Annotated in this window: 42 protein-coding genes and 2 pseudogenes (1 of these 44 cut by a window edge); 13 read left to right on the forward strand and 31 right to left on the reverse strand. The window is 46.3% G+C overall.

The window, feature by feature from the left end:
* From ACQRBJ_RS00885 to ACQRBJ_RS00930, 10 genes are all read right to left on the reverse strand, one after another.
* A protein-coding gene (locus ACQRBJ_RS00885; protein WP_445302643.1) for a TolB family protein crosses the window boundary here: on the reverse strand, positions 1-935 show its 5' portion. 496 nt of this gene lie to the left of the window's left edge; the window shows 935 of its 1,431 coding nt (coding positions 1-935); the start codon lies at positions 933-935; its stop codon lies off the left edge, out of view.
* A 68-nt stretch (positions 936-1,003) separates the two neighbouring features.
* A complete protein-coding gene (locus ACQRBJ_RS00890; RefSeq protein ID WP_445302644.1) occupies positions 1,004-2,416 on the reverse strand; it encodes a DUF6057 family protein in 1,413 nt (470 codons plus the stop codon).
* 85 nt (positions 2,417-2,501) lie between these two features.
* The gene (locus ACQRBJ_RS00895; protein ID WP_445302645.1) at positions 2,502-4,358 is read right to left on the reverse strand and encodes a glycoside hydrolase family 43 protein; all 1,857 of its coding nucleotides are present in this window, start codon (positions 4,356-4,358) and stop codon (positions 2,502-2,504) included.
* A gap of 175 nt (positions 4,359-4,533) precedes the next feature.
* A complete protein-coding gene (locus tag ACQRBJ_RS00900) occupies positions 4,534-6,813 on the reverse strand; it encodes an endo-1,4-beta-xylanase (RefSeq protein ID WP_445302646.1) in 2,280 nt (759 codons plus the stop codon).
* A gap of 35 nt (positions 6,814-6,848) precedes the next feature.
* On the reverse strand, positions 6,849-7,871 hold the full coding sequence (locus ACQRBJ_RS00905) for a DUF1735 domain-containing protein (protein ID WP_445302647.1): 1,023 nt from the start codon (positions 7,869-7,871) through the stop codon (positions 6,849-6,851).
* 41 nt (positions 7,872-7,912) lie between these two features.
* A complete protein-coding gene (locus tag ACQRBJ_RS00910) occupies positions 7,913-9,718 on the reverse strand; it encodes a RagB/SusD family nutrient uptake outer membrane protein (RefSeq protein ID WP_445302648.1) in 1,806 nt (601 codons plus the stop codon).
* 34 nt (positions 9,719-9,752) lie between these two features.
* Positions 9,753-12,581: a SusC/RagA family TonB-linked outer membrane protein gene (locus ACQRBJ_RS00915; RefSeq protein ID WP_445302649.1), complete on the reverse strand. Its 2,829-nt coding sequence runs from the start codon at positions 12,579-12,581 to the stop codon at positions 9,753-9,755.
* Positions 12,582-12,629: 48 nt separating this feature from the next.
* A complete protein-coding gene (locus ACQRBJ_RS00920; RefSeq protein ID WP_445302650.1) occupies positions 12,630-14,531 on the reverse strand; it encodes a RagB/SusD family nutrient uptake outer membrane protein in 1,902 nt (633 codons plus the stop codon).
* A gap of 28 nt (positions 14,532-14,559) precedes the next feature.
* The gene (locus ACQRBJ_RS00925) at positions 14,560-17,733 is read right to left on the reverse strand and encodes a SusC/RagA family TonB-linked outer membrane protein (protein WP_445302651.1); all 3,174 of its coding nucleotides are present in this window, start codon (positions 17,731-17,733) and stop codon (positions 14,560-14,562) included.
* Between the two features lie 129 nt (positions 17,734-17,862).
* Positions 17,863-19,257: a cellulase family glycosylhydrolase gene (locus ACQRBJ_RS00930; RefSeq protein WP_445302652.1), complete on the reverse strand. Its 1,395-nt coding sequence runs from the start codon at positions 19,255-19,257 to the stop codon at positions 17,863-17,865.
* 467 nt (positions 19,258-19,724) lie between these two features.
* Between ACQRBJ_RS00930 and ACQRBJ_RS00935 the strand changes: the two genes are divergently transcribed.
* On the forward strand, positions 19,725-23,807 hold the full coding sequence (locus tag ACQRBJ_RS00935; protein WP_445302653.1) for a hybrid sensor histidine kinase/response regulator transcription factor: 4,083 nt from the start codon (positions 19,725-19,727) through the stop codon (positions 23,805-23,807).
* A 192-nt stretch (positions 23,808-23,999) separates the two neighbouring features.
* Positions 24,000-25,670 carry a glycoside hydrolase family 43 protein gene (locus tag ACQRBJ_RS00940; protein ID WP_441932866.1) on the forward strand — a complete coding sequence of 557 codons (1,671 nt, stop codon included), beginning with the start codon at positions 24,000-24,002 and terminating at the stop codon, positions 25,668-25,670.
* 84 nt (positions 25,671-25,754) lie between these two features.
* On the opposite strand, the gene ACQRBJ_RS00945 is transcribed toward ACQRBJ_RS00940, so the two are convergent.
* On the reverse strand, positions 25,755-26,633 hold the full coding sequence (locus tag ACQRBJ_RS00945) for a bifunctional metallophosphatase/5'-nucleotidase (protein WP_445302654.1): 879 nt from the start codon (positions 26,631-26,633) through the stop codon (positions 25,755-25,757).
* 33 nt (positions 26,634-26,666) lie between these two features.
* Entirely contained in the window at positions 26,667-27,449 is a 783-nt protein-coding gene (locus ACQRBJ_RS00950) for a 5'-nucleotidase C-terminal domain-containing protein (RefSeq protein ID WP_441936717.1), read from the reverse strand.
* A gap of 514 nt (positions 27,450-27,963) precedes the next feature.
* Between ACQRBJ_RS00950 and tnpC the strand changes: the two genes are divergently transcribed.
* From tnpC to mobV, 4 genes and pseudogenes are all read left to right on the forward strand, one after another.
* Positions 27,964-29,439: an IS66 family transposase gene (gene tnpC / locus ACQRBJ_RS00955; protein ID WP_445302655.1), complete on the forward strand. Its 1,476-nt coding sequence runs from the start codon at positions 27,964-27,966 to the stop codon at positions 29,437-29,439.
* Positions 29,440-29,656: 217 nt separating this feature from the next.
* Positions 29,657-30,886 carry a tyrosine-type recombinase/integrase gene (locus ACQRBJ_RS00960; protein WP_445302656.1) on the forward strand — a complete coding sequence of 410 codons (1,230 nt, stop codon included), beginning with the start codon at positions 29,657-29,659 and terminating at the stop codon, positions 30,884-30,886.
* A gap of 82 nt (positions 30,887-30,968) precedes the next feature.
* A complete protein-coding gene (locus tag ACQRBJ_RS00965) occupies positions 30,969-31,262 on the forward strand; it encodes a hypothetical protein (RefSeq protein ID WP_445302657.1) in 294 nt (97 codons plus the stop codon).
* 291 nt (positions 31,263-31,553) lie between these two features.
* Positions 31,554-32,878: pseudogene (mobV, locus tag ACQRBJ_RS00970) on the forward strand (MobV family relaxase).
* An 83-nt stretch (positions 32,879-32,961) separates the two neighbouring features.
* Here the strand turns inward: mobV and ACQRBJ_RS00975 are convergent.
* From ACQRBJ_RS00975 to ACQRBJ_RS00985, 3 genes are read right to left on the reverse strand one after another with little or no spacing between them, the layout of a single operon-like run.
* The gene (locus ACQRBJ_RS00975; protein ID WP_006846945.1) at positions 32,962-33,594 is read right to left on the reverse strand and encodes a hypothetical protein; all 633 of its coding nucleotides are present in this window, start codon (positions 33,592-33,594) and stop codon (positions 32,962-32,964) included.
* Positions 33,595-33,608: 14 nt separating this feature from the next.
* Positions 33,609-34,394 carry a hypothetical protein gene (locus tag ACQRBJ_RS00980; RefSeq protein WP_235305772.1) on the reverse strand — a complete coding sequence of 262 codons (786 nt, stop codon included), beginning with the start codon at positions 34,392-34,394 and terminating at the stop codon, positions 33,609-33,611.
* A gap of 1 nt (position 34,395) precedes the next feature.
* Positions 34,396-35,121, reverse strand: coding sequence for a hypothetical protein (locus tag ACQRBJ_RS00985; protein WP_006846947.1), 726 nt, complete (start codon positions 35,119-35,121; stop codon positions 34,396-34,398).
* A gap of 437 nt (positions 35,122-35,558) precedes the next feature.
* Here ACQRBJ_RS00985 and ACQRBJ_RS00990 point away from each other — a divergent pair, with 437 nt between their 5' ends.
* Together ACQRBJ_RS00990 and rplS are read left to right on the forward strand one after the other, a co-directional pair.
* Entirely contained in the window at positions 35,559-36,482 is a 924-nt protein-coding gene (locus ACQRBJ_RS00990; RefSeq protein WP_235305771.1) for an Abi family protein, read from the forward strand.
* Positions 36,483-36,940: 458 nt separating this feature from the next.
* Positions 36,941-37,306: a 50S ribosomal protein L19 gene (rplS, locus tag ACQRBJ_RS00995; protein ID WP_117663883.1), complete on the forward strand. Its 366-nt coding sequence runs from the start codon at positions 36,941-36,943 to the stop codon at positions 37,304-37,306.
* 130 nt (positions 37,307-37,436) lie between these two features.
* Here rplS and ACQRBJ_RS01000 read toward each other — a convergent pair whose 3' ends face one another.
* Positions 37,437-37,718: a hypothetical protein gene (locus ACQRBJ_RS01000; protein ID WP_295348118.1), complete on the reverse strand. Its 282-nt coding sequence runs from the start codon at positions 37,716-37,718 to the stop codon at positions 37,437-37,439.
* A 148-nt stretch (positions 37,719-37,866) separates the two neighbouring features.
* Here ACQRBJ_RS01000 and ACQRBJ_RS01005 point away from each other — a divergent pair, with 148 nt between their 5' ends.
* Together ACQRBJ_RS01005 and ACQRBJ_RS01010 are read left to right on the forward strand one after the other, a co-directional pair.
* Complete coding sequence (locus tag ACQRBJ_RS01005) at positions 37,867-39,051, forward strand: phosphoribosylaminoimidazolecarboxamide formyltransferase (protein WP_295348121.1); 1,185 nt, start codon at positions 37,867-37,869, stop codon at positions 39,049-39,051.
* A gap of 55 nt (positions 39,052-39,106) precedes the next feature.
* Positions 39,107-39,307, forward strand: coding sequence for a hypothetical protein (locus ACQRBJ_RS01010; RefSeq protein WP_006848784.1), 201 nt, complete (start codon positions 39,107-39,109; stop codon positions 39,305-39,307).
* 118 nt (positions 39,308-39,425) lie between these two features.
* Here ACQRBJ_RS01010 and ACQRBJ_RS01015 read toward each other — a convergent pair whose 3' ends face one another.
* The 7 genes from ACQRBJ_RS01015 to hpt form a co-directional block, all read right to left on the reverse strand.
* A complete protein-coding gene (locus ACQRBJ_RS01015; protein WP_445302658.1) occupies positions 39,426-40,640 on the reverse strand; it encodes a peptidoglycan DD-metalloendopeptidase family protein in 1,215 nt (404 codons plus the stop codon).
* A gap of 151 nt (positions 40,641-40,791) precedes the next feature.
* Positions 40,792-41,634 (reverse strand): peptidoglycan editing factor PgeF, encoded by an 843-nt coding sequence (pgeF, locus tag ACQRBJ_RS01020; RefSeq protein ID WP_445302659.1) that lies wholly within the window; start codon positions 41,632-41,634, stop codon positions 40,792-40,794.
* A 111-nt stretch (positions 41,635-41,745) separates the two neighbouring features.
* Positions 41,746-42,906 carry a GTPase ObgE gene (obgE, locus tag ACQRBJ_RS01025; RefSeq protein WP_217761247.1) on the reverse strand — a complete coding sequence of 387 codons (1,161 nt, stop codon included), beginning with the start codon at positions 42,904-42,906 and terminating at the stop codon, positions 41,746-41,748.
* A gap of 116 nt (positions 42,907-43,022) precedes the next feature.
* The gene (locus ACQRBJ_RS01030; RefSeq protein ID WP_022122168.1) at positions 43,023-43,595 is read right to left on the reverse strand and encodes an adenylate kinase; all 573 of its coding nucleotides are present in this window, start codon (positions 43,593-43,595) and stop codon (positions 43,023-43,025) included.
* A 193-nt stretch (positions 43,596-43,788) separates the two neighbouring features.
* Positions 43,789-43,944, reverse strand: coding sequence for a hypothetical protein (locus tag ACQRBJ_RS01035; protein ID WP_153109065.1), 156 nt, complete (start codon positions 43,942-43,944; stop codon positions 43,789-43,791).
* Between the two features lie 36 nt (positions 43,945-43,980).
* On the reverse strand, positions 43,981-44,070 hold the full coding sequence (locus ACQRBJ_RS01040) for a hypothetical protein (protein WP_445302684.1): 90 nt from the start codon (positions 44,068-44,070) through the stop codon (positions 43,981-43,983).
* An 82-nt stretch (positions 44,071-44,152) separates the two neighbouring features.
* Complete coding sequence (gene hpt / locus ACQRBJ_RS01045) at positions 44,153-44,692, reverse strand: hypoxanthine phosphoribosyltransferase (RefSeq protein WP_217761246.1); 540 nt, start codon at positions 44,690-44,692, stop codon at positions 44,153-44,155.
* A 126-nt stretch (positions 44,693-44,818) separates the two neighbouring features.
* Between hpt and ACQRBJ_RS01050 the strand changes: the two genes are divergently transcribed.
* The gene (locus tag ACQRBJ_RS01050; protein WP_217761242.1) at positions 44,819-46,333 is read left to right on the forward strand and encodes an NAD(P)H-hydrate dehydratase; all 1,515 of its coding nucleotides are present in this window, start codon (positions 44,819-44,821) and stop codon (positions 46,331-46,333) included.
* Positions 46,334-46,475: 142 nt separating this feature from the next.
* Here the strand turns inward: ACQRBJ_RS01050 and ACQRBJ_RS01055 are convergent.
* Positions 46,476-46,580, reverse strand: a pseudogene (locus tag ACQRBJ_RS01055) (transposase); the annotation flags it as partial.
* Complete coding sequence (locus ACQRBJ_RS01060; protein ID WP_295348131.1) at positions 46,537-46,785, reverse strand: DUF4372 domain-containing protein; 249 nt, start codon at positions 46,783-46,785, stop codon at positions 46,537-46,539. The gene ACQRBJ_RS01060 and the pseudogene ACQRBJ_RS01055, both read right to left, overlap by 44 nt.
* Before the next feature lie 306 nt (positions 46,786-47,091).
* On the opposite strand from ACQRBJ_RS01060, the gene ACQRBJ_RS01065 reads away from it, so the two are divergent.
* On the forward strand, positions 47,092-47,889 hold the full coding sequence (locus tag ACQRBJ_RS01065; protein WP_445302660.1) for a DUF5106 domain-containing protein: 798 nt from the start codon (positions 47,092-47,094) through the stop codon (positions 47,887-47,889).
* Between the two features lie 110 nt (positions 47,890-47,999).
* Here the strand turns inward: ACQRBJ_RS01065 and ACQRBJ_RS01070 are convergent, their stop codons facing one another.
* The 5 genes from ACQRBJ_RS01070 to ACQRBJ_RS01090 form a co-directional block, all read right to left on the reverse strand.
* A complete protein-coding gene (locus ACQRBJ_RS01070; RefSeq protein ID WP_445302661.1) occupies positions 48,000-48,359 on the reverse strand; it encodes a hypothetical protein in 360 nt (119 codons plus the stop codon).
* Positions 48,360-48,384: 25 nt separating this feature from the next.
* Positions 48,385-49,398: a class II fructose-bisphosphate aldolase gene (locus tag ACQRBJ_RS01075; protein ID WP_117586715.1), complete on the reverse strand. Its 1,014-nt coding sequence runs from the start codon at positions 49,396-49,398 to the stop codon at positions 48,385-48,387.
* A 203-nt stretch (positions 49,399-49,601) separates the two neighbouring features.
* On the reverse strand, positions 49,602-50,822 hold the full coding sequence (locus ACQRBJ_RS01080) for an MFS transporter (protein ID WP_295348140.1): 1,221 nt from the start codon (positions 50,820-50,822) through the stop codon (positions 49,602-49,604).
* A 69-nt stretch (positions 50,823-50,891) separates the two neighbouring features.
* Positions 50,892-52,454, reverse strand: a complete 1,563-nt coding sequence (locus tag ACQRBJ_RS01085; protein ID WP_295348143.1) for a glycoside hydrolase family 43 protein — start codon at positions 52,452-52,454, stop codon at positions 50,892-50,894.
* A 269-nt stretch (positions 52,455-52,723) separates the two neighbouring features.
* A complete protein-coding gene (locus ACQRBJ_RS01090; protein WP_445302662.1) occupies positions 52,724-55,765 on the reverse strand; it encodes a PEP/pyruvate-binding domain-containing protein in 3,042 nt (1,013 codons plus the stop codon).
* A gap of 99 nt (positions 55,766-55,864) precedes the next feature.
* Here ACQRBJ_RS01090 and ACQRBJ_RS01095 point away from each other — a divergent pair, with 99 nt between their 5' ends.
* Entirely contained in the window at positions 55,865-56,434 is a 570-nt protein-coding gene (locus ACQRBJ_RS01095; RefSeq protein ID WP_445302663.1) for a septal ring lytic transglycosylase RlpA family protein, read from the forward strand.
* 192 nt (positions 56,435-56,626) lie between these two features.
* Here the strand turns inward: ACQRBJ_RS01095 and ACQRBJ_RS01100 are convergent, their stop codons facing one another.
* Positions 56,627-57,550 carry a hypothetical protein gene (locus tag ACQRBJ_RS01100; protein ID WP_294969709.1) on the reverse strand — a complete coding sequence of 308 codons (924 nt, stop codon included), beginning with the start codon at positions 57,548-57,550 and terminating at the stop codon, positions 56,627-56,629.
* Between the last annotated feature and the right edge of the window lie 121 nt (positions 57,551-57,671).

The raw sequence follows: 57,671 nt of genomic DNA on the forward strand, positions 1-57,671 counted from the left end.
TTATAACGACGAGGCATCTCCACACTATCTGCGGTACAGAAATAGAGACGCTTGCCATCTGGTGAGAAACAAGGATAAGTTTCAAAACTTCGTTGCGAACTCAATAAAGGAGAAGTAAAGATATGGTTGGATGCCAAGTCATAAACCACGACATCCGACTTCTGGTCATAGACCTCAATGCGATTTCTGTCTGATGAGTGAAAACCCTGATGGGTAGCATTGGTTGAGAAAGCGATCAACTTGCCTGAAGGATGCCAAGCTGGATAAACCAACGACTTGATACTATCCACATCGATGCTCAACTTCTTAGCCAAACCATCTCCTTGCATCACGTATGTGCCTCCCAACTTTCCAGCACGCAGATGCAGCATCATCTGTTTGGCATTCCGATTGCAGAAATTGTGACAGTTCATGCAATTATTCCCCGTCACCGTATTCTCCAAGATAGGCGACTGCGAATAATCGGAAAGACAACGTTGATAGATGCCCATCTTGTACCATTGCTCATAGCCTGGTTCGATTAGGCGATAAGCCATATAGGGGTCAATGCGATCAGGCGAGACGTGGATCGAGAAAGGCTTGAGACCACAATTATTCTCACCTCTTCTCACAACTACCTGTACTTCGATGCGAGAAGCGGAAGTTATGAGATTTTTCCAATCACCCTCACCGATACAGACTTCTGTATCATCCGCCTGAACCGTTACGCTCTTTCCATCGTCTGTGGAAAAAATGGCAGCGACAACCTCGCCTGGCTCTTTTTCCACTCGGAAATGGAGCGGAGCCATCTGACTTGGAATCGTTACATTCTGATAATCCGGAAATATCTTAGGCGACTCGGAGAGTTGCTTATCAACAACCACTCGTGAAGAACAACTTGCCAACAAACATAATCCGAGGCAAGCCATCACTACTCTACCGATTCTGCATTTCATTTTATTATATATATAGCACATCATTTTGCAAACACTTATTATTGGATTAACATAATCTAATCACTCTTTCATTCTGGATTTTTACAAAACACTTCCATTGCCTTGGCAAAAGAGGCAGGAATGTGCGGCATAGCCTTCGTTCCCATGTATTGCTTCATCAGAGCCAAGAACTTGGAACGTTGGTTCGCCACGATATACATCGCTCCCAAATACTCCAAAGTGGCACGATGCTCAGGACAAGCCTTGACGATGGAAGCCAAGTCGTTGTCGAAGCCACCGTTGCCCATCAACTTATCATCGGAGAAGATACACTTGCGTTTCATTCCCAACACCTTGTCTGCCCTCACAGCCTTGTCGTTATAGAGAAATCTGCGTCGTTCTTTAGCCCAATCACGGTAAGCCAAGGTTCGCTCCAAAAGCTTGATATATTTCTCTGCCACCGCATAGGCGCCATTCTCGATGTTCGTATCCACCAATCGTTGCCAAAGATATGGGCTTTTATTATCCATGTACTCCTGAGACTCAAAGGCATAAAGCTGCGACATGTTCACATAGCCCATCGCATAATAGACATCCATCATAAGCATGCTCATCTGCAAGGTCTTAAAATCGGAAGCCATGATACTGTTCATGCCTTGCTGGTCAAACATCAGCAGTTTTTCTCCCAGTTCTCCCTTCTCGGCGAGTGCCATATTGCGGCAGAGTTGGAAGGTGACATTGCCCTTGGCACCACGGCTATTGCTACGGTTGATAATCTCATCCCATTGCTGGTGACGAACATAATAATAGATTTTCTTCATATATTCGTCCTGAGCTTGATAGCTAGAAACAAACAGGACAACAACCGCCCCTAGCACAACCACACACTGAGCCATCAAGCCATATTTGCCGAGTTGCTTTTGCAGATAAACATAACAAAGTTGCAACACCCCCACGACCACAGCCATAAGCCAAGGCAGATAAGCCATGAAGTTTAGCGCAGAGCCTTCTCGAACCAAGCAATTTTTTCTTACCACCAAAGCTATCATAGCGACTGCGACAACCTTCAACCAAAGTCTGCAACGAAGTACAACCGCCACCAAGAACATAATCATCACCAAACACACACTGCCCGCAAGCAAACAGCTCATATTGGAAACAAGTGTCATCAGCATCGCAACCGCCGTGATGCAACCTAGGTATCTGGCTCCCTCTTTCACCCATAAGCTTTGGGCATAAGCTACCAAAGTCATCAAGATGCCATACACAACGGGCCCCGCCCCATAACAGAAGAACTGCATAAGGAAGTCTGCCAATACAATAGCCACCCCACCCGGCTTAGCCAAGGTTTGGCATACGGCATCGGCATCCCAATAAAACGTATTCCACTGTTCCAAGTAATAAAAATGGTAAGTAGCGGCAGAATGGCAAATGCATACAAAGACGATGCAGATGCCAAGCCATATCATCAGTTTAGAGTTTATCGTTAATCGTTTCATCATATATGTTATTTTTTACGAACCATTCCCGCTATTAGGAGAAGGCCGATCGGGCCTTACGGCTCAACTGACCTTCTAATTTAGTTTTTTATTGCTTAACAAAAGAATAAGTTTTCTCCGTTCCATCCTCATAACGCGTCTTCACAATGTTCAAGCCATGCTGAGATCTCGGTAACTTTACACCTGACACATTATAAAACTGGCGAGAAACAATACGTTTAGTCTTCGACTCTACTTGCTCAATGGCAGTCAAATCGTTGAATTTATTTTCATCAACAGTCTCTTCTGTCGAGAACCAATCCACATCCACATAGCCTCCATTCTGCTGGGTTGCATAATTAAAGATGGCAAAGCGGTTGCCTGTGAATATCTTGAGGGTATAGCGCATTTCGGTTTCGATGTCCTTGCCCAAATCATACCACTTCTGATTGTCCCAACTGATAAAGAACTTCAATTTATTGGTTTTGAAATTGGCCACTGCCCGAAGATAAATCTTATCGTTGTGCGTAGCGGTAGATGTGCTAAACGTCCTATAATGTTCCTTATCATCTACTACACCCTGCCAATCAGCCTTTGGTTCCCACCAAGGAGCACGATAGTAAACCACTCTTTTCTTCCCGTCGATCATCTTTACTGCAACATAAGCATGGGGGTCTTGGAATACACAAAGCCCAGCCACATCACCTTCCTTCATATGGGATACATCTAAGCAAATCGTGCCATACGTATCGGTGGAAGTAGAGGCACCCTCCTTATCGTACCCAAACATGCGTTGGGTTAAGGTATTGCGCGCCTGTAAGAATTCGTTGAGCTTGGTGTCGGTGCCTTCCTTCACAATGCCCGACGTGTATAAGCGCAAGAATCCAGGTCGTTCGGTCAAAGACCATGCCGAATTGTCAGGATTGTGGTTCCATTCCCACTGCATCCCAAGCTTGTCGGTGTTGAAACCATCATTGGTTGGCAAGTATGTTTTTGGATATTCCTTACCTACATTAGGCTTCTTGTACGACTTGCCACCCTTGCTCACATCAATACCATTGTTACCGAGAATAGGCCATCCATCTTTCCATACCACAGGTTCGAGATACGGAATACGCCCGATAGTACCTGCATCCTTGAAGAGAATCGTCCACCATTCGCCTGTCTGCGTCTGTACCAATCCCCCTTGATGGATGTCCTGCTTTTCGAAAAGCAATCCATCGTGCTCCTCGTATGGTCCGAACGGATCCTTGGAACGGAAGATGGTTTGGCTATGGTCATAACCTCCACCGTATGTGGCATAGATATAATAGTAATCACCGATATGATACATGTGACTGCCCTCCAATCCAGAGTTTGGCTTATTGATAATCTGCTTAGAGGAACCGATGGCATTGAAGTTTTCATCCAACTCGGTCACACTGATTTCATTGTATCCTGCCACCACAAAGCGGCGTCCCGTTGCCTCATCTAAGAGAAGACCAGAATCATAATAGAAGCCATTCAGTTTTTGCACCTTCCACTCACCCTCAGGGTCTGTAGCCGTTAAGAGGAAGTCACCACCATCGGCAAACTTTTCATGGTTGAAGGCGATGAAGTGAAGGTAAAACTTACCTTGGTAGTATTTCAGACTAGGAGCCCATTGCCCTTTGGAATACTGATTATATCCATTCTGAAGATTAAAAGGCTCCGACTCCGCTATTTTTTGGAGAGGATTGGCACAATATTCCCAGTTCACCAAGTCGTGCGACTTCAAGATTGTCGCACCAGGGAAATAGAACATTGTGGTAGATACATAATAATAGGTATCCCCCACGCGGATAATGTCAGGGTCAGGAAAGTCTGAGTTGATGATTGGATTGGTATAAGTGCCATCACCATTGTCAGCACACCACTGCTTGGCATAATTTTGCGCATTCACCTGCAAAGACACCAATAAACCTGCTAAAATTATCAGTTTCTTCATCATTCAATTTATTGAGTTTAGTTTTTCAAAGATATGCCTTTTACACTCAACGCCTTTGCGTGGTGTAAAAAAGAGAATTCAAAAAGGTCAGTCGAGCCTCATGGCTCAACTGACCTGTCACGACTAACATATATTTCGGTTAATCTATTTATATGCTAAAACCTAAACTAATGTCCTATTGCTGCTTATTTGCAAGACCATCAGCAAAACCACCGTAAGCAGGCTTGCGCTGATAGTTGAGGTTCCAAAGACCTACAGGCTGTCCAGGACGCCAACCGCTGTCTGTTGGTGAATCGGTGAGACACCACTGGCAGATACCATACTGCTGACTGACAGGAACGATCTTGAAATACTGCTCGATAATCCACTTGTAGTGTTCAGCCATAGCCTTTTCCTTAGCCACACGCTCTTCAATAGGAAGCTTCTCCAGCTGAGCAGTAGTAACATCTTTGCCATCTTTATCTACATAGCCCATATCGATTTCTGAGATACGGACGAGCTTGCCAGTCTCTGCCATGATCTTGAGCATGTTCTGGATGGCCTTCTTCTTGCTTTCCAGAATCTGTGGATCCTCGTAGTAGCTGATGTGCATCTGTGATCCGATACCATCAATCTTGGTGTTCCAGCCGAGTTCCTGACCCTTCTTTTCCCATACGCCAATCCAGTAAACGAGCGACTTCACCTTCTGGTTGTTGTCCCAGTCAGACTCCAGGTTATAATCGTTGATGAAGAGCTTGAGGTCTTCAGGGGTTGTACCCTCTACCGCAGCATAAGCATCACGAGCCGCCTTCTCTACGATAGGACCATACATCTCTGGTGTAAAGTAATCCTGCCAGTAGAAATCTTGTGGATTATGCTCACTGGTAGCCTCAGTCTGAAGAGCATAGAAGCCATTCACATTACCACCACCTGAGATAGCCTCGTTGATGAGATCCCAAGCCTTCACCTTGCCTTCAGTGGCCTGCATCATGCCACTTATCCATTTGTTCATAGCCCAGGTAAGAGTATCTGATTTCTCCTTAGGAGTGAGAGGGATACCATTACCATACTTTTCACATTTGAAGTCAGGTCCCTGCCAGTTGCTAGCCCAACCGGCTGTTGCATTCTGGGCAAAGTCGCCATTCGCAACAAGATTATCCTCAGTACCTTCCATGACAAGGGTAATATCATCCATATATACACTCTCGGCTTTCTTCATTTTACCGAAGCAGAACTGCAACTTATCATGTGTAAACGCAGCAGTAAACTCCCAAGTATATGTTTTCCAGTCAGTAGTAAGATTCTGAGCTTCACAATACTGCACATCATTACTACCACCCCACTCGTTTTTATTAGGACTGGCATCCCAGATAGGCCAGAAAGCAAATTCCGCAGCAGATGAAGCCTTCAACTTCATCGTCAAGACATACTTAGCGCCCTTTTTCAATGCATTAGGCAACGTATAAACTGCCTGATGATCCCAGGTATTTGAGCCATCCTTAGTTGTGGTATATTTGATACAGAAGTTTCCAGATGCACTTGTACCAGAACCTTGCTTGATTGCAAAAGAAGGTCCCTGCCAGTTGCTACCCCAAGCAGATTTATCATCTTTAGCAAAATCGCCATTAGCCACTAAGTTGGTTTCAGTGCCATCCTTTACCAATTTGACATCATCGAAATCGATGCTACCACCTAACTTACCGAAACAAAATTGCAACATATCATGAGGAAACGATGCATTAAAAGTCCAGGTAACCGTTTTCCATTCTGTAGAAACTTTCTGAGCTGGCAAGTACTGAACATCATTACTACCACCCCACTGGTTCTTGTTAGAACTAGCATTCCAGATTGGCCAAAAATCAAGATCACAATCTTGTGATGCTTTCACTTTCATTGAAAAAGTATAAGCACCCCCTTTTTCCAATGGCGTAGCCAACTTGTAGGTAGCCTGATTATCCCAGGGATTTGAGCCAGCCTTTTCTGTGGTATATCTAATATACTGATTGCCGTCGCCCGGCGCCTCAGGAATAGGCTTATCTGCAATCAGCCCGTTCAAATACTTGCTAGGCTGCTGAGCATGCCAGGCAAGCGTATGACCATAAACTGTTAACCCTGCATCTTCTGCTGCACGTACAAAGGAAGATACCTTACTGAAATCCATCTCACCCTGATTGTTGACACAGGAAGCCATCTTCATGGCATTGCCTGCAACAATCTCATCAAAGTTATGGGCTGCAAGACGGAAGAGAGGACCCTGCTGGTTGAACTCGTCCACGGCAAGTGCTGCACTTACCTTAAAGCCAGGATGAGCATCACGATCCAGATACTCCTTCAATGGCGCATAGTCGTTGAGGTACTCATACTGAGCGATGGTCTGAGGCTTCTCGACGTCATATTTCCAGTCATCCCAGTCTGCACAGCTGCCCAAAACAAATGGGCAGACCAGTGCAGATATAATATATTTATTTACTTTCATACTACTAAATTCATTTTCATTAGTTTGTTACGAAATTACTTCCATGACTCAAGCTTGTTGCCACGACTCATCATAGACATCACATAGTCGGCAGAGATGTTCCATGTTTTCTCGTGCTCTGCATCACCGGCGTTGGTCACTACAGTAGCATTAAACTTGATCTTCAGACAATCAGCCATGCGGTTCTTGTCGCTGAAATCCTGAATGCCACGAGGAGCAAAAGTACCAGTACCGATCTCCTTGCCATCCTGAAGAACCTTACAGTTTTCACCATTGAATGCCAGCGTCAAGGTCATCTCCTTGGTTGCATCAATCTGGCTCCAGCTATGCGTTGCATCATCATACTTCCACTCCTTTATCGGATAAGAGAAAGTGATGGAAGATGTGTTGAAATCTACTGTTGAAACCACATCCAGGGCATCCTCATTCTTGTGGGTAATGGTCTTCAAATCCTGGATATTGGTAGTTCCAGTCTTGCAATACATACCTGAGTACTGATTCTTGTACTTCACACAGATCATCTGGTAGTTCTGCTTTTCAATGATAGAATCACCAGTGAGGGAAGAAACGAGTCTTACAGGCAGCACATAGTGAGTAGTAGCAGCCTTCGGATCGTTGAAGAAGGCATCAGTAAGATGCACTGTTGTACCACCAATAATCTTTCCCTTAGGGATAGTCAGGGTGTTAGGATCCTCCAGGGTATAGTAGGATTCAGGGAGCACCTCCATACCACTGCCTTCTGGCAGAAGAGAAGGATCTATCTGATAGCTGATCTTACAGTCCTTGGTATTCTTGTAGCCACCACCCCAAGTTGCCTGCAACTTGAACTGATGAGCATTGTCGTCGGTATTTACCGCATCATCGTCATTACCGAGGGTGATAACGCGGATAGGTGCCTGCATAGCGAAATATACAGATATCTTACCGTTGTTGCCACCATTGCCTGTTCCTCCCTGAAGACTATCTTCCCAATCTCCGTTTGAACAAGAGGTAGAAAGACCAGCTACCAAGGCAAGTCCCATGATTGCAGTTCCTATTTTTCTGAATGTTTTATTCATAATCTTCTTTTTTTTCTTTTTATTACCAAATGTTGTTCTTTTTACCATCCTGTGTTCTGAACGAGTGATGGGAAATTAAGAATCTGGTCGTATGGCACAGGACCATAGAAGGCATTCTCCTTGAAGTTACGTGTTTCCACTGAGATTGGAGTATATTTCTTGCTACCCTCTTCGTTGGTGATGCTCATACCCTTTGCCTCCTCTGTGAGGTTAGCCTTCCAGCGACGGAGATCCCAGAAGCGGAAGCCTTCGAAGCAAAGCTCGATGCGGCGCTCGTTTCTGATCAACTCACGCATCTTTTCCTTGCTCTGTGCACACTCGTCCAGGTATGGATCTTCACCAAACTCTCCCAAGCCTGCACGCTCACGGATTGCCTTGATTACATCGTAGGCTGAGTAACCTGTGCCACCCTTAGGACCATAAGCCTCATTGGCTGCCTCGGCATAATCCAGATAAAGCTCTGTGTAACGGATACGGGCTGTATAATGATAAGCCTTGCCGTTAACCGTAGGATCCAGGTTGATGTCCTGACGGAGGAGCTTCTTCATATAGTAACCTGTGCGGGTTGACTTGGAAACATCCTTGTTGAGACCATCGAGATTGTCTGCGTTATCTGCCTGTGTATTGATGACAGTATTTCCTGAACCTGCTTTCTGACCGTTATAGATAATGTACTTAGCCAGACGTGGGTCACGGTTTGCGTATGGATTAGCTGGGTCATAATCGCTCTTCTTATCTGTAATAGGATAACCGTTGGCTGCAGGGAATGCATCTACAAGATTCTGGGTTGGATTGATACGACCCTGACCATAGATTGATGGTGGGTAGTTCTTGGTCTCCAAATCATTGTTCTCGCTCTTCTCTGTACGCCAGAGTACTTCCTTAGGACATTCTGCCGCATCAAGATCCTTCATGTTTGGGTCTGCATACCACTCCAAACCATTTATATCGATGCCTGAGATGCCACCATTGAGGTCGAGCACAGCCTTGGCATATTTGGCAGCCTGCTCGTAGGTTACGCCGCTGCCATCGGCAAAGGCTGGAGATGCAGCCATCAATGTAGCCTGTGCAAGAACGGCACGGGCGATACGACCACTTAAGCGTCCGGCGAAGTTGGAACCAAGTACACGATTGTAAGTAGCCTTTGTAACTGTATAGGATTTGCCAAGGCAATTAACGGTCATTGTCTCGTTATCCGTATCCTTGTAGTCAACAGGAAGTACACGTACAGCCTCTTCTGCATCCTCAATGAGCTGCTTCATGCAGTCGGCAAAAGAAGCACGCACCTCCAGAGAATTGAAATCTGAGTTTACATCCGTTGGCTCAAGAATATTAGGCACACCGAGGAGTGTTCCATTGGCCCAACCACCATGGGCACGGAGCAGATAGTACATAAAGAGTGCTCTCAAACCCTTTGCCTCGCCGATATAACGCTGCTCATACATGGCACGCACAGTCTCATCGCTGTTCCAGTTTACCTTATCCACATTGGCAAGGAAGAGGTTAATATACTGGATGGCTGCACGGCAGTCGCGCCAGGCTTCCACCGGATTGTTGCTTGAAGTCCAGCTATCTACGCCAGTCATCTTACGCAAAGATTCGGTGGCATCGTTGCTCACTGCATCGTCTGTAGCGACATCGTTGAACCTGTATTCGCGGTTTGGCAAACGGGTATAGGCGTTGCCAAGCACACCATCAGCATAGTCAGGATGGTCGTACATATACTCGAAACCCAGATGGTTTTCGATGGCAGGCTCGAACATATCGTCGCAGCTTGTCAGTCCTATCGAAAGAGCCAGTCCGAGCACCACTCCACCAATTTTATATTTTGATAGTAAGTTGTTCATCACTTTTGTCATTTTCGTTATCTTTATTTTTATATTAGAACTCAACCTTTGCACCGATGGTGAAACTGCGGGTTTGAGGAGCAGAATCTACATTGCGTTCCATCTGCTTGCGCTCACCGGCTATCGTCAGGAGGCTGCTGCCATTGACATATACCTGCAAGCCCTTCACCAAACTGTTGTCTCCGAAGAGAGACTTGTTGAAGTCGTAGGTAAGCTGCACGCGGCTCAAGTCGATACGGTCGGTTGAATACATCCAGTAGTCGGAAGCACAGAAGTTGTTGTCACTACTCTGTGTTGTCAGACGAGGATAGGTGATAGACTCACCGTTCTTGTATTTACTCTCTGTCCAGGCGCCGAGTACCACGTCACTGTACTTACGCTCACCGTAAACCCAGTTGTAGGTATCGTCCTTGAGAGCATTGCCACCAAACTGACCTGTCAACATGGCGAAGAGAGTGAAGTTCTTGTACTTCAAGGTAAGATTCATACCACCGGTGAACTTGGCGCTCCAGCGACCGATAACCACGCGGTCCTTGCTGTCGATGATATTATCACCATTCTGGTCCTTGTATCTCAGATCACCAGGCTTCACAGTACCTAAAGAGCTCTTGACCTTATCATTTTCAATTTCATCCTTACTGTTGTAGTAGCCTAAGCACTCATATCCCCAAAGGGCATCAGTGAGCTTGCCTTCTGTACGCATGTAGTCATACTCTACATTCTCTGCAACCTTCAGGTTCTTTGAACTGTTGGTCTGTCCGAATGCCTGGATAGCATATTCGAAGTCTCCCACCTTGTCTTTGTAACCGAGAGAGAAGTCAACACCTGTGCGGCGATTCTTACCATAGTTGACGTATGGCACGAATGTAGATACAGGCCAGTAGGTATGCATGTAGCTCGGATAGATATAGTCTGGCTGAGCAAGCAAACCATCGGTCACTGTGTTGTAGTAGTTCACGGCAAAGCTGAGTCGGTTGCCGAACAAGGCACCATTCAAACCTACGTTGAACTCCTTACGCTTGATGAAGCCCAGCTTGTCGTTACCACCACGCTGTGAGTCGGAAGTCTGGATGCTGTTGTTGGCGTCAGACCATCCCCACCATGTACCGGTAGCCGTGAAGATATTCTCATACATGAAGTACTCTTTGATATCAAGATCCTGGTTCAATACGGTATAGCCTGCGGTAAGACGGAGGTCATCGAGCCAGTTTACATCCTTCAGGAAATTCTCTTTAGAGAGTCTCCAGCCGAGAGTTGCCGATGGAGAGATGGCATTACGGTTGCCCTCAGGAAGCTTGGCTGAGTGTACTGCATTGGCAGCCAGGTCGGCATAGTACTTATGTGCATAGTTGTATGACACGAGAAGTCCCAGGTTGGCATTGCTTACCTTGTGATACTCACCGCTGATGGTCTGCTGATAACCATTGGCGAGCAAGGTGGCATTCACATTGTGATTGCCGAAGGAGTTAACGTAGTCAAACTGACCGGTCCAGGCAAGCGTCTGGCGCTCTTTTGAGTTGCTGGAGTTCAGCGTACCTGTATGCTTATCCTCACCATACTGTGTGACGGAACCGATAACCTGCTTGCCATCAAACTGTGTCCAGTTGACACCGAAGGTTGCATAACTGTCGTTCAAGGATGTGGTGTATGACGTAGAATAGTCAACCGCAAACATGGTCTTGAAGCTCAATCCCTTGAGCACAGAAGACAGATCAAACTTGACACCCGTATCAAACTGCATCTGGCGGGATGTCCAGGTGTTGTAGCCTGCTGCATACATATCTGCGAAGGCATTGGTCTGGTCTTCCTGTGTAGCACCCAGGAAATACTGTCCGGCTGGCAATCCCGCAGGATTGGTGATGATATTTCTTGAGTTATTGATGAGAGCCAGCGAATTGGCATCCATCGGGTCAAGATATGATAGCGGGATGAATGGAGCCACACGGTTAGGACGCAATTTGGAAGCAGCCTCCCAGAACTTGGAGTTTGAACCATGCTGGTTATAGTAGGTAGCGTTGGCATTCACCCAACCAGAAGCCCAGTCTGCGAGCTGGAGGTCGATGTTACCACGTACGTTCAGGCGGTCGGTATAGTTGTTCTTTCCTTCACCGAAATTCAGGAAATCACCCTCGCGGTAGTAGCTCACGTTGGTATAGAACTGTGCAAACTTACCACCACCTTCGAACTCAGCCGTCACATCGTAGCGAGACTTGGTCTTCTTGAGATAATCAGAATTATAGAACTGCTGGTTTGGATAACGGTAAGGATTGGTACCTGCAGCCGTGTTATAGATGTCTTCAGCTGAATATTTAGCAGAAAGACCATCGTTGGCAAGTGCCTGATTGTAAAGCGTCATATACTGCGCACCATCGAGGTAGGTAGGATAAGACTTCGCTACACTCATCTGATAGTTGGCACGTGCTGTAATCTTCAGCGGTTCAATCTTACCACGCTTTGTTGTGATGAGAATGGCACCCTTTGCAGCACGGCTACCGTAGAGAACAACGGCAGAAGCACCCTTGAGGAAGGTAATGTCTTCAATCTCCGTTGGCAAAACATTGTTTGCATCACGTGGCACACCGTCAATCAGCACAAGTGCATCACCCTGGTTCCACAGCGACCCGTTATAACCTGCAGCCAAAGCCTGCATGTTATCGAGGCTATAGGTATTATAGTTCTTCTCCAGCAGATTCTTCACATTGACCGTGCTGACAGGAGTGATTACATCACGGGCATCCGCCTTGCGGAATGCCACGTTGATGGTGTCTGCTTCTGTGGCATCCTGTGCCATCACTCCTTGTGCAGAGAGAGCGAAGAGGGAAACCGGAAGAATCGCTTTATATCTTGAAATTATGTTGCTCATAATTTTTTCTTCTTTATTCTTTTAATTGTTTTCTTGATTCACACTCTATTACCAACCTGGATTCTGGAACATCTCAGGATAGATACTGGTGTCTTTCTTCTTCAAAGGCATCCACCAGTGCTTGCTTGTGAAGTGGCGGGTAAGAATGGTCTTCTCCTTGAAACCGGAAACCTCGGTGTTCTGTGGATTCTTTGGATCAAACTCGCCTGCACGTACAAACTCCTGAGAGGTCTTGATGTTGTAAGGTGCCTTGTCGAGAAGCAACCAGCGGCGCAGGTCGTTGAAACGATGACCTTCGAAAGCAAGCTCTACGGCACGCTCGCGGCGAACCTCATCCATGAACTTGTCCTTGTTGCCGGTAAACTTAGCTGCAACACCGGCTACACCGGCACGCTCGCGAATCTTGTTCACTGCATCGAGAGCTGTGAGTGAGCACTTGGCTGAAGCGGTGGCTCCACCTACGGCTGCACAAGCCTCGGCATACATCAGATAACAGTCGGCAAGACGCAGGTAAGGCACATCAATGTACAACTTGTTGAAAGTTGCACCCATATCATAGTTGTTGGCGATCATAGGAATGAACTTATAGAGCAGGTAACCAGTGCGGCTCTCGTTGGTATCGTCACGGTAAGTACCACCTGTATAGAGGTTGGCATATCGGTTGGCATCCGGCTTGATCTCTCCCTCTACCACCTTTACTCCATCATATACGATGTCGTGATAGAAACGTGGGTCACGGTCCTTCCAAGGATGGGTTTTGTCGAAACCAGACTCCGGGTCATCGAGAGGAAGACCATTCTTCATACCATAATAGTTTACGTAGTTGGCTGTAGGCTGTGAGTAAACCTGACCACCTGTAAGAATCTGACCGCCAAACTCGGTGAACACTCCGAAGTGAGAGTTCTGCCATGCATCAGCTGGAATATCACGGAGAATATTCTCGGTAGAACCTGGAGGAAGCATGTTCTTGTTCCAGGTATAGAACAGATCTGAGTAATCAGCAAAATCCACGAGTTTGTACTGGGTCTGTCCGGTCTCAACAAGAGTAAGGAGTTCGCCAAGTGCCTCGGCAGCCTGCTGTGCATAGTTGGTATCGTAATCGTAGGTGCTGGCATTGCCGTTTACATTCATCTTGTCATCGCAGTTCTTCACCAGTGGAGAAGCTGCCCACAAGAGCGATTTGCCTTCATAGGCAAGTGCGGTAATCTTGTTGATGCGGAAGCCATTCTTACCTAATGTATTGCGACCAACAGAAGACTTATCCCAGTCGATAGGCAGAAGCTCTGCAGCCTCACGGAAGTCTTTAGCAGCCTTCTCGGCACATGCCTGACAAGTCTCGCGAGGAAGAGTCATTGGCTTGTCTGCAGCTACAGTATGATCAATATATGGCAGACCGCCGAAATACTGCATCAGCTGGAAATGAAGCCATCCACGGAAGAAGAGCAACTGACCCTTGATGGTATTCTTCTCCTCCTGAGTGGCAGCCGTCATCAGATCCATATTCTCCAGACCCAGATTTGCCTTTCGGATACCATACCATGCAGCCTTCCAGAGACCACGCTTGAAACGGCCATCAGGAGCAAGAGGATCAAACTTATCCCCCTGGTCCATGAAGCTTGCACCCCATCCGTCGTACTCTTTCTGCCAGCCCCAGAAGTCACCCTGGTCAACCTTGTAGCTCATGTGATAGTTGATACCCACTGCCTGGATATCATCCTCACCCCAGTTCCAGGACGTGGTCCAGTAACTCTTGGAGAAGTCAGGAATACAGAGATAAAGCTCTTCTGTAAAGCCCTGGAAATTCTTGAAATTCTTGAAAGCAGCCTCTGCAGATACATCCGATTCTGGTGACTTGTCAAGATAGTCTGTACAGCTGGTAGTCATGGCGAGAGAACATCCCAATGCCAACGCCAGGCAGGCAGACTTATATTTAGAAATTATTCTTGTCATAATAAATAATGTGTTATATTAACGCTGTTTACAACTCTAACTTGATACCGAAGTTGATACGCTTCATTGTAGGGTATGCACCCTGAGAAGCAAGACCTGTACCTGCGAAGTTCGACTCACGGTCGTCAGGCATATCAGTCCAGAGGAAGAGGTTGTTACCATTTACATAAACCTTCAACATCGAGAGACCGAGACTCTTGATCCATCCGTCATTCCAGGTATAAGCCACCTCCAGGTTCTTCAAGCGGCAGAACGAACCATCGTAGAGGAAGCGGGTACCCTCATAGTAACTTGGAGTAGAGTTCATACGGAGTGAAGGAATACCGTCTGGAGTTGATGGTGACCAGTAAGCACCCTCCTTGAACACCGTGTGAAGGTATGGCTTAGGCAGTGAGTTGAATGCTACATAGCGGCTCACGTTGTTCACGCCATAGAACTGCGCAAAGATACTGAATCCCTTGTAGTCAATACCGATAGTGGCATTGTAGGTGTTCTGAGGAGTACCTGTAAAGCCATAAGGCGCACTATCATTGGTATCAATCACACCGTCACCATTGAAGTCGGTGATGATATACTGACCTGGCAACTTCTGGTTGTCGTTGGTATTGTGAGGAGTCATGGCGATGACATCATCCCAAGACTGTGCTGTACCATTGTCGAGATAGCTCTTGCCCTGTCCGATGGAGAATCCAACGTTCTTCTGGTATGCAGGAAGCAACGCTGGGTCGTCATGCTCGGTAACAACATTTTTTGCATGCGTCATGTTCATGTTGGCATAGGCATGGATACCGTTGGCAAAATCATACTGCAGTCGAACTTCAAGCTCATAACCTGTGGTCTTGGTCCTACCCTTGTTCATGTAAGGAGCAGAAGCACCGAAATAGGAAGGCACCGAACGGCTGCCGCCGGCAATCATGATGTCGGAACGCTTCTCGCTGAAGAACTCAAGCGAACCGGCTACGAGACCACCGAGGAAAGCATAGTCGATACCGAAGTTCTTCTTAATGGCCTTCTCCCAATGGATATCTGGGTTACCTACCTTTGCTTCCTTATACCAGGTGTAAATGGATTCGCTGTTTGGGTTGGTTGAATCAAGATGGGTCTTGCCACCATAAGCCCAAGTGGTCTGGTAGAGCCAGCGTTCCCATACATTATCCTCACCAATCTCTCCATAAGAGTAGCGAAGCTTGAGGATATCAATCAGATTTCTACCGAATACCTTTGTTTCTGTCACTGGCTTGAACCATTTCTCGTTGGCTACGTTCCAACCGATAGCACCTGAATTGAAGAAGGCGAAACGATTGTCCTTGGAGAACTTCTCCGAACCGTTGTAGGCACCGTTATACTCGAACATGTAGCGGTCGTCATAATTATAGGTGGTACGGAATGCCCAGTCCTCACGGTAGTTGGTAAACTCAGAACCCGTAGCACGCTCAGAGCGGTTGAATACGCCCATGGCGGTTACATCGTGCTTGCCGAACTTGCGTCCCCAATAGAGCTGTGCCTGATAGAAGAGGTTACGCTGGGTAAGATTGTTGTTGAGCGCACCTGCATCAGTCTTCCATGCGATGGTCTCCACAAAATCGAAGTTGTTGTGTCCCGCAGGCTTCTCCTTATAGGTTACCACACCAGTAACAGGGTCGATATACTTATACTGGGCAGCATGGTTGAGGTCGTTGATACCTCGGCTTGCCTCCACAAACACGTTGTCCCAAGATACGAGGGCAGATGCCTTCAGACCCTTTGTAATAAAGGAAAGATCCTGCTCGAGCGTAAAGTCGGTGTTGATACGGGTTGTGGTGGTTGACTGCTCACCATGAAGTGCAAGATTGGTTACAGAGTTAGGTGAACCTTGATCATCTTTAGGGAAATAGCCCCAAACACCATCGCTATACTGTGGCAGGAAGGTATCATGAGGTGCAGAGTAAGCTGCCTGCCAAAGCTGGGTCTCAGCCCATGAGCCCTTGTCAAGTCCGTAAGGAGACTTGCGGATACCATGGCTACCCGAAAGGTTTGCCTTCAGCATGGTAGTCTTGGTGAGCTGGAAGTCGAGGTTGGAACGAACGTTGATACGGTTGAATCCGTAACCACTGGTATAACCACGATTGTTATCCCACTCGCGGAAGAGGTCACCCTCGTGCTGATAGTCGATGGCTGCATAATACTTCACTGCCTTGGTACCACCAGCGATATTCACATTGGCATTGTAAGACATGGCGTAGTCCTTGAAGAGTTCCTTCTGCCAATCTACATCAGGATAACGCTCGCTCATCAGGAATCCGGTCTCCGGATCAATACTGCCTGCAGGAGCATTATATTTGTTGATGAAGTCGGTAGAGCGGATGTCACCCCAGCTTGAAGGTGAGAGTCCCAACTCATGCTTGATTGCCTGGTTCACATAATAGAGCGCATCGGCTGAACCGTAGGTCTCAGGCAACTTAGACACCAGCTTGATCGCAGAGCTTGCACTGGCAGAAATCTTAGCCTTGCCTTCTGTACCACGCTTGGTGGTAATCAGAATAACACCATTCGCACCCTTCACACCATACACGGCGGTGGCAGAAGCATCCTTCAATACAGAAATAGACTGTACGGAATGGATATCAACACTCGACATAGGTCGCTCGATACCATCTACAAGTACGAGAGGATCTGAAGAGTTCCAGGAGCTCACACCACGAATCACAATCTTAGGATCCTCATCACCAGGCATACCTGATGAAGATGATGTAATCACACCAGGCAGATTACCTGTCAGGGCAGAACCGATATCAGATACACCACCTGCGCGTTCCAGCACCTTACCTGTGGTCTGGGTAATGGCACCTACGACAGATGCCTTCTTTTGCTGACCATAACCAACGACTACAACTTCGCCGATGGCATTGTCGTCTTCGAGGGTAAGTTTGAACTCTCTCTTCGTACCAATCTTTACTTCCTTGGTCTTCATACCCACGTATGTAAATACGAGGATAGAATTCTCTGAAGGAACACTGATACTGAAATTACCATCAAAGTCGGTGACAGCACCGACACCGGCGTTTCCTTTCACTTTTACAGTGGCACCTATGAGAGGCTCACCTGTACCGTCAACAAGATTACCCTTGACCTGGATCTTCTGAGCCTGAGCATTCAGGCTGCAGAAAGCTCCCACCAAGCATAAGGCTGCTGTCCGTTTCATTGTTAACACTTGTTCAATCATGTTCTATTCATTTTTGATTTATGTTTTATAGTTTATGCATTCACATTTTATATGATTGTCTATTCACGGGTGCAAAGATACTTGTTTCATTTCAGATGCACTTTGTCTCTTGTAACAGATACTTTGCCGTTAATAACAAACTTTAAAAGAACGAATCTTACCAGCTTTTAACACTTGTTTTATTACATAGACACCTTTTTGAGGTTTATTCACTTTTTCACCAGCTATATTATAAAAATAGGTGGCGACAACCGCAGCATCGTTCACTTTTTGCTCAATTCCCGTTTCTGTTTGTTTCAGATACCACTCTTTATACCAGTTCATACAGGCATAGCCGCAGCACTCTTCAAAGAGATTGTGCTTCTTGGCATTCTGGAAACCCGGAATCACCTTGCCGGTCTTCAGATACTCATCAATGTCATAGTACTCCTGCGGATGGGTAAGGGTCATGCCGATATTGCCGAAATGGTCGTGAACAGCCTTCCATGCCAATCCCCATTTCGAGGTGGATGCCGTTGCCCAGCTGCCCAGGTTAGGCTGAGTCCACTGGCCCCATTCGTTGTAGTGACCTTCGTTCGCCTTGTCAGGATCTTCCGGACTCCAGTCTATCTCCGTTACCATGATAGGCTTCGTCTCTACCATCGGCACCTGACTCTTGAAGTTGCGGATAAAGGTATCGTGATTGCAGTTCTTGTCGGTCATGTTGCCATACCAGCCGGAATATACATGTACGGCATACGAGAAATTATCCTCACTGTCGGTGATAGGATACTTGGCGTAGTTCTGATATTGGCTCTGATAACCTGCACCCGGAACCCAGATAATTCCCTTGAAACCCTGCTCGCGAATCACATCCACCACCGGCTGGAAGTAATCATGCAATGCTTTATCCGAATTAGATCCATCACTCAGATGAACCCTCACCGGCTCGTTGGCAAGTTCGATGGAGATCAATCCAGAGTTCTGCTGGATATACTCATCAGCAGCAAAAGCTTTCCATACAGCCTTCAGATAGCGATTATATTTGTCGTCAACGCTGATGTCGCCAGGGCAGACGCCAGGTGGACGAACGATGACGTAAAGCCCATGAGCGATGGCATCCTTAATCAATGGAATATAAAGTTTCTGGAGATATAGGCGATAACGCGCCATGCTGAACGCCGAGATGTCAGCCTCATTCTCTGCCTTCTTCGATGGATCGTTGGTCCAGCAAGGATCCATGTGCAGACGGAACACGGTGCAGTAAGCTCCCTGCTCCTTGTCGGTAATAGCAGCAAACTGCTTAGAGAAATATTCCAAGCAAGGCTGGATGTCGGCTTCAGAATAGTCAGCCTTCCACTGCTGCCATCTCCAACCGTTGAAGTATCGGTTTGGCGTATCCATTACGCCATGCAAGACAACCGTCTTACCTGTGGCATCGACAAGGTTCTTTCCTTCTACATGCAGGGCAGGAAGATTGTCAGCCGCATTGCCAAGCAATGACACCATGGTCATCGCCAAGCCAAGTATTATTTTCTTTTTCATATCTAGTTGTTGTTTTTAGATTCTATCATATTTTGTAAAATAGAATGGCGCGTAATCACTACGCACCATTCTTAGAAAACCAATTAATCATGAGCCTATAGCAACATGATATCTTGAATGTTATAAACCAAATTAAATCTAAACGTTAGTAAACCTAACTATTAATAAACCTAACTATTAAACCTAACCTATTTAAAAAAACAAACTTTTTTTCAGTTGCAAAGATACTGCTATTATATAATATGTACTTTATTACAAGTAACGATTTCTTTTCTAATCGCTTGCAGGATGTAACAAATACTTTACGACATGTAACATTTTCTTCACTCAAAGTAAAAAAAACCTTGTTTTTACTTGAATAATCCAAAAAAAAACACTATTTTTGCACTCAGAAAAAGCTAGCAATAAGCTCGCTTGATAAACCAATAATGATTAAACTAGCAATGAATACACAATGCCACTTAGTCGTGAAAAGTATCCTTCTGATACTCATTCTATCAGTTTTCTCTATCCTCCCGTCATTGGGGCAGAGCGGTAAGCTGTTCAATACAGACAATCAACTATCAAGCAATCTTGCCACACAAGTGTTCCAAGACAAGAGTGGTTTTATCTGGATTGCTACCCGTAACGGACTGAATGCTTACGATGGTTACCATATCTCTATCATGAAGAAAGATTTGCCCAATAGTCAAGGGCTGAACAGCAACTACATCAATAGTATCACCCAGGATGACAAGGGATATATTATATTAGGAACCAACAACTCTTTGCTGGCTTTTACGGGAAGTGGATTCCGAAAAATCCCTATGTTCGACTCGAAAGGCAAAGAACTCACCACATACGTAACCCTGGTTTATAGACTCCGAAACAAGGATCTTGCCGTTGGAACATCCGGATATGGCATCCTGCTCAAAAAGTCGGATGCTCAGGTATGCCATGCAATGAAGGGTGATGTGGAAAAACTGAAATACATCCACAAATTATTGGAAGATAAATTGGGCAGACTCTGGATTGTCACCGAAGACGGAAGACTGTATCGCAAAGAAACAAATGGTAGAGTCACCTCCCACTTTGTCGGTACCGAAGGCGTGAACGCACAGGATATCCAGCAGGACGCCCTGGGCAACATCTATCTCGCCAGCAAGAACCAGGGCGTACATCTGCTCAGGGCAGGAAGCAACGTCTTTACCCGAATCAGCAGCATCGGAAACCTGCCCATCGACAACATCTATATCAGCCGCAACAACAAGCTCTATATCGGCAGCGACGGACTGGGCATCTATGTATATGACCCTCAGACCGGATTCCTGCAGGATAACCCTCTCTTCAGCCGACTGGTGAACCTGGCCAAGAGCAAGATAACCAGCATCATAGAAGACAATCAGGGCAACATCTGGGTGAGCATGCTGCAGAAAGGCGTGTTCATGCAGAGCAACATAAAGAACGACTTCAACTACATGGGCTTCCGCCTGGGAAACCGCAACGTAATTGGCGAAAACTGCGTTACCAGCCTCAGCATCAACCAGGGCAACCAGGTGTGGGTGGGTACCGACAAGGATGGCCTATACCTATTTAATATAGCAACCTGCAGCGTAGAGGGGCATTTCCTGAACCAGAACACCGTGCTCACCCTCTGTAAGGACCAGCAGGGCAGAACCTGGGTGGGAACCTATACCGACGGTCTGGGCTATATGGATGCAGCCGGAAGCTTCCACCCAGTTGATTTGGGCATCAGCAAGTCGGTGGGCATCTTCGATATCAAGCAAGACCCACAGGGCAACATCTGGATAGCCACCATGGGCGAAGGTCTCTTCTGCCTGCAGAAAGACGGAAGCCGAAGGAACTACAAGGCTAAATATGGTGCAGATAACAACCTCAAGGTCAACAGCCTGCCCAACGATTACCTCGTCAAGATGGCCTTATCAAAGGATGGCAACCAAGTGTATATAGCCACCTCTGTGGGACTGGCGTGCCTCGACCGCAAGCGAAACAGCTGGGTTTCCACCTTCAAGGGCATCAACTGCCTGAACAAGAACCGTTTTTCGCACTGCGTGTTTGTAGATAGCAAAGACCACGTATGGTATGGCACCGAGGATGGAGCCTTCTGCTTCGACTTCAGAAAGGGAATAGAGCCTAAACATTATTCCACAGCCCAAGGACTCACCGACAACGGTGTGGCGAGTATCACAGAAGACAACAAGGGCAAAATATGGCTGGGTACCAACAGCGGACTCAACAGGCTGAACCCCAAGGATGGCAGCATCATCAGGTTTTATAACGAAAGCGGACTGCAGAGCAACGAGTTCAGCGATGCTTCCATATGCACCACCCAGGATAAGAAGGTGATTCTGGTGGGTGGCTCTGGCGGAATCAACTGGTTCCAGGCCGACCGGGTAAAGCAGCATCCATGGCAGGCAAAGGTGGTTATCTCGGGCTTCGTGGTCAACAACAAGACAGTGACACCAGGCATGGAGTCGGGCAGCTATACCATCACGGACAGCTGGGTAACAGTGGCACGGGAGTTCAATCTCTCGCACGATGACAACACCTTCTCCCTGCAGCTCTCTACCTTCACCTATAATAATGTGGAGCAGATAAGATACGCCTACAGCATCAACGGCGATGCCTGGCGCACCGTGCCAGCCGGACAGAACGAACTTGCCTTCTCGCACATGGCTCCCGGCAGCTACAAATACCGCATCAAGGCCATCTGCAACGGCTACGAAACACCGGTGAAGGAGTTCACCATCATCGTTCACCCAGCCTGGTATGCCAGCATCTGGGCAAAGCTCTTCTATCTGCTGCTCCTCATAGCAGCCATCATGCTCTACCTGCGCCACCGCAAGCACCAGATGGAAGACCTGCTCATCCTGCAGCAGCACATCCACGCCGAAGAGATGGGCGAGGCGAAGATCAAGTTCTTCATGAACATCAGTCATGAAATCCGCACGCCGCTCACGCTCATCATCACGCCGCTGCTCTCGCTCATCAAGGAAGACAAGGAGCCTCACCGACAGGGCATCTACGAGATAATCCGAAAGAACTCTGAACGTATCCTCCACCTCATCAACCAGATGATGGACCTGAGAAAGATAGACAAGGGACAGATGGTGATGCGCATGTGCCAGACCAACATGGTGGCGTTCATCAACGAGGAATACGAACTCTTCAGGCAGCAGGCTCTGGCCAAGAACATCGACTTCGAATACCAGCACGACAGCGAAGAACTGCCCGTATGGATAGACCGAAACAACTTCGACAAGGTGATTATCAACATCCTTTCGAACGCCTTCAAGTTCACCCCTACGGCAGGCCACATCCTGCTCTCGCTCACCCACACCGACCACCATGCCTACATCAGCGTCAAGGACAGCGGCATCGGTATTCCAAAAGATAAGCTGGAAACCATCTTCCAGCGCTTCTACCAGACTCCTGCCGCCCCTAACGACCGCAACGTCGGTACGGGCATCGGTCTCGACCTCACCCGCTCGCTCGTGGAACTGCACTACGGCACCATCTCAGCCCGCAACAACGAGGGCGAGAAGGGGAGCAAGTTTGAGCACGGCAGCGAGTTCATCATCCGCATTCCGCTGGGCAAGGACCATCTGAAACCCGAAGAACTCATCGACGAAGAAGAGGTGAAGGAAGAGCAGAACCTGGAACTTGCCGAGGTGAAACAGCTGGAACAGGAGGTGAAGGAAACGGAAAATGCCGAAAAAGCCGAAAGCGCAGCCGGCACAACGGATATGGAGAGCAATCTGCCAGCCTCAGCTAGGGGAAACAAGGCTGAAATCGTGATTGTGGAAGACGAGGAGGATATCCAGGATTACCTGAAGGCCCAGCTCTCCAGCGACTTCAAGATACGCACCTATCCTAACGGAAAGGTGGCACTCAACGAGATTCTGAAGAATAAGCCTGACCTCATCATCAGCGACATCATGATGCCGGAAATGGACGGAACCACCCTCTGCGCCAAGCTGAAATCAAACATCAACACCAATGATGTGCCTATCATCCTGCTCACGGCAAAGAGCCGTGAAGAAGATCAGCTGGAAGGATTACAGACCGGTGCCGATGCCTACATACTGAAGCCATTCAATATGGACATCCTGCGCCGCAACATCATCAACCTGCTCACCGTGCGCCGCACTCTGCGCAACAAGTTCACGGGCAATGAAAGCCAGAATCACCAGGTAGAGCAGATAGAAATGCAGACACCAGACAATTCCCTGATGCAACGGGTGATGGAGGTAATCAACGAAAACATCAACGATTCCGACCTGAGTGTGGACATGATTGCACAGAAGGTGGGCATCAGTCGCGTGCACCTGCACCGCAAGATGAAAGAGCTGACCAATCAGACGCCACACAGCTTCATCCGCAACATCCGTCTGCAGCAGGCAGCCAAGTTGCTGAAGGATGGCAAGCAGAGCATCACCAGCGTGATGTACGCTTGCGGTTTCACAAATTCCGCAAGTTTCAGCACCATGTTCAAGAACCTCTACGGCTGTTCTCCTAGAGAATACATGCAGAATGCCATGAAGGAATAAAGATGATAAACAATAGAAAAAAGAATATGTAACAAAAACAAGACTATATGAAACGTAGGAAAAACTCTTGGTTACATTTCACAATGAAAGATTGCAAATAAAACCGTAACTTTGCAGCGGAAAAACCAGTATGGATTCTCTCCCTGGTTTTCCGCTGCATTTTTTGTATAATCTTTAAAATCAACAATCATAATGAAGAAATTAGCAATCTTATCGCTTTCGATGATGCTTGCAGCAGGAGCGCAGGCACAGACAGCAGAGTTCGACTACTTCAAGTATGCCGGCAATGATGCCCGTTTCAATGTAGAGATAGACAAGACGCATCAGTACTACAACCCAGTATTGGCAGGATTCTATCCAGACCCATCCCTCTGCCGCGTAGGTGACACCTATTATCTGGTGAACTCATCCTTCACCTTCTTCCCAGGTGTGCCTCTCTCAACCAGCAAGGACCTGGTAAACTGGACTCCTGCCGGCCATGTGCTCACCCGCCAATCGCAGGTGCCCCTGAAGGGTCAGCAAGTATCAGCCGGTATCTTCGCACCAGCCATCAGCTATAACAAGAAGAACAAGACCTTCTATATGATTACCACCAATGTGGGAGCCGGCAACTTCTTTGTGAAATCAAAAGATCCTTCCAAAGGCTGGAGCGAGCCTATCTATCTGAAGAAGATTGACGGCATCGACCCTAGCTTCTTCTTCGATGACAACGGAAAGGGATATATCGTGCATAACGGTCCGGTAGTAGGCGGTGCCGACTATGAGGGTCAGCGTGCTATCCGCTGCTTCGAATTCGACGTGAAGGGCGACAGCATCAAGGGAGACTTCAAGGAGATTCTGCGTGGCGGAACCCATGTAGAGGCTCGTCCTATCTGGATTGAGGGTCCTCACCTCTTCAAGAAGGGCAAGTTCTATTATCTGATGTGTGCAGAAGGCGGTACAGGCGGTTGGCACAGCGAGGTGATCCTGCGTGCCAAGAATCCGATGGGTCCATGGGAGGAATGCCCTAACAACCCTATCCTCACCCAGCGCACAGGCTTGGATCCAAATCGCAAGGACCCAGTATCAAGTGCCGGTCATGCCGACATCGTAGAAGATGGCAAAGGTAACTGGTGGGCTGTATTCCTGGCTTGCCGTCCTTACGAGGAAGATATGTACAACACAGGTCGCGACACCTATCTCCTGCCAGTAACATGGAAAAACGGATGGCCAGAGATTCTCGCCAAGAACACCCCAATTTCTACAGTAGGCGAAAAGGCAGGCTTGAAGCCAGCAGAGAAGAATGAGTTCTCTGGCAACTTCAGCTATGTGGATAACTTCGATACAGCCGACAACGGCGTAGGTCTGAAGGATTTGAACCCACGCTGGATGTTCCTCCGCGACTTCGTTGACTGTTACAAGGTAGAAAACGGCAAGTTGAAGTTCAATCTCCTGCCGGGCAATGTCTACAAGCGTGAACCGATGTCAGCCATCTGGGCTCGTCAGCAGCACGGAACCTTCACTGCCGAGACAGAGATTAACTTTACTCCTCGCAACGACAAAGATATCGCAGGCTTGGCACTTCTCCAGAAGGAAGACCACAACTTCGTATTGGGTAAGACCATGAAGAAGGGCAAGCTGATGATTACCCTGACCCGTGCCGAGAAGAACAATGCCCTCATTGCTTCTGCTCCTATCAAGGCTGGCAAGCTGAAGCTGAAGGTTGAAGGTCATGATAGATACTACGATTTCTATTATGCAGAGGAAGGCGGCGACTGGCAGCTGCTCGCCAAAGGCGTGGATGCCAGCAACCTGAGCACCCAGAAGAGCGGTGGCTTCATCGGTGCCTGCATCGGACTCTATGCCTCTTCCAACAAGGAATAACAGATATCATTATAAATCATAAAAATACAAAAAGACTCCCCGAGCTTTTCGAGGAGTCTTTTGTCTTTTTCCTTTGTATAAGTTTTATTTATTCTTTACAATATCCAATGTCATTTTACCTACCCAGATGGCATTCTTGCCATTCTGATCTACCGGAACAGGTTTGCCATCGAGATTGTTCAGGTATTCCAGCTGCTTAAAGTAGGTGTGGCTATGACCACCCAATATCAGGTCGATGTTGCGGGTAGCTGGTGCTACTTCAGAATCGTCAATGCCATCAATCTTCCATCCCAGATGAGAGATGCAGATAATGACATCACACTTCTCCTTGTTCTTCAGAATCTCTGTCATCTCCCTTGCTTTTTCTATTGGGTCGAAATACTTGATGCAACCGTAGTTCTTCTCGGCTACCAATCCCGCCAGTTCCGGACCAAGACCGAAGACGCCAATCTTCAAACCCTTGCGGTTGATGATTGCATATGGCTTGACGATATCGGCAAGCTCTGTACCCGTAAAATCATAATTTGAGCATACTATTGGGAACTTCGCCATCTTGAAGAGACGAACCATATTGTCGATACCGAAATCGAACTCATGATTACCGATGGTAGCAGCATCATACTTCATCTCGTTCATCAAGCCAACCTCTACATCGCCCTTGAAGAGAGAATAATAAGGTGATCCCTGTGAGAAGTCACCACTATCAAAGAGCAGGAGATCAGGATTCTGCTTACGCTCTTCCTTAATCATAGCCACACAACGGAGGAAACCGCCACGATTGGCTGTCGCTGTATCTGCCAGGTTGGGATTGATAGGCATCACGCAGGAGTGGGTATCATTGGTATGGAGCACCACAAGCTGCCTGACAACCTTCGCCTCCTTCTTAGCCTTAGCCTGTACAGTAGCTGGCTGCATCGCGAAAGATGCCAAAACCAGACCGATATATAATAATGTATGTTTCATCAGAATTCTCAATTATAAATTATCCATTATCAATTATTCATTCACCACCACGCAGCGGCCTTCAATCTTTGATTCCACCTCTTTGCCCTGCGCCATCATCTCACGGAAGTAATTCATGATGATATATCTCACGTTGTTCTCACGCTGCATGGGAGCCAATACGTCAGTACCGCTCTTGAAAGCCACGAGTTGGTCGTTACCCTCAGCCAGGTAATCAAGCGTAGCAATACGATAACTCTTCTGTGGGTCAACAGGTTCACCATTTATGGTAACGTTCATCAGCTTACCTTCCTTAGTTATCACCATTCTCACAGCGCTGCTCAAGCCTTCACCGCCACGATGAGCTATCTGCTGGAAGAGTTCGAGCACCTTGTCTCCGGTCAGAGTGAGGAAACAGATCTTGTTCTCGAAAGGAGCCATGTCGTTCACATCACCCACAGTAATCTTGCCCTTGGCAAGATTACTCCGGATGCCACCCATATTATAGACAGAGAATACCGGCTGCTCATCAAACTGCTTACCGCCCCAAACCAGGATGTCGCAAAGCAGGTTGCTGAGCTCGCTCTCAGGGCGATGACGGGTCATATCATGAGCGATGCTACCCACCACAGGGCCCATGATGCTATCCACCTTGCTCTTATAAGGGGCAAGAACCCCTGCAGCCTCAGCATCAGGCTGAGCATCCCATTTTTTATCTACCAATATACGGGTTCTCTCTACCTTTGCCACCTTGAATTTCTGTGCAAAAGCTGGAAACGCCATCAGCAGCATGGTTGCAGAAGCAAGCAAAATCTTGATACTATTTTTTTCCTTCATACTTAATACAATAAATACTTTTAGAGTGCAAAGTTACGAAATAATGCTGACGTGGCAAAGCATTTTTGGATGATTAACGCAGTTCAGCCCATAAATAAAGGCATTTGAGCGCAAAACTAGGAAATTTCGCAAAGTGGCATTAAGCAAATCGAGGCGGATTGCGGAATGAATTAGGTATCCAATTCGTAACCCTGATAGTACTATGTAACTACTCAGCACCCCTATAGAAAACTTCTCGTTAATAAAGCATAAACTTGATTTTGCTTATTTTCTTCATCATTACAAACTTTTTAATGATTGAGTCGATGAGGACGTAGGCTGTTTAAAACAGTTCATTTAATGAGTTCTTTTCCGATGATGCCTCCAACATGTCTCCTTTGTCTATTATCGCCCTTCAACAGATTATCTGCCAGGAGATGCGTTTTTGTATTCCCCGTAAGTCAAAAGTCTGCGTTAAGGGATGTAAATCGTGATTTTGCCATGTGGAGATAAATGCTTATCTTTGCACCAAAAAATGGCAAGCGACTGTACTGACATAGATGTTGTTTTGCGCCAGATACACCAGCGTCTGCGCAAACTTGAGAAGTCCGACTCCGAGAAGACTGAGGAGATCGGACGTCTCAACCGTGTCATTAACCAGAAGGACGTGGAGATACATAATCTAAAGACAGAACTTGCTTCCACAAAGGCTGAACTAGCCGTTGCTAAAAAGCGCATCAAGGAACTCGAGGGTGCTGATGACGATACATCAAGTACACCAGGAAAGCCCGAGAAAAACAGCAGTAACAGCAGTATCCCTCCATCCCAAGAAAGTATCGCTTCCCGTGAGCTGCGCAGGACCAAGTCTCTTCGCAAGCCAAGCGGAAAGCCGAGCGGTGGACAGCCTGGCCACAAGGGTCACACACTGCAGACTATAGCAGAACCAGACGTAATTGTAAAGCACGAACCCGTCTATTGTAAATGCTGTGGTCGGCTCTTGATTGATATACCATGCCAGAAGATCCGTAAGACACAAATTGTTGATATCAAGGTGGTCGTAGAGACCTGCGAGGAACAGTATTACGAGAAGGTCTGTGAATGCGGTTGCGTAAACAACTGCGAAGCTCCCAACTGTCGTATCAAGTATGGTGACAACCTCCGTGCACTGGTGACATACCTTAATGTAGTGCAGTGTATTCCGTTCAAAAGGATTGCAGAACTTATATCCGACCTGTCCGGCCAGAATATAAGTGAGGGAACAGTGCAGAACATACTCAAAGAGAATAGCGGCAAGGCAGACTGTGCATATGAGGAAATACGCAAGAGGCTGGAAACAGCGTCTGTCGTAGGAGCCGATGAAACTGGTGCTACGGTAGGAAAGCATCTGCATTGGAACTGGATATTCCAGAACGACCTGCTTACATACGTGTTCCAGTCAGAATCGCGAGGTCAGAAGGCCATAGATTCCAAGTTTCCAAAGGGACTTCCCTATTCGACACTTGTGACTGACAGACATCAGAGCTACTTCAGGATGAATGTTAAGGACCATCAGGTCTGCCTGGCTCATCTTCTTAGGAATGCAGAGTATCTGAACGAACTGGATCCAAACCAGAACTGGTCACGGAGATTCATCCATCTGATAGAACACTCTATAAATCTCAGAAGAGAGGACAACATTACCTCTAGAAAGATAAAGGTACTGAAGACAAAGATGAAGAACCTCTTGGGTGAAAGCCTCACGCATTTAGATAACGAGTTTGAGAAATTCAAGAGGGGTATCCTTAAAGTCAAAGACTACCTATTTACCTTTCTCTCCAATCCAAGTGTGCCTTACGAGAATAATGTCAGTGAGCGGGGAGTTAGGAAAATCAAGATAAAGCAGAAAGTCAGCGGTTGCTTCCGAACAGACAGCGGTGCCGATGATTTTGCCAAGTTGCACTCCATTGCTGAAACTGCTATGAAGAACGGAAATTCTAAATTCAATGCAATTCTTGCTGTAGTACAACAGTAAGACGATTACTCATGCCCATAGGGGTGCTGAGTAGTTACAGTACTATGTCAGATAGTTAAACTTTCTTAACGACCTGCGCAAATCGTGACATATCAGGGCAGTTCGAACCGTTTTCACATTCTGCGTTTTTCTTTCCTAAATCTGCCGTGATTTGCGTAGCAATTTATTCCCAGAAAGGTATTACTTTTGCAGCCCGAATTTAAAAAGGAATTAGAAGATGAGTAGAAGCACTTTTTCGGTATTGTTCTATGCGAACAAGAGTAAGGTAAAGAACGGCATCGTGCCAGTGATGGGCAGAATCACCATCAACGGAACACAAAGCCAGTTCAGTTGCAAGCGCAGCATCCCGTTGTCGTTATGGGATGCGAAGGGCAACTGTGCCAAAGGCAGGACGAGGGAGGCACTTGACCTTAACCGTGACCTTGACAACATAAAGGCACAGATTATCAAGCACTACCAGCACCTGTCAGACCGTGAGGCATTCGTCACGGCAGAGATGGTGCGCAATGCCTATCAAGGCTTCGGCAGTGAGTACGAGACCTTGCTACGTGCCTTTGACAAGGATTGCGAGAGTCTGAAACAGCGTGTAGGTAAGGATAGGGCATTGGGGACATACAAACTGCAAGTGAGGTCGAGGAACTACGTGGCCGACTTCCTTCAGATGAACTATAGGCGTTCGGACATATCCATGCAGGAACTCACGCCCGACTTCATCAAGGAGTTTGCCGTGTATCTTGCTAATGACCGAGGGCTGGCCAGTTCCACCATCTGGCTTTCTTGCATGCACCTGAAAGGTGTCGTAGACCGTGCCCATGACAACGGGAAGATACAGCGCAACGTGTTTGCGCTGTTCCACATCAGCCCCAAGTGCAAGGAGCGTACTTTCCTGACAGAAGAAGAATTGAAGACGGTGATGGAGCATGAGTTTGAGGATACGAATCTCGCCTTCATCCGTGACCTCTTCGTGTTCATGAATTTTACCGCCCTGTCTTTTGTGGACTTGAAGGAACTGACTACGGATAACATCGTGGAGGTCAACGGTGAGAAATGGATTGCCGGCAAACGTCACAAGACGGGTGTACGCTATCAAGTGAAACTGCTGGCAGTACCCTTGCAGATTATCGAACGCTACCGTGACTATCCGAAAGAGAATCCAAAATCTGTCTTTGGCGAAGTCAACTACTGGAGCGTGTGCAAGAAGTTGAAGCCAGTGATGAAAGAGTGTGGTATTGACAAGCCGATTTCCGCACATTGCGCTCGCCATGGATTTGCCACCATGGCTCTAACCAATGGTATGCCCATTGAGAGTGTGAGTCGAGTATTGGGACATACGAATATTGTCACCACACAGATTTACGCCCGCATCACCACGCAGAAGTTAGACAATGACTTAACCATGTTGGGTAACAAGTTAAACGTATCATTCAATAACATCAAATTAGCATAGAGACATGGAAGAGAGAAACATCATCAAGTGGAGTGAGTATAGTGAGTACACCGAACTGACTATACCGAGTGGGGAGATATGGATGAGCGAGTCCGAACTGGTGGACATGTTTGGAGTATTCATCCCCAAGTTGAGGAACGCCATCAAAGCCCTCTACAAAGAGGAACAGGTAAAGCCATACGAAGCAGAGCGGACAATCAAGAAGAAAGACAACTTATATATCACCGTATATAATATGGAGGTCGTTCTGCTGCTTGCCTTCCGACTTAACTCCTTTCAAGCAAGGGCAGTCCGCAGGGAACTGATGGAGCGAATTAGCCTAGACCATAAGCCTTTCGAGGTGATACTGACGACACAACATCCATTCTCCAGTTAGTCCGTCTATCAATTAGTCTATCCGTCAGTTGCAATGTTGCAACTTTTTGGGAAGCATATTGAGATGGAATCATGCTGGCGCAGGCACGGGTATTTCCCACAAGCGGAAAACACCGTAGCCTATTAGGGGATTTTTCGAGCCGCACAACAGAGTTAGTGCTAAAAATCCCCAATAGGCCGAGGTGTTGCACCCCTCTGGACTCCCTGCCAAGACCGTCGGCTATAGCCGAACACAAACAGGAACGAGAAGCGAACGAAACAGAATGTCAAACAAAAAAATCTTAACAAGCGAATGGGATACGCAGTATTACACTTAGAGAAAGCAAAAGGAGCGGACAGCGGCATGTCTGCCCACATCGAAAGAACCATACAGCCGAAGAACGCCGACCCGACAAGGACGCACCTCAACCGAGAACTTATCCAGTTCCCCGATAGTGTCCGTAACCGAACGGCAGCCATACAGCACCGCCTCAATACGGCAGGGCTAAAGCGCAAGATTGGCAAGAATCAGGTACAGGCCATCCGCATCGTACTCACTGGCACCCATGCCGATATGGAACAGATAGAGCAGACGGGCAGGCTCGATGAATGGTGTCAGGACAACATCGACTGGCTTCGTAAGACTTACGGCGCTGATAACGTGGTGTCGGCAGTACTACACATGGACGAGGAAACACCGCACATCCACGCAACCATCGTCCCCATCGTGCAGACGGAGCGCAAGAAACAGAAGAAGGAGCAAACCGTCAAGAAGAAATACAGGACAAAAACACCTGCACCCCGTCTGTGTGCAGACGAAGTGATGAGCCGCGCCAACTTGATACGCTACCAAGACACATAAGCCGAGCAGATGGCGGTATACGGACTGCAACGAGGCATCAAAGGCTCAGAGGCGCAGCACATATCCACGCATGAGTATTACCGAAGCCTGATTGCACAGGGCGACGACTTGCAGGCTAACGTTACGCAACTGCTTGAAGAACGGGAAAAGGCAAGAGAGGTGATAGCGGAGGCGGAACAGGCAAAGAAAAACCTTGTCCGCATCAGGGCAGAGCAAAGACGGAGGAACTAAAGAACTCTGCCACTAAGACCGCTGCGGCAGCACTCAACGGAATCAATTCTCTTCTTGGGGGTAACAAGGTGAGCCGACTGGAGAAGGAGAAAGCCCAACTATACAAGGAGGTGGACGAGTTGAACGGACAGATTGAAAGACTCCACTCCGATATGCAGAAGTTGAAGGACAACCACACAAGGGAACTCAACCGCACCATTGAACAGCACCAGCAGGAGGTAAGCAACCTGAAGCGCATCATTGACAAGGCTTACAAGTGGTTCCCAAGTTTCAAACGTTTCCTCAACATGGAACGTGAGTGTCTGGAGTGTGGCTTCAACATGGAACAGACCGACAAACTGATGCATGGTCACACCATCAACTATAGTGGCTGGCTTCACTCCAATGAGTATAGGCGTAACGCACTTGCCGATAATGTCACGGCAAAAGTGATAAAAGACGAGAATCGAAACTTGTTCCTGCATATCAACGAGACTCCCATTGTCCAATGGTTTAAGGAGCAGTTCGGATTTGAGTACAAACAGCGAAAGGGAATGAAATTGTAATAGCATCACTCCTCTCAAGTAATATTCTGAGAGGGGTGATTCATATTTTTCAAGGCGTTTGTCTTATTCCATCTTTCAAAGAACTACGATAATACTTTCATAAACACCCAGATGAGAAACGCTATAATCAAGATTGTTCCCAAACAGCTTCCGATACCGACAAATAAATTGCCTAAACAACCTAACTCTTTTCCGCCTGTAGAACTTACGCTACTATAAGACCGCTTGGAATAGTTCTTTGGACTCTGCGACTTACTCGCCTTCTTCACAGCCTTCTCCTTCTCCCATTCCTTGCGTTTCCGTTCTTTCTCATCTTTTTCGCTTTTCCGTTTCTGCTCTTCCTTCCACTTGTCGTGCCTTATCCACGAAAAACGACTGAATCTAATGTCAAATTCATTGAGGACGAAGTCTGTTTCGTTCTCGTCATACCCATGCAAAAGATTGTCTTCACCATATTCGAAGCGTATGATTTTCTCCCTCAGACTGCTACTGAATTTCACAGTCCCCAGCCTATCCAGAATCTTCATGCAATAAAAATGGTCTTTGACTATTGCCAGTACATAGCCTTTGTAGGATATTAAATCCTGGTATGTAGCAGACACTTCGGTTGTTCCTAAACAATTCGTCCAGTTTCGTCCATCGCTTGATATATCCAAACTGTGGCCGCTATCACTAATTCTGATGTACCGCTCGCTCGTTTTAACTTTCTGTGCCATATTACGTTGTTTTTTTAGAAAATACCTCTCTTTACTAACTCATGGAAAGGACTGATAACCCGCTCGAATATCATCCAATCTGCCTTGCCGATGCGTGAAGGATGATAGGACTTGATAACGGCAATGTGCTCTTTAGGATAGTACCACAGGCAACAGGGTTTCATCTTCGCATCGGGATAATCATACTCTATCTTCTCAGTCTCTCTGCCTGCAAGATAGTTATGGGTGATATAATTGAACTGCGAATCGTCCGCATCACAGCAGACGATAATATTGGGGCGCAGGATGTCTATTTCCTCATTTAGAAAAGCTTCATCTTTCAGCATCGCTTTTGCTACCGCCTTACTTGACACCCACGAATAACCTGCCAGTTTCTTTGATTCGATAAAGGCGAAAGGCTCAGTGTTCCAGATCATCCTCACCTTGTCTCTCTTTGTGCGTTTCACTTCGTCAAATGTAATCCTATAGTCTGGTCCCAACTCCAGCAAACCATAGAGCATTCGCGCAATGTTCGGTAGAAATCCAGTTTTGCCAACCTTCCCGCCAGAGAGCCGTCTGTTGTTCGCTCCATTCTGCTCATCAATCAGCCATAGTCTAGTGTCATCTCCGTCAGGCGTGTTTTTGTCTTTCAGCAGAAACATCACACGCCTCGTCGCATTGTCCCATCGCTCATCTACATACTCTACGGGCTTGTCGGCTTTCAACATTAGCCCGTCTTTGCAAAACAATGGTTTCTGTGTTTCATCAAGGCTTTCCATCCATCGGCTGAAAAGATCATCTAGTCGCTCGTTGTATTTCATTTCAAAATTGTATGTAATCCCACGAATGACTACTACCAGCAGGCTCACAACCATAGCGGGCTTTTATATCCGCTTCTATTGTATTTCTTGCGGCAACACGTTGGCCACATTTTCTGCAACGAAATTCCTGCAGCGGTGTTTCTTGTTGTCTTTGGGTACTTGCCACAGACACATCTTCAAGTATATCATCTGGATTGAATGCCTCAACTTGTTCTGCTTCCTCTGATATTTTGTTTCCGTCAAAATCATATACATATTTCACCGTTGGTGCATATTTCATCCCAATAAACCCCGTAATTGTTTTGTCCTTTTCGTCTGCATACGCATCAACTGGGTCTGCACCAAAAAAAGATTCTATCTCTTTGAATTTTTGAGTCTTCAAATTGTATAGAAGAAGTGTAGATGTAGACGAACCATACTCTGAAATGTCATGTTTTAAGAAAGATATATTCTCTTTTCCCATATAGATGCCATAGATACTTTCTCCATCTTCCAATGTAGGCTTGATGTCCTCTTTGCTTTCAGTTTCAAGGTTATAACGAATTAACTCCGTATTATTCTTGTTCTTGTAATAGACAAAGTGGTCGATTTCATTAATCTGTTCTGCTAACACTTCCACCGTGTCTGGCAACGCACGCTCAAACTCCGTCGCCAACTTCTGATAGTCTTTCTTACACGCGCCAAGTGTCAAGACGCACATACAGGCTAAAATGATTTTCTTGCTCATAATCTTTATCTTTAGTTACTACTATCTTCTCAATGGGAAATCAGCACTAACAGTCAAGCAGAAAGAAAGCGCAGACCCCTGCCATATTCATTTCAGGCTCTGCACTGCCTCTATACACTATGGTGAAGTCCACGCTTATGCGTACACTTCAACGTGTATAGGTAGCTCTCATTCTTTCGAGGTGCAGATTCGAGATGAAATTGAGCATCTAATATGTCGTGTCTCTTGCGAAACTCGGTGCAAAGATACTGAAAAATTGATAGAATTAAAGCCGTTTAGTGAAAAAACTTATGAAAATATTGCGTAATTCAAGAAAATATGCTATCTTTGCCCACGAAAATAGGAAGATTCTCGGATAAGACAGTCCGAATCAAACGATAACAGAACCCGTCGGCATCCCGTAGATCTGCTGGCGGGTCACTTTTTTATAAACAGCAATGAGCAATCAGAAGCCACGCACAATAGATGAACAAATCCGCCTGCTCCGTTCAAGAGGTATGGCGTTTGGTGATGAGGAGAGTGCCAAGCAGTGTTTGGCGCATATCAGTTATTTCCGTTTGAAATACTATTGGACGGACATGAGGGATGAGGAAACAGAGCACGACTTCAAGGAGGGTGCGTCATTCGACGATGTAATTGCCCGATACGACTTTGACCGTAGACTTCGACTGATACTCTTTGATGCCATTGAGATTATAGAAGTGGCATTACGTGCTAAGATTATCAACCATCTTTCACAAGCAAAGGGTAGCGGACTTTGGTATTTGGATGCTTCTCTCTTTGAGCGTAAAGACTATTACGAGGACTTCGTGCTCGACCTCAAATATGAGTTTGACCGTAGTACAGAGCCATTTGCCAAAGAATACATAGCAGAGCATTCTAATTGGGATTGGGAGTCGATGGAGGGCGATAATCCTGATGCGTGGATGATACTCGAAAGTGCCACCTTTGGTACACTCTCCAAGATGTATAAGAATTTGAAGAGCCAGTTGCCAGAACGCGCCGCTATTGCCAACGACTTCGGACTGTATTCTGCAAAGGAGTTATCCAGTTGGTTGGAGGCTATCTCTGTGCTTCGTAACATCATAGCCCACCACTCACGTCTCTGGAACCGTAGCCTTGCCAAGCAAGTGACCAATCCCAAAGGACATCGTGACAGGTGGTTGCTGAATCCATTGACGGACAACCAAAAGAAGAAACCATACGGAGTGATTTCTGCTATGCTCTATCTCTGCAATGCCGTGTATCCAGACAATCAGATAAAGGACAAGTTGCTTGCCTTGATTGACCACAGTACCAATATACCTTATTACAAGTACGGTTTTACTGGTGACTGGCGCAAGGAGCCAATATGGCGGTAAGCACCGTTAAATTGTGTGTATAAGATTTGGTGGTTTCAAATAAAAGTATTACCTTTGCCCCGACAACGAGCCATTGAAACAGGCTGGTGGCTCAGCGTCGGGAGTTCTTTGATACGCAAATCATAGCAGAATGTAGAATTGAATACGGTCTCTTATCCGTAACCCCAATTTTCCTCAATCCCTCAGACTGCCTTTTATAAAGATGAATTGCGATTTTATCCAAAATTACAAAATAAATCTGCGAAATCTGCGAAATTTGCGAAAAAATTCAATGACAGTAGTAAAGAAAACAAAAAAACTGCGAGGAAATCGAAAGAAAGTATCTGAAAATTTGCGAGATAAGAGAAAAAGTCGTAACTTTGCACCCGCTTTTCGGCGTAACCGCTGTTGTCTGGGTAGAAGTGTTACCCGTCCATGTTGCGTTGGAACGACAAACAATTTTTAATTTTATACAAAAAATGGATTTGATTAAAGTTGCTGAAGAAGCATTTGCAACCGGCAAGAAGTTCCCTGAGTTCAAGGCAGGTGACACTATCACTGTCGCTTACAAAATCGTCGAGGGTACTAAGGAGCGTATCCAGCTCTATCGTGGTGTAGTTATCAAGATCTCTGGTCATGGTGACAAGAAGCGTTTCACAGTTCGTAAGATGTCTGGTACAGTAGGTGTAGAGCGTATCTTCCCTATCGAGTCACCAGCTATCGATTCTATCGAGGTGAACAAGCACGGTAAGGTACGTCGCGCTAAGTTGTATTACTTGCGTAAGCTCACAGGTAAGAAGGCTCGTATCGCTGAGAAGAAAACCATCGCTAAGAGCGCTGAGTAATTTTCTTAGTTACCTATTAAAATTAGAATTTGAAAAGGGCATCCCATCTTCCGATAGGATGCCCTTTCTATATTTCCATATCAATTTTACATCAAGAAAAATACCCTTCAACCTGAGTGAAGTGTTTTGCTTATTCCCCGGTGCTATAGTTCGTCAACCCATCATCGGTTCCATGCAATGCTCCCTGGAAATCCGCCCAACTTTGGAAGCCGGCAAGTAATGCCAAGCGGTTGAGTGTCTGCGCCGAAGGCTTTTCCTTACCCTTTAAAATATCCCACACCTTGTGTAGCACTTTTGTCTTACTATGCTTCTCATCGTGCTGTACGTGTGCCTTGCCGAGCTTCTTCTCTAAAGCTACGGCGAGAATTTTCAAATCATTCTTCATTGTGATTTTCCTTTCCCAAATTCTCAATTTCTCTATTTCTCAAATTTCATTTATTCTAACAGAGAGCAAAAGTACATAATAAAATCGAAACAAGGTAATGTTTTCCTGATTATTTTTGTTTTTACCACAAAAAAGTTGTAATTTTGCAGCAGAATTCAATTATATTTCTTACAAGATGAAAGAATTAGCACTTAAGTACGGATGCAATCCGAATCAGAAGCCTTCTCGCATCTATATGGATGACGGAAGGGAACTGCCTATCGAAGTTATCAACGGCCGACCAGGCTACATCAACTTCCTGGATGCTTTCAATTCTTGGCAATTGGTCAAGGAACTGAAGGCTGCTACAGGAATGCCTGCTGCCGCTAGTTTCAAACACGTTTCTCCTGCCGGTGCTGCCATCGGCTTGCCACTGAGCGACACATTGAAGAAGATTTACTTCTGCGATGACGTAGATTTCGAACTTTCTCCTTTGGCTTGCGCTTATGTTCGTGCTCGTGGTGCAGACCGCATGTGCTCTTACGGTGACTTTGTTGCCCTGAGCGATGTATGCGATGAGGCTACTGCCCTCCTCATCAAGCGTGAGGTAAGTGACGGCGTTATTGCTCCTGGCTATACTCCAGAGGCTATCAAGGTGTTGAAGGAGAAGCGCAAGGGTACCTACTGCGTCATCCAGATTGATCCTGACTACGTGCCAGCTCCTATCGAGCGCAAGCAGGTATTCGGTGTTACCTTCGAACAGGGACGCAACGAGGTGAAGCTCGATGATCCAGCTCTCTTCGAGGATGTTCCTACCAAGAACAAGACTTTCACTCCTGAGGCTAAGCGCGATCTGATTATCTCGCTCATCACCCTGAAGTATACTCAGAGTAACTCTGTATGCTACGTAAAGGATGGTCAGGCTATCGGTATCGGTGCCGGTCAGCAGAGCCGTATCCACTGTACCCGCCTTGCAGGTTCCAAGGCAGACGAGTGGTGGTTGCGCCAGTGTCCTAAGGTGATGAACCTGCCTTTCAAGGAGAAGATTCGCCGTGCAGACCGTGACAACACCATCAATGTCTACATCTCTGATGAGTGGGAAGACGTATTGCAGGATGGCGTTTGGGAGCAGTTCTTCACAGAGAAGCCTGAGCCATTGACCCGCGAGGAGAAGAAGGCTTGGATTGCACAGAACAAGGGTGTAAGCGTTGGTAGCGATGCTTTCTTCCCATTCGGCGACAACATCGAACGTGCTCACAAGAGTGGTGTGGAATACATAGCAGAAGCAGGCGGTAGCATCCGTGACGATAATGTTATCGATACTTGCGACAAGTACGGCATTGCCATGGCGTTCACTCACGTTCGCCTCTTCCATCACTAATTTAAGTGAAGAGTGAAGAATTCAACGGCTTTACTTATCATAAAGTTCAAAATATATGAGTGATATTGACGATATTATCATGGGTGGTATGGTCTTCAAAGGCGGAGGCGGTCCCAAGAAGGACGACGACGACAAGGTGAAGACCAAAGCCAAGAAAAAGAAGTATATTACGGGTGCTCACGGCAGCGGCTCTGCCCGTCAGAAGGCAAAGTATCGCCAACAGAGAGCCAACCGTAAATCGCAGAAGAAGAAATAATCTCTATCTCTCTGCATACAGATAAAAAACTTCGCCCGTGCGCTGTTGAGATTTCAACAGTACACGGGCGAAGTTTTTTATCTGTTCCGTTTCAAATCAATCCTTGATTTGGTCTTTATCAGTTCTTTACGCTTTTCACGCCTTTTCCCTTGGTAAGATGCAAGGTAGCGGCTTTCAGCTTATGGTTACTGTGGTCGAAGATGATGGCTGGATCCAGGCGCTTGCCGCCGAAAGACACCTCGAAATGGAGATGCTCTGTGGTGGCCCTTCCGGTACGGCCCGTAAGACCGATTACCTGGCCTGCCTTCACCTTATCACCCTTCTTCACCATGTTCTTACTCTGATGGCTATAGAGCGTTTCCAAGCCGTAGGCATGCTTGATGCGGATGCAGTTGCCATAGCCGTAGTAAGGTCCCGAGGCAACCACCTCGCCATCGAAGGCGGCATAAATCTCGTCGTTAGGCTTGGTCTTCAAATCCACACCCGAGTGACGGCGGACACCTCCGTATGGACTGATGACACGGGCATCAGGCAATGGATATGACCATGCCTTCTCCTCTATCTTCTCCAAATCGAGAAGGAAGGTGTTAGTGATGGTAAACGGATCGTTCACCTCGTCAGGGTCGAGAGTCATGGCATGATCGCCAGACCGGCTGCCCGACTTTTTATTTGCCCCCTTATCATTTCTATCACTCTTATCGTTTCTAGAAACGGAGGAATCCTTGCCGCCTATCACCGTGATGTTGATGCGGCTGCCTGTCTTGCGGAACTGCACGGTCTGTCGGCGGAGCTTATGACTCTTCAGTTCGATGATGGTTTCCGGGTTGATGCGTGCACCATTCACCATGATGGAGAATTCGCAGTAGGTCTCACCCTCCTTGGTACCCACGATGGCGATGGTTTGTCCGGCATCCACATGCTGTCCCACCTTCATCAGGTTCTCGGCATTGTTGGCATACACGGTTTCCAGACCATTGTCGTGACGGATGACGATGACATTACCCATCGACTCGGTTTTGCGCGAGAGTCGCACATAACCATCAAACATCGCCTTGACGGCGTCGCCCTTCGAGGTTTCGATGCGCATCACGCTATTGCCATTGGTAAGGCTTGCCTTGCCCACAGGAAGCGGGAAGGAATATTCCTTGGCACGGAATATCTCAAAGTCAACATTGAAGGCTTGACTCTGGGCAAAGAGGCCTGGCGTTGCGATGCTCACCTGCTGTTGCTCGGCGGCAGTAAACTCATTTTTGGCGGGCATGAAACTGCTCAGGGATAGCATCAGCATGCCCGAGACGGCTACAAGCCCCAATCTCTGTCTTAATCTACTCATTATCTCTATCGTTCTAAATCTCTAAATTAACTATAAACTATAAATTATAAACTATTAACTGTAAACTATTAACTGTAAATTGAAAAACATCCACTTCTCCCTCTTCGTTCATAGAAAAGATAGAAATGGATGTTATCATGAAAAATCTTATTTATTTCTCCAGGAGGATGGCCGTATAGATTCTGCCGCTCTCTGTGCCCAACTTGCGAGCAGAGAAATACTCGTCGCTATGCTGGAAGGTACAGATGCCACAATCCTGAATGTTTTCCTCGGCTACACCACAGTGCAGAAGAATCTGCTTGTTGCAGAGCGGAAGATTGATATGCCACTTCAGGGGCTGAACGATATTACCTTCGGCAGCCAGGCGATCACGCTCAACAGGATCTGCAGAGAAGGCAGCATTAGGGCGCTGCTCTGCAATCTCTTCCATAGGAAAGGCAGCCTGCTCAAAAGCCTCATATACCTCATCTCCCACCTCAAAACTGTCGAGCGAAATACCTGGACCTATCACCGCCTTCAGCTTCTTGGGATCTGTCTTATAGGCAAAAGCCATCTCCTGAAGAGTCTTGTGAACGATGCGAGCCAAGGTCCCTCTCCATCCGGCATGGATGGCGGCGGCTGCATGATGCTCCTCATCATAAAGAAGCACCGGGATGCAATCGGCAGTAGAAACGCCAATGCATACACCAGCCTGATCGGTCATTATAGCATCTACGCCTTCAAGTACCATCTTACGGATATTCTCTGGCATGGTAAAAAACTCATCTGCGATATTACGCACCTCTACTCCATGTACCTGATGCGGCATGATGAGATGGGCTGTATCAATACCCAACTCTGTGGCAAGACGCTTGCGGTTTTCAGCCACATGTTCTGCATTGTCACCGCAAAACTCATTGATATTAAATTCGCCATAGTTGCCCTGGCTTACTCCATCCTTACGGGTAGTAGAGAAAGCCTTGACGCCAGCGGCTATATTATATTCCTTTATCATCTAATGTTAAGTGTTAAATTAGGCTTACGCTCACGAAACAAATGAATTGGCTTTCCCTGCGGTCGCCGAACGTTGTTTCTTCACTCTTCGTTCTTCACTCTTCAATTAAATCTACTCATATTCGAAATCATCGAGGTCATCAACATCCTCGATTTCATCCTCATCGATATATTCAACGATGTCCTCACCCTCAGCTTCAAGTTCCTGCTGGAAGCGGGACATGTCCTTATCACGATGCACGAGGGTATCCTCGGCAGTAATCTCCTGCAGCTTATTGCTCTCTGAGTTCAGTTCCTTCCAGAGTACATCCTTCAAATCCTGAATACCCTGTCCGGTAACAGAAGAAATGAAGACCACAGGAAGGTCAGTAGGAAGAGTATCCTTCAACATCTCGATGAGCTCATCATCCAGGAGATCACACTTGGTGATGGCAAGCACACGGTGCTTATCGAGCATCTCTGGATTGAAATTCTTCAACTCGCCCAGCAATACCTCATATTCCTTCTTGATATCATCTGTATCGCCCGGCACCATAAAGAGCAGCAGGGAGTTGCGCTCGATATGGCGCAGGAATCGCAAACCTAAGCCCTTTCCTTCGCTCGCACCCTCGATGATGCCAGGAATGTCGGCCATGACAAAACTCTGGTGATCACGATAATCCACGATACCCAGTGACGGTTCGAGCGTAGTAAACGGATAGTTGGCAATCTTAGGACGAGCACTTGACACAGCACTCAGCAAGGTAGACTTGCCAGCATTAGGGAAACCTACCAGACCCACATCGGCAAGGAGCTTCAACTCCATGATGATGGTCATCTCCTGCATAGGTTCTCCAGGCTGTGCATAACGAGGCGCCTGATTAGTGGCAGAACGGAACTGAAAATTACCCAATCCACCGCGACCACCCTTGAGAAGCAGCACTTCCTGACCATCGTATGCCACATCGCATACAAACTTGCCGGTCTCGGCATTATACACCACGGTACCACAAGGCACATCAATATAGATGTCCTTGCCATCGGTACCATGACACTTGTCACGTCCTCCATTGCCACCATGCTCGGCGAAGAAGTGGCGCTGATACTTCAGATGCAGCAAAGTCCAGTAGTTGTGGTTGCCGCGAAGATAGATGCTTCCTCCACGTCCGCCATCGCCACCATCAGGTCCACCATTAGGTTGGTACTTCACGTGGCGCAGGTGCATGGAGCCTTTACCACCCTTACCAGAGCGGCAGTTGATCTTTACATAATCTACGAAATTGGATTCAGCCATTTATTTTTCCTTTTTAATTGAATGAATAAATCTTCTTTTATTGAACAAAAGATTCTTCTTTTATTTAACGAATAAATCTTCCCCGCAGCCTTGCTGGGAAGATTCTTTTATCTTGATTACAAGTTGTCGATTACATTGCAAACGCGTGCAAAGATCTCATCTACTGTACCGAGACCCTCGATGTGGTGATGAATGCCTTCCTTCTCATACCAGTCGATGAGCGGAGCAGTCTGTGTATGATAAACATTGAGACGCTTCTTGATAGTCTCCTCATTATCATCAGAACGGCCGCTTTCCTTACCGCGGTTAATCAGGCGAGCCATCAGCTCATCCTCAGGAACTGCCAACTCAATCATGGCAGCAATCTTATGACCACGCTCAGAGAGCATCTTCTTCAGAGCCTCAGCCTGTGGAGTGGTACGTGGGAAACCATCGAAGATAACACCAGCGTGATCCTTACCGAAGCTATCGTATACACTTGCGAGGATGTCAATCATCAACTCGTCTGGAATCAACTGACCATTGTCGATATAACCCTTAGCTGTCTTACCAAGTTCTGTACCGTTCTTGATTTCGTTACGAAGTACGTCACCTGTAGAAATGTGACCGAGACCATACTTCTCGATCATCTTGTCGCTCTGTGTACCTTTACCTGCACCTGGAGCACCGAAAATTACGATATTTTTCATTTTTACCTTAATATATATAAATTGTTTTATGTTGTGTCAGAAACTTAACTATATTTATTAACCCACTTCTGTCCCTTTGGAGACAAAAGAACAGCAAAAACAATTCCAAAGAGAACTGTTACAACACCTAAAAAAAAATAATGCATCTATTTTATGTCCTCCTATTTTTATTGTTATACTTTGGGTCAAAAACTTAATTTATACTGTTAAACCATTGCTTTCCTTTGGGAGTCATAACAAATAACAAGAATACTATAGCAGGGATTCCTACCATAGCCAAAATAATGTATGTACCCAAAAAAGGAATATCTAAAAGGCAATTAAATGCCATCAAACTTAAATTTGCCATTATTTCTTCTTTTTATCGTTATCTTTTTTATTCTTCCTAATAAATACCTGCTATAAACAATATGATTGCTATTAATCCGCTGACAACATACAACATCCAACGAACATCATTGAGATCCTGCATCATCGAAGTAACAAATACAGCAGTCAAGAAGTACTTGGAGACATCCAAGCAATAATCACTAATCTTCTCCCATATGCTTCACCCTCTATTCTTCTACAATCGTGTAGATATCGCGGAGGTTTCTGCCTTCTTGGTCATAATCTAATCCATATCCTACGATGAAATCGTTAGGAATTTCCATCACGGCATAGTTAATGTCCAGATCAACCTTCAGGTTGCCTGGCTTCACGAGGAGCGAACAAATCTCGATGCTGGCAGGATTCTTCTTCTTCAAATCCTCAATCATGTGAGCCATGGTAAAACCGGAATCAACAATGTCTTCTACAATGATGACATCACGGCCTTCCAGGTTCTGGTTGATGCCCATCAGGGTCTTCATGCTACCGGTAGAGCTGGTGCCCTCGTAGGAAGCATACTTCACAAACGAAATCTCGCTCGGTACCGTAATCATTCGCATCAGATCGGCAGCGAAGATAAACGAACCATTCAACACAGCCAGGAACACTGGCTTCCTACCTTCGTAATCCTTGTTGATACGGTCGGCAACGACCTGTACCTTCTTCAGAATCTCAGCCTCTGGAATGGAGGTCTTGAAGGTCTTATCCTTGATTTTTACTATGCCCATAGTCTTGATGATATAATATTTTCTGCAAAATTACGAAAAAAACATGAAACTTCATCCATTCATCGACTTTTTTTAGTACTTTTGCATTAATTTAATCAGATAATCGGACATAACATACAGTAAGATATGAAGATATTTACAAGTGCTCAGATACATGAGCTAGACAAATACACCATTGAGCATGAACCCATCTCATCGCTCAACCTCATGGAACGCGCTGCCAAAGCTTTGACTCGTGCCATCGAGGAAGAATGGACCAACCGTACACCCGTGGTTGTCTTCGCCGGTCCCGGCAACAATGGTGGCGATGCCCTTGCTGTTGCCAGATTGCTCAGCGAGGATGGATATCAGGTGAATGTATATCTGTTCAACGTACACAATAAACTCTCAGCAGACTGTGCAGCCAACAAGAAAAGGCTCCAGGAAGCAAAAAGAGTGAAATTCACGGAAGTCGTTCTCAACTTCGATCCTCCACAGCTCGAAGCAGGTACGCTTGTGATTGACGGTCTCTTTGGCAGCGGACTGAACAAACCGCTGGCTGGAGGTTTTGCTGCTATGGTAAAATACATCAACCAGAGTGCTGCCAAGGTGGTAAGTATCGACATTCCTTCGGGACTGATGACCGAAGATAATTCCTACAACATCCACTCCAACATTATCCGGGCAGACCAGACTCTTACCCTTCAGCAGAAAAAGCTCTGCATGCTGATGGCAGACAACCAGCAATACCTAGGGCATCTGAAAGTACTTGACATCCGACTTTCTACAGAATATATCAAGAATACAGATTGCAGATACAGCATCCTTGAGGAAAAGGACATCAGACTGCTGATGCATCCCCGTAATGATTTTGCGCATAAGGGCAACATGGGCAATGCACTCATCATTGCCGGAAGCTACGGCATGTGCGGTGCATCGGTCCTTGCTACCAAGGCATGCTTGAGAAGCGGTGTGGGCAAAGTGACTACACATACGCCCAAACGCAACTACGAGATTATGCAGATAAGCGTACCGGAAGCGGTACTTCAGATGGATTCTGAAGAAACCATCTTCAGCGAGCCGGTGGAAACAGAGAACTTCCATGCCATGGGCATCGGTCCTGGACTGGGAACCAACGAGACTACCGCCATCGCTCTGATAGCCCAACTGCGCCGTGCCAGCTGTCCGGTGGTCGTAGATGCTGATGCATTGAACATTCTCTCCAGCCACCGTGCCTGGATGCAGCAACTTCCAAAGGACATCATCCTCACACCCCATCCAAAAGAACTGGACCGCCTGGCAGGCAATGCCAGCAGTAATTGCAGCGAACGACTCTCAAAAGCCTGCGAACTGGCTGAACGACTTCAGGCGTACATTATATTAAAAGGACACTATTCAGCCCTCTGCCATCCGGACGGAAAAGTAGAATTCTGCTCTACCGGCAACAGTGGCATGGCAACAGCCGGAAGCGGTGATGTACTTACTGGTATCATCACAGCCCTCCTGGCACGAGGATACAAGCAGGCAGATGCCTGCCGATTGGGAATGCATCTACACGGTCTGGCAGGCGACCTTGCCGCAAAAGACCTGGGCAAGGAAAGTCTCATTGCCAGCGATATCATACAATATCTGCCAAAGGCATTCCTGAGAATGGAAGATTAAGATTTAGGAGAGGTCTCCCTTATCTGGGAGATTCTCGCTTCCAGGACCTGACGCAAATCGTCCTTTCTATCCATATTCAATTTCTTACGGATATGGCTACGCTGACTGGTGATGTTCGACTCTGATTTATTCAGCAAGTCGCACGAAGGTGTTGCTTAATCCATTTAAAGTAAAGTTCCACGTACCATCTTTCCCTATATAATTCAGATATGGTATACAGCATAACTAATACCACAATGGTAAAGTTTGCTGGAGAGTGCCGTAAGGCAGTTTTCTATATCTCGAAGACTATCACGACCTGTTAATTGAGCATAGCTCATTACTGGAAATTGGTCTTTACAAGAGAAGTTTCTTGCTCTGTAGTTTCCCTTATAACGGTCTACACAAGTTTTGAAATCACGTTCTGGCATAAGTGACATAATCTGAGAAAATATAGTTTTGCCTTTGTTCATCGCACACGTATTTTAAATATGCGTGCAAAGATACAAAATCAAACCGAGTACACTATAAAAAGTCCGTAAACTTTTGAGTATTAATAACTTATTTAATAATCGTCTCGTTTTAACGGGACACTAGTGTCATTTACTATAACAAATATTTTGCGGAGACATAAACTAGACTGGTCGTTGGAACTGTAGTTGCCGAGGTAATCTCACCCTCTATGGTTCCGGGACTTTTTTTATTACTTTTTCCTTGCCACATTCATTTATTTTTTGTAATTTTGCAACCGATTGAAAGCAATAAAAGCAAAAGAAAAGATGATCAAAAGATTTATCCTCCTGAGCTATCTAGTAATAGCCTGCGCCTTGACTCCTGCCAAGGCACAAAACAGTTTTCCTTATCCTACACTGCCAGACACCTTGCGCAGCGTAGAACTGCGTGCTGCTTATCTCAGCGAGCATTATTGGGATAACTTTAACTTTGCAGATACACTGGAACTCAGCAATAAGGAAATGGCAGAGCAGGGCTTTGTCAACTTCATTGATATTCTTTCACGCTTTAACCAGCAGATTGCCCAGAAGGGCATCGCTGCCTTTACGGCTAAAGCTTTCATACAGAAACCATCCAAGGAAAAATTCGAGACTCTCATTGAGCATTATTATGAAAATCCGGAATCACCCATGCGCAATGACAGAATCTACAGTCTCTTCCTGGAAGACATGACGAAATCACCATACTTTGACGAAACAGAAAAGGAAAGACTCAACTTCAAGCTGAAGCAAGCCATAAAGAATCTGCCTGGCACTACTGCCATAGACATCAGTTTTACACAAGAAGACGGTAAAACCTGTAAACTGAGTGAGTATAAAGAGAAGAAGATTATCCTATATTTCCATGACCCGGAATGCGAGAACTGTCACAAGGTGTCTGCATGGCTCAAGAAGCAGGAAATCCCGGCCGACATACTGGTAATAAGAATTGTTGCAGATAATCGCATCAGCGCCATTTACGGGCTCAAGGCTATGCCAACTATCTACCTGCTGGATAAAGGGAATAAGGTGATATTAAAAGACTGCACTCCAGAACAACTCATCGAAACGGTGCAGCAAAAATAAAAAGCAAACTAGACTGGTCGTTAGAAGCGACACTTATTTGTATTATAAACTAGTGTTATCATTCACTACTATATTTCTGTGTTATCAAATACTTACTATATGTATTTGCATTAATTATCTTTATTTGCGCGAGAAGAGTCATACTTCTCGTTGTTATCAGCATTGCTGTTGGAAGCCTCGCTTACCGCAGAGCCCGCAGTCATTGTGTAGCTGAGCAAAGAGAAATCTGACTTATCTTTAGAAATAGTAGCCTGACTAACAGCTTCTCCTAATTCCTCGTCAGATGCACTGCAAAATGCAAATATAGGAAAAAACCAAATAGATTCCAAGTTTTTAGTTAAAAAGTTTAAAAGAAACAATGTTGTCGCACACAATGCGCTACTATTACTTGCCAATTGCACAAAAACCGTCCAATAGTCTAACAGATAGTAAGAACAAAAAAGCGGAAACCCTTTCGGATTCCCGCTCATATCTTTTGTTGTAAAAGCCCGAAGATTAGTCGAGGTTAGCCAACTTGTTGTCAGAATGAAGAACATCCTTGATCTTGTGGCTATAGAGGTCAACCATGTACTCACGAGCCTTACCGCAGTACTGACGTGGGTCGAAGTACTCTGGGTGAAGAGCCAATGTCTCACGAACACCTGCTGTGAAAGCAAGACGAGAGTCAGAGTCGATGTTGATCTTGCAAACAGCGCTCTCAGAAGCCTTAGTCAACTGCTCCTCTGGGATACCAACTGCATCTGGCAACTTACCACCGAACTTGTTGATGATATCAACATACTCCTGAGGAACTGAAGAAGAACCGTGGAGAACGATAGGGAAACCAGGAAGCTGCTCCTCAACTGCTGCCAATACGTCGAATGCCAATGGAGGAGGAACGAGGTGACCTGTCTTAGGGTCACGTGTGCACTGCTCTGGCTTGAACTTGTAAGCACCGTGAGAAGTACCGATAGAGATAGCCAATGAATCAACACCTGTACGTGTAGCGAAATCAACAACCTCCTCAGGCTTTGTATAGTGAGACTCCTCAGCTACTACGTCATCCTCAACACCAGCGAGGACACCGAGCTCACCCTCTACAGTTACACCGAACTGATGAGCGTAGTCAACAACCTTCTTTGTCAATGCAATGTTCTCCTCGTATGGAAGTGCAGAACCATCGATCATTACAGAAGAGAAACCGAAATCTACACAGTCTTTACATGTCTCGAAGCTATCACCGTGATCGAGGTGAAGAACGATCTCTGGATGGTTGCAACCCAACTCCTTTGCATACTCTACAGCACCCTCTGCCATGTAGCGGAGCAATGTAGGGTTAGCATACTTACGAGCACCCTTAGATACCTGAAGGATAACTGGTGACTTCAAATTTGAAGAAGCCTGGATGATAGCCTGGAGCTGCTCCAAGTTATTGAAGTTGAAAGCAGGAACGGCCCAACCGCCCTTGATAGCTCTTGCGAACATGTCCTTAGTGTTCACAAGACCGATTTTCTTGTAATCTACTGCCATAATTGTATTAATTTTATTGTTTTAATGAAACATTCTTTCTTTTTCCATTGATAAGGGAAAGAACTTATGGGATTCCTACCCTAACCGACTGCAAATTTACCTTTTTCTTTTGATACGACAAAATGTTAACTTACTTTTTAGCGTTTCAATCGAGTTAAAAAAGTTAATTATACCCTTTTGCACACCCCACTTCTAGCAAATTGCTAATTGCACTTTGCAATTTTATACTCTCTTACTGCATAAGCCAGCACAACCAGGAAACCGATAAACGGCACTACAAAAGGTAACACCACATGGGTGCGGTCGGCTATCAATCCCATCAGCAGGAAGCCACAACCTCCTATCGGAGTCATCATCAGAAGCGAGGATGCACTCTTGGTAAGATTACCCAATCCCGTGAGGGCAATAGAGAATATGGTAGGGAACATGATTGCCTCGAAGAGATAATTGCCCACCAAGGCTGCCAGGGAGACAATGCCTAAATCGCAAAGTACCAAACCGATACACACTACGCTGCCGATGGCGCAGATCAAGAGCATCGTAGTGGCCTTGATGTGGCGCATCACCCAACTGCCCAGGAATCTACCTACCATGAAGAATGCCAGGGCACAAGTGAGCACGAGCGAAGCCGTACGATCCGTCATCCAATGCATGCCGGTTACGAAATTAATGAAGTAGGAATTGATGGAAATCTCTGCAATCTCATAGCATAGCAAGGCAAAGAGACCAAAGACAAACATCCTGTGATGGGCAAAAAGCTTGCCGATATTACTTCCCCGTGCCTCATCCTCGGCTGTTGTATCATGCTGGATTTCAGGCAAACTGACACGTGAGAAGACCACGGCTATAGCGAGTACCAAGACACCCAAAATGGCATAAGGTACAGCCACGTTGCCACCTTCATCGGTATTATTGAAAAGAAACTGACCGATGCAAAATGTAGCGAAGATACTACCCAAGCCATTAAAAGACTGCGAAAGGTTCAGGCGGCTGGTAGCTGTCTCCCTGGCTCCCAATTCCGTTACGTATGGATTGGCTGCCGTTTCCAGGAAGACCAATCCACAGCCGATAATGAAGAGGCAAAGTAAAAATGCATAGAAACTGCCGATTGCTGCTCCTGGGACAAAAAGCAATGAGCCCAATCCAAAGAGCAACAATCCAAAGACTACACCCCTGCGATAGCCATACCTATTAATAAAGATACCCGCAGGTATCGCCATCAGGAAATAACCAAGATAGGTGGTAACCTGAATGAGGGCTGAATGGGTAATACTAATATGCAGAGCATTCTGGAAATGCTTGTTCAGCACATCCAGAATGGCACGAGCGAAGCCCCACAAGAAGAAGAGCGACGTTATCAATATGAAAGGGACAAGATATTTCTTGTCTGCTGTTTGTTTCGAATCTGTTTCTTTTGTCAACATTTACTTTTCAATTTATTCATCTAAAAAGATATTTCTGTTCATTTTAAAGAGACTATCGGAAGATAATCCTTACTTTTCATCATAGTAGAAATAACCGAAATCAGCATATCCACTCTTTTCCTTACCTTCTGCAAACATGCCGAGAACTACGCCCGTAAATCCGCCGGCAACCTCTGTACTCATCAGGCTACAGTTCATGGAAGCCAACTCATGGAATCGCTTTCCATCAAGCGAATAGTCGAAGAAATACATCTCGCCATTGCTTCTGATGCGCAACTTGACCGAACCCTTGCGCAGGCGAGGCACGCTCTTCACCACATAGTCGATGCTCTTCAGCTTGCAGCGCAATGCCACCTGCTTCTGGGATACGAAAAAGTCGAGATGACCGTCGTTGATCTGATAGACAGACAGACCTGCCTCTACCTCCCCCTTCGTGACAACATCCGTCTCCAGGGAGAAGCTGGCACTCTCCTGTCGGCGTCCTACGAAGGTAGGCTGCTGATTTTCCGTCAAGGTTCCATGAGGATAAAGACGCACGAAGTACTTCTCTTCCACAGCCATCGTATCATTGCGGAGATAGTTGCCCGGAATAGGATTCTGCAATTGCACCCATTCGAAAGCTCCTGTCGCAGGCGCATCCTCGGCATCCGCTTCCAGATGCTTCTCCAGAAGGACACTTGGCAAGGTATTTGCCTTCACCAGAGTATCGATAGGCATCCCACCATTCACTACAGGCCACTCACCTTCCTTCCACTCCACAGGAGCCAGATAGGTCTCTCTACCCAAGTGATGATAAGAACCGCCATAGTTGCGGTATGCCAGGAACACCATCCACCAGTTGCCATCTCCTGCCTGTACTAAGTCGCCATGCCCCGTACCCTGAATCTGCTTCGACTGTCCCAGTCTGCTACAGTTGGTCAGTATCGGATTATTGGGATTACTCTCGTATGGACCTTCTATATTCCGGCTTCTGGCGATGGTAAGACGATGCGCCAGTTCAGTTCCACCTTCTGAGATAAGAAGATAGTAATAACCGTCCTTTTTATAAATATGTGGACCTTCCGGATAGCGGCCGCCATCGCCCTGCCATAGTTGCTTGCTTTCTGTAAGCTGTTCGCCAGTCTTTGGATTGATCTCGCAGAGCCAGATGGCATCGCCCGGATTGCTCACCATATAGCACTTGCCGTTCTCGAAATAGAGCGACGGGTCTATGCCCTGCTGCTTCAACCAAACAGGTTCGCTCCAGGGGCCACGAGGATCTGTAGCAGTAACAAAGAAGTTGCCGCCATTGCCCACATTCGTAGTTATCATATAATAGGTACCCTCGTGATAGCGAATGGTTGGGGCATAGATGCCGAGCCAAGAACTAGCCCCCTTCAAGGGAATCTGGCTTTCACGATCAAGAACGTTACCAATCTGCTGCCAATGCACCATATCCTTGCTCTGGAAGATAGGAACGCCCGGAAAATACTGGAAGGATGAGTTGACAAGATAGAAAGTATCTCCTACCCGACACACGGACGGGTCGGGATGATAACCTGGAATCACCGGATTACGATACTCCTGTGCCGAAACCGGCAGCCATGCCAGCATCAGCATCCATACAAATAAAAATAGGTTTTGTCTATTCATAAGGAATTCGTTTAAATTGGGAACAAAGGTAAGGCTTTTTGATGAGATTTCCAAACAATCCTGGTGTTTTTTATTATTTATGCTAAATAAAAATGTTTTGAGCATCAGTACAATCTCCGTTCATAGACTTTGAACGGCGGTTCAAAGACACTGAACGGCGGTTCAAAGTCACTGAACGGAGATTCAACGTCTATGAACGAAGATTTGACCTAGAAGCAAAAACATTTATTCCCAATATCAGAAAGTTTCTACCTTAAGAGGAAACATCATCATTCCTTCGGAATCAGGACAGCTCCCTCCTGCTTCTTTCCGTCCATCAATATTCTCATCGGATGCTCAAAACGCACATGGCGCACATACTGCGTTTCTTCCACGGCAGGCATCGCATCCAAAATCTCCTTATTCACAAAGCCTCCTTCTTCGGTATTGATGTCTACCGTGAAGTAACCCACGCCAAAAGAGGTGAGGTTCTGGAAGAAATGAGTGCCTTGGCTCGGGTCGATATTATAGTTCTTCAATGCTACTTCCACGATGACCCGGGCAGCACTGATATGCGGCCATTTGACAGGAACTCCGAGATAATGATCGCTGGAGCCCCAGCGTCCAGGTCCTATCAGCACATAGTTCTTGCCATCGGCAAGGAACTTGCGATTGATGCGTTCGATGTCATCAGCCACATAAAAGTTGTTCATCGCAGAGAAGTTATCATCATACTTCACGTAAACCACATCTACAATATCCTCGCTGATACCATGCCCCAGGGAATTGTGCGAACGGAGCAGACAGTCGGTATCCGGTATCGCCTTCACATCCTCGTCGAGCATCTCCTTGGCATCCACTATCGGACGAATCTGAAGCAGATAGAACTCACAGGTTCTGTCATTGTTGATATTGCAGGCAAACTCGATTTCCACAGGACGGCGCATCGCCTCGGAACCAAACTTCATTGACATCTGCATCAGTTCCGGTAATGGTACCACCACATGCTGGAGCACACTGGCGAAAGTAATCAGTTTTCTGCCCGTTTCATACACTCCATCATTGATAACCTGATCGTATGGGTCGAAAGTAGAAGCTATATAGGTAAGACTCTGGTCTTCCACGGCATCCTTCACCCGAAGCTTGAGGATATTGAAGCCGTCATCTACCTTGAAATCATCACCTACATGCTTCATATCGAGGGCATAGAACTGGGTCTGCGTATCACGCAACGCCATCTCCGTTTCCGAAGTCTGCAGTACCTGATGAGGATGATAAGGACAGACGCGCAGGGTCTGACCGCCATCCACGATATACTTACCCAATCCGAGGGCAAGACTGGCAATACCTTCCTCAGCCTCCTCATCGCCGATAGGATAATAGTTGAGCGAACGGAGCACGCCACTCATCGTTGGATAGAAGCGGGTGCCATAATCCTTACCCACCACCTGCTGCAGGATAACCGCCATCTTTTCCTGGTCGATGACATTGCTGGTGGCTGTCATATACGCCTTGGAATCACGATAGAATACAGAAGCATACACGCCCTTGATGGCACATGCCAACATCTGGAGCATCTGATACTTATCCTCCAGATAAGGAATCATATAGGTGGAATAGATGCCGGCGAAAGGCTGGTAGTGCGCATCCTCAAGAAGCGAACTGGAACGGATGGCTATAGGACTCTTCGTGGCCTCGAAGAAGGTGAAGAAGTCGGCTATCAGGGAATCCGGCAACTGCGCATGCAGGAAGTGCTTCAATATCTCTTCATCGCTGGCATCGCTCAGCGCTATCGGATAAAGGTTGTTATTCATCATGAATGCATCAAAGATGTCGGTACAGAGCACCACCGTCTTCGGAATCTGCACGGTGGCATTCTCATACTGGTTGAACTCAGGATGACGCTTGATGATATTGTCGAGGAAAGCAAGGCCCCTACCCTTACCACCCAGGGATCCTTCTCCAATGCGGGCAAAGTGGGCATACTTATCAAACTTCATTCTATCAAACACGGCTACCACACCCAAATTCTTCATATGACGATATTGCACAATCGCATCAAAGATAATCTGTCTGTGAGCATCTACATCCTGAAGTTTCTCCCAGGTAACGTGCTTCAGGAAAGCCGATACCGGGAATATGGCACGGGCACAAAGCCAGCGGCTCATGTGATTGCGGCTGATATGATAGAGCATCGAATCGTTGGGGATGTTGAAGATATTATCCTGCAGCTCCTTCAGGCTTCTGATGCGCATGATTTCCTCATGGGTTTTCGGATCTCGGAAGATGAAATCGCCAAACCCCATGTGCTCCTCCATCAAACGGCGCAAGTCCACACTCATCTTCTTGGAGTTCTTGTCTACAAAGCGGAAGCCTTCTGCTTCTGCCTTGGCACGGTTATCACTCTCAGAACTCTCGAGGATAAGGGGCACAAAAGAGTCATTCTTTCTGATATAGCGGAAAAGCTGCAAACCTGCATCCGGACATTTCTCACGACCAAAGGTATCTGTGCCATACTCTGGTTTGACTTCCTGTTCAACTTCATTTCCAAAAGCTTTGGCTGCACTTTTCAACGGGAATCGGGCATCACTGATGACGCCAAGGGTGTTATTGGAATACTTATCATACAGTTTCTTCGCCTCTTCATAAGTACGAGCCAATACCACCTTCGGACGACCACGCATACGCATGGTGGCAGCATGCCGGTTCAAGGCTTCCTTGGAGAAGTTCTTACTCTGCTCCAGAATATAATTATAGAGGTTAGGCAAGATAGAGCTATAGAAGCGGATGGAATCCTCTACAAGAAGAATCATCTGTACACCAGCCTCCCGGATATCATGCTCAAGATTCATCTTATCCTCAATCAACTTGATGATGGAAAGAATCAAGTTGGTATTACCCAACCAGCAGAAGACATAATCGAAGATGCTCAAATCCTCGTTCTGCATTCGCTTGGTAATGCCATGAGAGAATGGAGTAAGAACTACACAGTGAATATTAGGAAACTTGCCCTTGATGTCACGGGCCACATCAAAGGCATCATTATCCGCATTACCTGGCATACAGATTACCAGGTCGATCACAGTAGAACGCAATACTTGCGTAGCCTCCTCCGTGGTAGAAACCTGAGTAAAAGTAGGCGGATAACGAAGGCCAAGTTCCATATACTCATTATATATCTTCTCCTCGATTCGCCCATCATCTTCAAGCATGAACGCATCATAAGGGTTAGCTACAATCAACACATTGTAGATACGACGCATCATAAGATTGACAAACGATACGTCTTTCAAGTAGAACTTATTCCACTCTTGAGGTACATTATTCTCCATTTCTATTGCTATTTATTCTGCAAAGATACTGATTTTCTGATATTTCCTTGCATTTTTCATCATTTTTTTATATATTTGCAACCAAAATATCGAGAAGTTATGAAAAGAAGATTATTAATCATAGCATTATTGAGTACATTTTTATGTATACCATGTTGCGGCCAGAAGCATCAACGTGGCAAGGCATCCTATTACTCTAAACGAGCTACAGGAGCCAGGTCAGCAAGCGGACAGAGAATCCATCACGACAACCTGACGTGTGCACACCAATATTATCCCTTCGGTACGATGCTGAAAGTTACCAACCTCAGAAATGACAAGAGTGTAATCGTAGAGGTCATCGACCGAGGACCTTTCGGAAGAGGCCGAATTATCGACCTTTCCTGGGCTGCAGCCAAGAAACTGGATATGATTTCACAGGGTGTAGCAACGGTCAAGGTGGAAAGACTGGATAACCCTGTTCCTTTCAAGCCTGAGCAAACCAAGCTCCCGAAGGTTGACTTCGAAATGGCTGAATTTGAACCTGACCATTATTTCGAAAAGAAAGAAATGGCAAGGGAGCAAGCTGAAACCAAGGTCGAGGCTAAGGAAAAAGTACAGACTAAGGAAAAAGCAAAGGAAAAGGAAAAGCCAAAGGAAAAAGCCCCTAATCATCGCCATACGCCTTGAACCAACGGTCACAGGCCGAAGGGAAAAGCAAAGAACTGAAGCTCCTAGCACAAGGTACCCCCCTGGGCAAACCAGCTAAGCTCTGTGCACTCTATAAGGGCAAAAGCTTAATATCCCCAAAAGAAAAAAAGCAAGAACTAGCATAAAGCCGGTTCTTGTTTTTTTTATTTTATTTTGCAACTACTATGATTCTTATCTCTTAGTGGGAATGTTAAACTCGTTGACCTTCGAGATGGATTTACCCTCATGAATGACACTCACACAGAATCTAGCCATTCCATCCTTCAACTTCTTGTCCGCTTTCACCATAGCCGTGTATCTGACACCAGAGCCAGGCAATATCTTCTCAACATGAATGCTTTGTGAAATAAAGATATGCTTGTTTCCTGTGGTTTCAAGTACAGTAGGTACAACATCATAAACCGGAAACTTGCCGCGGTTGACAATCTCAAATATCACCTTGCAGATCTCATTCCTATTCAAACAATTATCCTCGTTGGAATCAACGAATCGGGCATTCACAATCTCTAGGGTTGTAGAATAAGAAAGACGGGCGCCAAGCTCCTCTACAGTAGCAGTTGGCATCGAAGTAGTCGGCTTCTGGGCACTATAATCTCCGGTATAGTCCTTTCCCTGAAAATCATATAAACGATCGTCTCCTCCATTATTGGAATCGAAAATCTCTGGGTTATCAATTACAGGAGCATTGCTATAATCGCTTCCGGATCTGCTATAATCAGTAGAAGGAATACTATAGTCATAAACTTCATTCCCCCCATAATGTGAAGAGCGGTTGCCACTAGGGTTTGTAGGATATCGGCGTGACGAACCCGGATAATCCGAGCGTCTTTCTATCCTATCCTGCCGATAAGCAGCATCACGATCAGCCTGCGCTTTATCAGCCTGGCTTCCTATAACAGCACCTATGGCTGCTCCTCCAGCCATACCGATGATAGTTCCCATATCTGATCCCCTAGGACCACCAGACAAACCACCGATGGCAGACCCTAAGATTGAACCAATGGAACCTCCGGCATAAGCTCCACTGCCTGTATATGTATCGCAGCTACTCAACACCAAGGAAGAGCAAAGCATCAAAAATATCATCTTTTTCATATCATATCTTTTTAAATTCTTCTGCAAAAATACAACTATTTAGTTGAATATTCAAGCCAGAATCCCTAAATAACCTTAGGGATTCCCCTAAAACAAAGAAAACAGTATTCGCAAAAAAAAA

It is taken from the genome of Prevotella sp. SGI.167 (assembly GCF_050313615.1).
Classification (GTDB): domain Bacteria; phylum Bacteroidota; class Bacteroidia; order Bacteroidales; family Bacteroidaceae; genus Prevotella.

What these genes read in the sequence shown, in the direction of transcription:
- ACQRBJ_RS00890 (WP_445302644.1), bottom strand. Translation starts at nt 2,416, where the DNA reads ATGATGAAACGATTAACGATAAACTCTAAACTGATGATATGGCTTGGC.
- ACQRBJ_RS00895 (WP_445302645.1), bottom strand. Translation starts at nt 4,358, where the DNA reads ATGAAGAAACTGATAATTTTAGCAGGTTTATTGGTGTCTTTGCAGGTG.
- ACQRBJ_RS00900 (WP_445302646.1), bottom strand. Translation starts at nt 6,813, where the DNA reads ATGAAAGTAAATAAATATATTATATCTGCACTGGTCTGCCCATTTGTT.
- ACQRBJ_RS00905 (WP_445302647.1), bottom strand. Translation starts at nt 7,871, where the DNA reads ATGAATAAAACATTCAGAAAAATAGGAACTGCAATCATGGGACTTGCC.
- ACQRBJ_RS00910 (WP_445302648.1), bottom strand. Translation starts at nt 9,718, where the DNA reads ATGAACAACTTACTATCAAAATATAAAATTGGTGGAGTGGTGCTCGGA.
- ACQRBJ_RS00915 (WP_445302649.1), bottom strand. Translation starts at nt 12,581, where the DNA reads ATGAGCAACATAATTTCAAGATATAAAGCGATTCTTCCGGTTTCCCTC.
- ACQRBJ_RS00920 (WP_445302650.1), bottom strand. Translation starts at nt 14,531, where the DNA reads ATGACAAGAATAATTTCTAAATATAAGTCTGCCTGCCTGGCGTTGGCA.
- ACQRBJ_RS00925 (WP_445302651.1), bottom strand. Translation starts at nt 17,733, where the DNA reads ATGATTGAACAAGTGTTAACAATGAAACGGACAGCAGCCTTATGCTTG.
- ACQRBJ_RS00930 (WP_445302652.1), bottom strand. Translation starts at nt 19,257, where the DNA reads ATGAAAAAGAAAATAATACTTGGCTTGGCGATGACCATGGTGTCATTG.
- ACQRBJ_RS00940 (WP_441932866.1), top strand. Translation starts at nt 24,000, where the DNA reads ATGAAGAAATTAGCAATCTTATCGCTTTCGATGATGCTTGCAGCAGGA.
- ACQRBJ_RS00945 (WP_445302654.1), bottom strand. Translation starts at nt 26,633, where the DNA reads ATGAAACATACATTATTATATATCGGTCTGGTTTTGGCATCTTTCGCG.
- ACQRBJ_RS00950 (WP_441936717.1), bottom strand. Translation starts at nt 27,449, where the DNA reads ATGAAGGAAAAAAATAGTATCAAGATTTTGCTTGCTTCTGCAACCATG.
- tnpC (WP_445302655.1), top strand. Translation starts at nt 27,964, where the DNA reads ATGGCAAGCGACTGTACTGACATAGATGTTGTTTTGCGCCAGATACAC.
- ACQRBJ_RS00960 (WP_445302656.1), top strand. Translation starts at nt 29,657, where the DNA reads ATGAGTAGAAGCACTTTTTCGGTATTGTTCTATGCGAACAAGAGTAAG.
- ACQRBJ_RS00965 (WP_445302657.1), top strand. Translation starts at nt 30,969, where the DNA reads ATGAGCGAGTCCGAACTGGTGGACATGTTTGGAGTATTCATCCCCAAG.
- ACQRBJ_RS00975 (WP_006846945.1), bottom strand. Translation starts at nt 33,594, where the DNA reads ATGGCACAGAAAGTTAAAACGAGCGAGCGGTACATCAGAATTAGTGAT.
- ACQRBJ_RS00980 (WP_235305772.1), bottom strand. Translation starts at nt 34,394, where the DNA reads ATGAAATACAACGAGCGACTAGATGATCTTTTCAGCCGATGGATGGAA.
- ACQRBJ_RS00985 (WP_006846947.1), bottom strand. Translation starts at nt 35,121, where the DNA reads ATGAGCAAGAAAATCATTTTAGCCTGTATGTGCGTCTTGACACTTGGC.
- ACQRBJ_RS00990 (WP_235305771.1), top strand. Translation starts at nt 35,559, where the DNA reads ATGAGCAATCAGAAGCCACGCACAATAGATGAACAAATCCGCCTGCTC.
- rplS (WP_117663883.1), top strand. Translation starts at nt 36,941, where the DNA reads ATGGATTTGATTAAAGTTGCTGAAGAAGCATTTGCAACCGGCAAGAAG.
- ACQRBJ_RS01005 (WP_295348121.1), top strand. Translation starts at nt 37,867, where the DNA reads ATGAAAGAATTAGCACTTAAGTACGGATGCAATCCGAATCAGAAGCCT.
- ACQRBJ_RS01010 (WP_006848784.1), top strand. Translation starts at nt 39,107, where the DNA reads ATGAGTGATATTGACGATATTATCATGGGTGGTATGGTCTTCAAAGGC.
- ACQRBJ_RS01015 (WP_445302658.1), bottom strand. Translation starts at nt 40,640, where the DNA reads ATGAGTAGATTAAGACAGAGATTGGGGCTTGTAGCCGTCTCGGGCATG.
- pgeF (WP_445302659.1), bottom strand. Translation starts at nt 41,634, where the DNA reads ATGATAAAGGAATATAATATAGCCGCTGGCGTCAAGGCTTTCTCTACT.
- obgE (WP_217761247.1), bottom strand. Translation starts at nt 42,906, where the DNA reads ATGGCTGAATCCAATTTCGTAGATTATGTAAAGATCAACTGCCGCTCT.
- ACQRBJ_RS01030 (WP_022122168.1), bottom strand. Translation starts at nt 43,595, where the DNA reads ATGAAAAATATCGTAATTTTCGGTGCTCCAGGTGCAGGTAAAGGTACA.
- ACQRBJ_RS01035 (WP_153109065.1), bottom strand. Translation starts at nt 43,944, where the DNA reads ATGGCAAATTTAAGTTTGATGGCATTTAATTGCCTTTTAGATATTCCT.
- ACQRBJ_RS01040 (WP_445302684.1), bottom strand. Translation starts at nt 44,070, where the DNA reads ATGATGCAGGATCTCAATGATGTTCGTTGGATGTTGTATGTTGTCAGC.
- hpt (WP_217761246.1), bottom strand. Translation starts at nt 44,692, where the DNA reads ATGGGCATAGTAAAAATCAAGGATAAGACCTTCAAGACCTCCATTCCA.
- ACQRBJ_RS01050 (WP_217761242.1), top strand. Translation starts at nt 44,819, where the DNA reads ATGAAGATATTTACAAGTGCTCAGATACATGAGCTAGACAAATACACC.
- ACQRBJ_RS01060 (WP_295348131.1), bottom strand. Translation starts at nt 46,785, where the DNA reads ATGAACAAAGGCAAAACTATATTTTCTCAGATTATGTCACTTATGCCA.
- ACQRBJ_RS01065 (WP_445302660.1), top strand. Translation starts at nt 47,092, where the DNA reads ATGATCAAAAGATTTATCCTCCTGAGCTATCTAGTAATAGCCTGCGCC.
- ACQRBJ_RS01070 (WP_445302661.1), bottom strand. Translation starts at nt 48,359, where the DNA reads ATGAGCGGGAATCCGAAAGGGTTTCCGCTTTTTTGTTCTTACTATCTG.
- ACQRBJ_RS01075 (WP_117586715.1), bottom strand. Translation starts at nt 49,398, where the DNA reads ATGGCAGTAGATTACAAGAAAATCGGTCTTGTGAACACTAAGGACATG.
- ACQRBJ_RS01080 (WP_295348140.1), bottom strand. Translation starts at nt 50,822, where the DNA reads ATGTTGACAAAAGAAACAGATTCGAAACAAACAGCAGACAAGAAATAT.
- ACQRBJ_RS01085 (WP_295348143.1), bottom strand. Translation starts at nt 52,454, where the DNA reads ATGAATAGACAAAACCTATTTTTATTTGTATGGATGCTGATGCTGGCA.
- ACQRBJ_RS01090 (WP_445302662.1), bottom strand. Translation starts at nt 55,765, where the DNA reads ATGGAGAATAATGTACCTCAAGAGTGGAATAAGTTCTACTTGAAAGAC.
- ACQRBJ_RS01095 (WP_445302663.1), top strand. Translation starts at nt 55,865, where the DNA reads ATGAAAAGAAGATTATTAATCATAGCATTATTGAGTACATTTTTATGT.
- ACQRBJ_RS01100 (WP_294969709.1), bottom strand. Translation starts at nt 57,550, where the DNA reads ATGAAAAAGATGATATTTTTGATGCTTTGCTCTTCCTTGGTGTTGAGT.